We start from the raw sequence: 57671 nt of genomic DNA, 5'->3' as shown, positions 1-57671 counted from the left end.
TGCGCACAGTGTTCTTCGAGTACGAAGGCGCGCCGTACCAGCGAGTTCTGCCACCCGCGCGCATCTTGTCCACTGTGGACTTCGACGTAAATGCGCTGGCTGCGGCGGCTCGGTACACCTTCGACCTCAGCGCGGACCTTCCGGTGCGAGCGACGCTGTTCTCCTTGTCGGAGAAGGAGCACGTCCTGCTCCTCGTCGTGCACCACATCGCGGCCGACGGCGGTTCGCTGATGCCGTTGACGCGAGACCTCTCCGCCGCGTACGCCGCCAGAATCCGTGGGAAAGCTCCTGCCTGGGAGCCGCACCCGGTGCAGTACGCGGACTTCGCCCTGTGGCAGAACGAATTGCTGGCCGCCGAGGAAGAGACCCAGATCGAGTTCTGGAAGCGGACCCTGGCCGGAGCGCCGGAACTGTTGGAGCTGCCGATCGACCGGCCGCGGCCCGCTGAGCCGAGCTTCCGGGGCGACCGCGTGCCGTTCTCCGTGGACGCGCGCTTGCACGAGCGGTTGGCCAAGCTCGCCAGTGAGACCGGCACCACGATGTTCATGATCGTGCACGCCGCGCTGGCCGCCATGCTGACGAGGATGGGCGCGGGCACCGACATCACGCTGGGCACCGCGTCGGCCGGGCGCGTCGATGCGGCGCTGGAGAACCTGGTCGGTTTCTTCGCCAACACCTTGGTGCTGCGCACTGACACCTCGGGCGAGCCGGGTTTCCGCGAGCTGCTGGCCCGGGTGCGCGCGGCCGATCTCGCGGCCTACGCCAACCAGGACGTGCCGTTCGAGCGCTTGGTCGAGGTGACCAACCCGACGCGGTCCCTCGCGCACACCCCGTTGTTCCAGATCATGTTGACCTACGAGGACGGGGTCGGTTCGCGGGTCGAGCTGCCGGGAGTGTCCACTTCGGACTACCCGATGGGCGCGGGAGTGGCCCGCTTCGACCTGTCCTTCTTCGTCTGGGAGAACCCGGCCGGAGCGGGGATCGACGGCTACCTGGAGTACGCGACCGACCTGTTCGACCGGTCGACGGCCGAGCGCCTGGTGACCTTCCTGATGCGCTTGCTCGACGCGGCGATCACCGATCCGGAGAAGCCGATCGGGCGGCTGGACCTGCTTACCGACGCTGACCGAAACGAGCTTCTGGTGGCGTGCAACGACACTGCGGCCGACGTTCCCGACGCGTTGCTCACGGAGATGATCGCCGCGCAGGTCCGGCGCGTGCCCGGCGCCACGGCGGTGGTGTGCGGAGACGACAGCCTCACCTACGCGGAGCTGGATGTTCGCGCGAATCGTCTCGCGAGGTGGTTGGCGTGCAACGGAGTCGGGCCGGAGCGCTTCGTCGGTGTCGCGCTGCCGAAGTCGACGGAGACGGTGGTCGCGCTGCTCGCCGTGCTCAAGGCGGGCGCCGCTTACCTCACAGTGGACCTGGCCTACCCGGCCGAGCGGATCGCGTACATGCTCGACGACGCGAACCCGGTTCTCGTGCTCACCCGATCGGACCTCGCGGAGAGAGTTCCGGCGGAAAACCTTGTGCTGCTTGACGAACTGGACCTGAGCGAGCTGTCGGAGGACGAGCCCGCGACGTCGCTCTCCATGCGCAATCCAGCGTTCGTCATCTACACCTCCGGATCTACTGGGCGTCCCAAGGGCGTTGTGGTCGAGCACCACTCGATCAACCACTACCTGGCGTGGAGCCGCCAGCTCTACACGGAGGTGAGCGGCCGGGCGCTGGTGCACTCCTCGCTGTCGTTCGACCTGACCGTCACCGGGGTCTTCGCGCCGTTGACCGCAGGCGGCTGCGTCCAGCTGATCGAGCTGGACGACGAGGGCAGCTCCGATGACGTGACGCGGCCGAGCTTCGTCAAGGCGACGCCGAGCCACCTGCCGATGCTGATCAACCTGCCCGACCGGTTCTCGCCGACCGACCAGCTCGTGCTCGGCGGGGAACCACTGCTGGGCGAAGTGCTGGACGAGTGGCGGGCGCGCAACCCCACGGCCACGGTCTTCAACGAGTACGGTCCGACGGAGACCACGGTCGGCTGCATGGAGTACGTGATCAAGCCGGGCGACCGCGTGGTTCCCGGAGTGCTCTCGCTCGGCAAACCCAGCTGGAACACGCAGATGTACGTGCTGGACGGCAACCTCAACCCGGCACCGATCGGCGTCGCGGGGGAGCTGTACATCGCGGGTGACCTGGTGACCCGCGGTTACCACAACCGGCAGGGCCTCACCGCGGAACGCTTCGTCGCCAATCCTTTCGGAGCGCCGGGAACGCGGATGTACCGCTCCGGCGACCTCGGCCGCCGCCGCGCGGACGGGCAGCTGGAGTTCATCGCCCGCGTCGACGACCAGGTCAAGGTGCGCGGCTACCGCATCGAACTCGGCGAGATCGAGGCCGTTCTCGGCCAAGCTCCCGGCGTCGGCGGCGTCGCGGTGATCGTCCGCGAGGACCGCCCCGGGGACAAGCGACTCGTCGCCTACGCGGTGCCGGACGGGGCGCTCGACGTGGAGGCGCTGCGCGCGAGGTGCGCCGAGTACCTGCCGGAGTACATGGTGCCGTCCGCGTTCGTCACGCTGGATTCCCTGCCACTGACGCCGAACCGCAAGCTCGACCGCAAGGCGCTGCCCGCTCCGGAGTACGGCGAGCAGTCGGGTGGCCGAGCCCCCGCCACGGCGCAGGAGAAGGTCCTCTGCGAGCTGTTCTCCGAGATGCTGGGTGTTCCCACGGTCAGCGTCGACGACGGGTTCTTCGCGCTGGGCGGGCATTCCCTGCTCGCGGTGCGCCTGCTCAGCCGCATCCGCTCCGCCTTCGGCGCCGACCTGTCGCTGCGTGAGCTGTTCGAGGCGCCCACCGTCGCCGCCGTGGCCGCCGCTGTCTCCACTGCCGTCACCGCGAACCCTGTCGAGAAGGCCCGGCCGGCCCTGCGCCGCATGCCGAGGCCGGAGGAGGTCTCGTGATCCCCCTGTCCTTCGCGCAGCAGAGGCTGTGGTTCCTGCACCGCCTCGAAGGCCCGAGCGCCACCTACAACGTGCCGCTCGCGGTGCGGCTCTCCGGTGTGCTCGACCTCGACGCGCTGCGCGAGGCCGTCGGTGACGTGGTGGGGCGGCACGAGTCGTTGCGCACCTGCTTCCCCGAGGTCGACGGCGAGCCCCGGCAGCAGGTCCTGCCGTCGTTCTGCCCCGATGTGTCCATTGTGGACATCTCGGAGGAGGCTTTGGCGGGCGCGATCACCGAGACCACGAACCAGGCCTTCGACCTCACCGCCGAAGTGCCGCTGCGCGTGACACTCTTCCGGCTCGGGCTTGATGAGCACGTCCTGCTGATCGTGACGCACCACGTGATCTCCGACGGCTGGTCGACGCGTCCTCTGCTGCGCGATCTGTCCATCGCGTACGACGCGCGATCACTCGGATGCGGTCCACAGTGGACAGATCTGCCCGTGCAGTACGCTGACTACGCGTTGTGGCAGCAGGAAGTCCTTGGCAGCGAGGATGATCCGGACAGCCTCATCAGCCGTCAGCTCGGCTACTGGACCGAAGCCCTGCGCGGCGCGCCGGAGTTGCTGGAGCTGCCGACGAGCAAGCCCCGGCCCGCCGTCGCATCCCATCGTGGAAACAAGGTCAGGGTACGGCTCGACGCATCGCTTGCGGAGCTTGCCCAGGAGACCTCGACGACGCCGTTCATGGTGTTGCAGGCCGCCATCGCCACACTGCTGACCCGGGTCGGCGCGGGCACGGACGTCCCGGTCGGCACCGTGGTCGCTGGGCGCACGGAGGAAGAACTGGAGGACCTGGTCGGGTTCTTCGTCAACACCTTGGTGCTGCGCACGAACACCGCCGGAGATCCGACGTTCCGAGAGCTTCTGGAGCGCGTGCGCAGCGCCGACCTTGACGCGTTCTCCCACCAGGACGTGCCGTTCGACCGTGTCGTGGAGGCCGTCAACCCGGCCCGCAGTCTTGGCCATCACCCGCTGTTCCAGGTCGCCCTTGTGTTGCAGAACGCTGACGCGGACGGGGTTTCCCTGCGCGGCCTGCAAGCCGAGGTGCTGCCCACCGACCTGATCGGCATCGCGAAGTTCGACCTGTCGTTCAGCTTGCAGGAAACCGCTTCCGGCGTTGTGGGAACCCTGGAGTACGCGGAGGACCTGTTTGACCGGGCCGCCGCCGAGGGCCTGGCCGCGCGATTCGTGCGCTTGACCGAAGCACTGGTGTCCAATCCGGACAGTCGCATCGGCGAGGTGGATCTGCTTGCTGAGGAAGAGAAGCAGCAGATCGCATCGTGGAACGACACCGCGAGGCCGATCCCCGGCGGCGACATCGCGTCGCTGTTCGAAGCGCAGGCGCGGCTCACCCCGGACGCTGGCGCGCTCGTCTTCGGTGCTGACACGGTTTCCTATGCGGAGCTGAACGCGCGGGCAAACCGGCTGGCGCACCGCTTGGCGGATCTCGGTGTGGGGCCGGAGGTCGCGGTCGGCCTGCTGGCGGCGCGGTCGATCGATCTCGTCGTGGCGATGCTGGCGGTGGTGAAGGCGGGTGGGGTCTACGTCCCGCTGCACCCGAGCTACCCGGCGTCCCGGATGTCATGGGCCATGCGGGAAACGCGGGCAACGGTGCTGCTCACCGACCTGGCCATGGCCGACCGGGACTTCGAGCACGACGCCACAGTGGTGGTGTTCGACGCGGAGCCGCTCGACGGCTACCCCGACACCGACCTGGCTGTGCGCCCGCACAACGAGAACCTTGCGTACGTCATGTACACGTCGGGTTCGACGGGAACGCCGAAGGGTGTCGCGGTCACCCACGCGGACGTGATCGCGCTCACCGCCGACCAGCGGTGGCAGGGTGAGTCGCAGCGCCGGGTTTTGCTGCACTCCTCGCATGCTTTCGACGCGGCGACCTACGAGGTGTGGGCGCCGTTGCTCGCGGGGAACCAGGTGGTGATCGCGCCGGACGGTGACATCGACGTTCGCGTGCTGACCGAGGTCCTGCGCGCGCACGAGGTCACGTGCGTCTTCCTCACCACCGCGCTGTTCAACCTGGTGGCAGAAGAGAATCCGGCCGCGTTCTCGACAGTGCACCAGGTGTGGCACGGCGGCGAAGCGGTGTCGCCGAGCGCGGTTCACCGGGTGCTCGACCACTGCCCGGACACGCGCGTGGTGCACGTCTACGGGCCGACCGAGACGACGACCTTTGCGACGTGTTTCCCCACGCAGGCGCCGTATCGTGCTGAGGGCACCGTGCCGATCGGCCGCGCGATGGACAACCTCCGCGCTTACGTGCTCGATTCCTCGCTGCGCTTGGTTCCGCCTGGGGTGGCGGGGGAGCTGTACCTGGCCGGTGATGGGCTCGCGCGTGGCTACGTGGGACAGCCTGGGTTGACGGCGGAGCGGTTCGTCGCGTGCCCCTTCGGCGGCCGGATGTACCGCACCGGAGATGTGGTGCGGTGGAACGCTGACGGGCAGATCGAGTTCGTGGGGCGCGCCGACCACCAGGTGAAGGTGCGCGGCTTCCGCATCGAGCTGGGTGAGATCGAGGCGGTGCTGGCCGCTCGGGTTTCCCAGGCGACCGTGATGGTGCGCGATGGCCGCTTGGTGGCCTACGTGGTGGCCAAGAGTGACGTGGGTTTGCGCGAGTACCTGGCGCGGAACCTGCCGGACTACATGGTGCCGAGCGCGGTCGTGGTCATGGACGCACTGCCGCTCAACTCCAATGGCAAGATCGACCGCAAGTTGCTGCCGGAGCCGGACTTCGGTGGTGTGTCGGGCCGTGCGCCGCGCACCGCTCGCGAGGAGATCCTTTGTGGACTGTTCGCCCGGCTCCTCGGGGCTGAGCGGGTCGGCGTGGAGGACAACTTCTTCGACCTCGGCGGGCATTCGCTGCTCGCCTCGCGCCTGGTCAGCCGGGTTCGCGCGGAGCTGGGCGCCGAACTGAGCATCCGCGATCTCTTCGAGGCGCCGACCGTGGGGCAGCTGGCGGAGCGGCTCGCGTCCGCCGAGGAGGCGCGGCCCGAACTGCGGCCAGCGGCGGAGCACGATCAGCTGTCGTTCGCGCAGCAGCGCCTGTGGTTCCTGCACGAACTCGATGGTCCGAGCCCGACGTACAACGTGCCGTTGGTGCTGCGCCTGAATGGGCAGCTCGACGTGGAGGCGCTGACGGCTGCTCTCGGTGATGTCGTTGAGCGTCATGAGCCGTTGCGGACCGTCTTCGGGTCCGTCGACGGGACTCCGCGCCGTCGCGTGCTCGGCTGGACGCCGACCATCGCCGTGGTTGAGGGCGATCTGCTGTCGGAGGCTCGTCGGCCGTTTGACCTCGGTGGCGAGATTCCGTTGCGTGCCAGCCTGTTCTCTGCTGGCGAGAACGAGCACGCGCTTCTTCTCCTTATGCATCACATTGCCACTGACGGTTGGTCGCACGGGCCGATGTGCCGCGACCTGGCGGTGGCCTACACTGCGCGGCTGGCTGGGAATGCGCCGGACTGGGCGCCGCTTGCGGTTTCCTACGCGGATTACGCGGTGTGGCAGCGTGATGTGCTTGCCACGGAGGAGAAGGCGCAGCTCGACTTCTGGCGTGGCGCGCTGGCGGGCTTGCCGGAGCTGATCGAGCTGCCGACCGATCGGCCTCGCCCGGCGATTGCCTCGCACCACGGGGACGTGGTCTCCTTCGACCTCAGCCCGGAGCTGTACGAGCAGATCCTTGCTGTGGCGCGCCAACACGGCGCCACCGTCTTCATGGTGATTCGCGCCGCGCTGGCCGCGCTGTTGTCGCGGATGGGTGCTGGGACCGACATCGCGTTCGGCGCGCCGGTCGCGGGGCGTTCGGACGAGGCCCTGGACGGGCTGGTCGGGCTCTTCGTCAACACGGTGGTGCTGCGAACAGATCTGTCGGGAGATCCGTCCTTTGTGGACCTTCTGGCGCGGGTCCGGGAAACCGACCTCGCGGCCTACGCGAACCAGGACGTGCCGTTCGATCGCTTGGTGGAGGTGCTGAACCCGGATCGTTCACTGGCGCACCACCCGCTGTTCCAGGTCGCGCTAACGGTGAACCGGGACATCGCGGGCGGGATCGACATGCCGGGTCTCGTCGTCACCGCCGAGGACATGTCCATTGGCGTGGCGAAGATGGACCTGGTCTTCGACGTGATCGAGTCCGACGCGGGAGCGCGGGCGAGCGTGCAGTACGCCGTCGACCTCTTCGACCGTGCCACCGTCGAGACCCTGGTTGAGCGCTTCATCCGCCTGCTCACCGCCGTGACATCCGCTCCTGACACCAGGATCAGCGCACTCGACGTGCTGAGCGCGGATGAGCGGCACCGGCTGCTGGCCGAGTACAACGACACGTCCGTTGAGCTTCCGGCTGCCACGATCCCGGAGCTGTTCGAGGCTCAGGTCCGACGCGACGCCGACGCCCCCGCAGTGCGCTTCGGCGAGGTTTCGTTGAGCTACGCCGACTTGGCTGGCCGGGTCAACGGCCTCGCTCGGGAACTGATCGCGAAGGGTGTTGGGCCGGAACGTGTTGTGGCGCTTGCCCTGCCTCGGTCCCTGGACATGGTGATCGCGCAGCTCGCGGTGCTCACGGCTGGCGGTGCTTATCTGCCGGTGGACCCGGACTACCCCGCTGACCGCATTGACTTCATGCTCGCCGACGCGCGGCCCGTGCTGACGATCACGCAGCTCGATGAGCCTGGCGTCGGGACGCCGGTCACCGATGCCGATCGCATTGCTCCGCTGAGCGTGGACAACCCGGCATGGGTGATCTACACGTCTGGTTCGACCGGTCGGCCTAAGGGCGTTGTGGTCTCGCACCGCGGCCTCGCGAGCCTCTCCGCGACGCACGTGCGGAACTTTGAGGTGGGGCCAGGGAGTCGGGTGCTCCAGTTCGCTTCGCCGAGCTTTGACGCGGCCGGGTGGGAGCTGTGCATGGCGCTGCTTTCTGGCGCATGCTTCGTGCTCGCGCCTGCTGAACGGCTTCAGCCTGGCGAGCCGCTGTCGTCGTTGATCCTTGAAGAGCGCATCACGCACGTGACGTTGCCGCCGGTGGCGCTCGGTGTCACGGAGGACTTGCCTGTCGGGTTGACGTTGGTGGTGGCGGGTGAGGCGTGCCCGCCGGAGTTGGTGGGGCGGTGGTCGGTCGATCGCCGAATGGTCAACGCGTACGGTCCGACCGAGACCACGGTGTGCGCGACGATGAGTTCTCCTTTGTCGGGAACGGTGATTCCGCCGATCGGTCGTCCGATCGTGAACGCCCAGGTCTACGTGCTCGACGCGCGTCTCCAGCCCGTTGCGCCGGGTGTGACGGGCGAGCTGTACGTGACCGGCGCGGGCTTGGCGCGGGGTTACCTGAACCGTTCGGCTCTGACGGCGGAACGCTTTGTGGCTTGCCCGTTCGGCGGTCGGATGTACCGCACGGGCGACTTGGCGCGGTGGAACTCCGATGGGCAGTTGGAGTTCGTGGGGCGGGCGGATCTTCAGGTGAAGGTGCGTGGCTTCCGTATCGAGCTGGGCGAGATCGAGTCCGTTCTGGCTGCTCGTGTCGCCCAGGCGACGGTGATCGTGCGCGAGGATCGTCCTGGGGACAGGCGGATTGTGGCTTATGTGGTTGGTGATGCGATCGGTTTGCGTGAGCACGCCGAGAGCCAGTTGCCGGACTACATGGTGCCGTCGGCGTTCGTTGAGTTGGACGCCCTACCCGTCACGCCGAACGGCAAGATTGATGTCAAGGCACTGCCCGCTCCGGCCATTGAGGCGAGTGTGGCGAGGGCGCGCAGTCCGCGCGAAGAGCTGCTGTGCGCGCTGTTCGCGGAAGTCCTTGGCGTGGAACGCGTTGGTGTCGACGACAACTTCTTCCACCTCGGCGGGCACTCGCTGCTGGCCACCCAGTTGATCAGCCGCATTCGCACGGTCTTCGGTGTCGAGCTGCCGGTGCGCGTGCTCTTCGAAGAGGGCACGGTCGCGAAATTGGCCGAGTGTGTCGATGGCGCGGACTCCGCTCGTACCGCACCCACGCCCCGCCCGCGTCCTGAGCGTCCGCCGCTGTCCTTCGGCCAGGGGCGACTGTGGTTCGCCTACCAGTTGGAAGGCGCCAGCTCGACCTTCAACGTGCCGTTGGTGCTGCGGCTCTCCGGCTCCTTCGACTGCGATGCGATGCGGGCCGCCGTCACGGATGTGGTGCAGCGGCACGAAACCCTGCGCACGGTGTTCCCGGACAACTATCAGCTGGTTCGCGATGCCTTCGAGGTTCCGTTCACGATTGCCGAGGTCGCTGAGGACGAGCTGCTGGACTCCGTCCGTGCTGCGGCCGACTTCCCGTTCGACCTGGCGAAGGACCTGCCGACGCGGGCCACGGTGTTCAAGCTCGGCGCCGACGAGCACGTGCTGTTGCTGCTGATGCACCACATCGCGGCGGACGGTGCGTCGATCGGGCCGCTGCACGAGGACCTGGCGACGGCCTACGCGGCGCGGCGGGCCGGGCGAGCACCGACGTGGGCGCCGCTCGGACTGTCCTATGTGGACTACTCGTTGTGGCAGCGCGAACTGCTGGGCACCGAGGACGAGCCGGGCAGCGTTGTGGCGAAGCAGCTGGACTTCTGGCGCGCCTCGTTGGCCGGGCTGCCCGAGCTGATCGAGCTGCCGACCGACCGGCCTCGGCCCGCAGTGGCTTCCTATCGTGGCGCTGACCTCTCCTTCGAGATGAGTTCGGCGCTGCACCAGGCCGTTGTCGCGTTGGCGCGCCAGCACGGCGTCACAGCGTTCATGGTTGTGCGTGCGGCTCTTGTGCTGCTGCTGTCCCGCATGGGGGCCGGGACGGACATCGCGATCGGAGCGCCGATCGCGGGTCGCTCCGACGAAGCCCTGGACGGGCTGGTCGGATTCTTCGTCAACACGTTGGTGCTGCGAACGGACGTGTCCGGAGATCCGTCCTTTGTGGACCTGTTGAAGCGCGTGCGGGAGTCCGACCTCGCGGCCTACGCGAACCAGGACGTGCCGTTCGAACGCCTGGTAGAGGTGCTGAACCCGGACCGTTCGCTCGCGCACCACCCGCTGTTCCAGATCAGCATGAACTTCCAGAGCGACGCGGAGTCGTTCTGCGAGTTGGAAGGGCTCGACGTCGCACCGATCGACATCGGCGTCGGAACGTCCAAGTTGGACTTGCAGTTCGGCTTGCGGGAGTCGTACTCCGCCGACGGGGCTCCGGCTGGAGTCAGCGTCAACGTGCAGTACGCGGCCGATCTCTTCGACCACAACACGGTTGAAGCACTGGCCGCACGTCTGCTGCGCGTGCTCGAAGCGGTCGTGGGCGACCCGTCGCAGCGCATCAGTGTGGTGGAGGTGCTGGCCGACGACGAGCGAGCCCGGTTGCTGGAGGAGTACAACGCCACCGATCGTGACGTTGCCGCAGCGGTCATTCCCGAGCTGTTCGCCCGCCGTGTCGCGGAGAATCCGGAGGCGCCGGCGGTGGTGTTCGAGCGGGAGACCGTCTCCTACGCACAGCTCGACGACCGTGCGAACCAACTCGCCCGGCACTTGGTGAGTCAGGGAGTCGGCCCGGAAACCATTGTGGGCGTGGCACTTCCGCGCTCGGTGGAGCTGGTCGTCGGAGTGCTCGCCGTGCACAAGGCGGGCGGCGCTTACGTGCCGATCGACCCCGACTACCCGGCGGACCGCATCGAGTACATGATCACCGACGCTAAGCCGGTCGGCGTGCTGACCACGCCTGAGCTGGCGTCGCGGTTGCCCGAGGGCACCACCGTGTTCCAGGTCGGCGTGGATGGTTTGCCGTCGCACTCGGTGGAGCGCCCCGGCCTGACCGTCGACTCTCCGGCTTGGGTGATCTACACCTCCGGCTCGACCGGTAGGCCCAAGGGGGTCGTGGTCTCGCACCGCGGCTTGGCGGCCCTATCGGCGACCCACGTGGAGAACTTCGAGGTGGGGCCAGGCAGCCGTGTGCTCCAGTTCGCCTCACCGAGCTTCGACGCGGCCGGGTGGGAACTGTGCATGGCGCTGCTTTCCGGCGCGTGCTTGGTCCTCGCCCCGGCCGAACGCCTCCAGCCCGGTGAGCCGCTCTCTGCGCTGATCGCCGAGCAGGGCGTCACCCACGTGACGTTGCCGCCGGTGGCGCTTGGCGTCACGGAAGACCTGCCCGTCGGCCTGACGTTGGTGGTGGCGGGCGAAGCATGCCCGCCGGAGTTGGTGGGGCGGTGGTCGGTCGATCGCCGGATGGTCAACGCCTATGGGCCGACCGAGACGACGGTGTGCGCGACGATGAGCGCACCGTTGTCGGGTGCGGTCGTGCCGCCGATCGGCCGTCCTATCGTCAACGCGAAGGTCTACGTGCTGGACGCGCGTTTGCAGCCCGTCGCTCCTGGAGTGACCGGCGAGCTGTACGTGACCGGTGACGGCTTGGCGCGGGGCTATCTGGGGAAGCCGGGCTTGACGGCGGAGCGCTTTGTGGCGTGCCCGTTCGGCGGCCGGATGTACCGCACCGGTGACTTGGCGCGGTGGAATGCGGACGGCCAGCTGGAGTTCATCGGGCGCGCGGATTTTCAGGTGAAGGTGCGTGGTTTCCGTATCGAGCTGGGCGAGATCGAGTCGGTGCTAGCTGCTCGTGTCGCCCAGGCGACGGTGATCGTGCGCGAGGACCGCCCTGGAGATCGCCGAATTGTGGCTTATGTGGTTGGCGACGCGACCGGTTTGCGCGAGCACGCCGAGAGCCAGCTGCCGGACTACATGGTGCCGTCGGCGTTCGTGGTTCTCGACGCGCTGCCGGTCACGCCGAACGGCAAGATCGATGTGAAGGCTCTGCCTGCTCCGGCCGCCGAAGCCACGGGCGCGCGGGCGCGCAGTCCGCGCGAAGAGCTGCTGTGCACCCTGTTCGCGGAAGTCCTTGGCGTCGGCGAAATTGGTGCGGACCAGGACTTCTTCGCCTTGGGTGGGGACAGCATCCTGTGCATCGAGCTGGCCACCTCAGCGCGCCGTGCCGGGTTGGTCTTCTCGGTGCGCGACATCTTCCAGCACCGCACTCCGGAAGCCCTGGCCCTGGTGGCGACCGGGGACGACACCGCGTCGGTGACGCAGGACGACGACAGCGGCGAGTTCGCGCCCGTTCCGATCATGGAGTGGATGCGCGAGCTGGGCGATCCCTTCGAGGGCTACAACCAGTCCGTCACCGTGCGGACGCCGAAGACCGCGACCTTTGACGACCTGACGAAGGCGCTGCGCGCGGTGGTCGATCACCACGGCGCGCTGCGCATGCGACTGTCTACAAAGGACGATCGCTGGAGCTTCACGATCGCCGAGCCGGGGAACGTCCCCTTGGCGAGGGTCGACGTTGCCGGGCTGACCGACGAGGAGTTCGCGGCCGTCGCGCAGGAGGAGGGCGAGGCCGCGCGCCTGCGACTGGCGCCGACCGAGGGCGTGTTGCTCCAAGCAGTGTGGTTCGACTTCGGCCCCGACACCGCCGGACGGCTGCTCTTGGTTGTGCACCACCTCGCGGTTGACGGCGTTTCGTGGCGAATCTTGTTGCCGGACTTGGCTTCCGCGTGGCGAGCTATCGTCGCCGGGCGCACTCCGTCGCTCGATCCGGTCGTCACGTCGGTGCCGTCGTGGTCGCGCAGGATCGCCGAGCAGGCCAAGGAACGTGCGGCCGAGCTTGACCTGTGGCGGTCGGCTTTGGAGCGCCCGGAGCCGGTGCTTGGCAGTCGTGCGCTCGATCCGAAGCTCGACACCGTTGGCACTGTTCGCTATCTGACCACTGAACTGTCCACGGAGGACACTTCGGCGCTGTTGACCACAGTGCCCACGGCCTTCCATGCGGGCATCAACGACGTGCTGCTGACCGGTGTCGCACTGGCGCTCGGGTTCTGGCGGGGCGGCGGCAGCGAGGTCGTGCTGAACCTGGAAGGCCACGGCCGCGAGGACGTCGTCCCGGGCGCGGACCTGTCCCGCACGGTCGGGTGGTTCACCAGCCTCTACCCGGTGCGGCTCGACCCGGGCACTGCCGACTGGGCCGAAGTCCGGGCGGGCGGTCCGGTCGTCGGCCGAGCCCTCAAGGCGGCCAAGGAACAGCTGCGAGCCGTGCCGGACAATGGGATCGGCTTCGGCATGCTGCGCTACCTCAATGCCGAGACCGCGCGGGTCCTCGCACCGTTGCCGGTGCCGCAGGTGGCGTTCAACTACCTCGGCCGGTTCGGCGGCTCTTCGGGCGGACGCAAACCCGTCGACTGGACCCAGGTCGACGACGTGCCCACGCCGCAGGCCCGGGACCTCGATCAGGCGGTCTCGCACACCTTGGAGATCAATGCTGCGGCGGTGGACGGCGCCGACGGGCCTCGGCTGCGGGTGACGTGGTCGTGGGCTGGGGAACTGCTGTCCGAAACGGCCGTCGCCCGGCTCGCGGAAGCGTGGTTCGACGCGCTGCGCGGCCTGGTGCGGCACGCCGAGGACCCGACGGCGGGTGGTCTCACGCCGTCCGACCTCTCGTTCGGCCTCGACCAGGACGAGATCGACGAGCTCGAAGCGGAATTGGGGATTCTGGAGTGAAGCGATCAGCTCTCGAAGACGTGCTGCCCCTCTCGCCGTTGCAGGAGGGCATGTACTTCCACGCCAGCTACGACGAGGGCGGGGTGGACGTCTACCACTCCCAGTTCGTCCTCGGCCTCGGCGGAGCGGTGGAGCCCGACGTGCTCCGGGCCGCCGCGTCGGCGCTGCTGCGGCGGTATCCCGTGCTGCGCTCGGGGTTCCGGCTGCGCAAGAACGGCGAACCGATCCAGGTGATTCACCGCGCCGTTGCCGAGGCGTGGGCGGAACTCGATCTGTCCGAAGTGGACGGTCACGGTCTTGAGGGCTTCCTCGCCGAGGACCGGCAGCGGAGCTTCGACCTGGCCAAGCCGCCGCTGATGCGCTTCACCCTGGTCAAGCTCGCGCCCACTGCCTACAAGCTCGTCATCACCAACCACCACATCCTGGTCGACGGGTGGTCGTGGGGCGTGCTGATGGAGGACCTGTTCACCCTGTACGCCCAGCGTGGCGAGGCGGTCGGCATGCCGTTGGTCGTGCCGTACCGCAACTATCCCGAGTGGTTGTCCAAACAGGACAGTCAAGCCTCGCTGAGGGTGTGGCGCGAGGCGCTGGACGGCGTTGACCGGCCCACCGTGCTCGCCCCGGACATCGCGGGGGAGTCGGTCGTGCCCGCGCGGATCACCGTTGCGCCGGAAGGGCTCGGCGCGGAAGTGGATCGCGTGGTGCGGGCCAGCAAGCTCACCGCGGCCACGCTGGTCCAAGCCGCGTGGGCCTCCGTGCTCCAGGCCGTGACCGGTCGCGAGGACGTTGTCTTCGGCACCACGGTTTCCGGCCGTGCGCCGGAGATCCCCGGTGTGCAGAAGATGGTCGGGATGTTCATCAACACCGTCCCGGTCCGCGTGCGGCTCCGGTCGGACGAGCCGGTGGCGGACAACCTCGTGCGGCTGCGTGATGAGCAGTCGAAGCTGTTGGCGCACCAGTACCTCCGGCTCACCGATGTGGTTCGGCAGACAGGTTTGCCGACGCTGTTCGACACGTTCGTGATCTTCGAGAACTACCCCGTCGACTTCTCCGCCCGCGAGATCGCGCCGGGCGTGCGGTTGACCGACGTCGGTGGCCAGGACGCCGCGCACTACCCGCTCCGGCTGGCCGCCGCGCTGACCGATCAGCGGCTGGAAGTGCTGCTGGAGTACCGCCCCGACGTGTTCGACGCCGAGGCCGCGCAGTGGATCGCCGATGCGTACGTGCGCGCGCTGTGGGACGTTGTGCGGCGATGGGACGAGCCCTTCGGTCAGCCCCTCGAACTGTCCGAAGTGGACCGTCAGCGCATGTTCGGCTCGTTCGTCGATGCGGCTCCGGAGATCGCTGAGCCCGTGCGCTCGCGCCGTCCTCGCGACTCGCGCGAGGAGATCCTGTGCGGCTTGGTCGCCGAGGTTCTCGGGCGGGAGAACGTGGGCGTCGACGAGGACTTCTTCGCGCTCGGCGGGCATTCGCTCAGCGCGATCCGGTTGCTGTCACGCGTTCGCGCGGTGTTCGGCGTCGAGCTGCCGGTGCGGGTGATCTTCGAGGCGCCGACCGTGGCGTTGCTGTCGGAGCGCGTGCGCGGCGGTGGCTCGACCCGTCCGGCACTGCGACCCGGGATCAGGCCCGCGCACGTCCCGCTGTCCTCAGCACAGCGGCGGCTTTGGTTCATCCAGCAGCTCGAAGGCCCCAACGCCACCTACAACCTCCCGATGCCCGTGCGGCTGACCGGAGAGCTGGACCGCCAGGCGCTGATCGCCGCGCTCGGCGACGTGGTGGCCAGGCACGAGAGCCTGCGCACGGTCGTTGCCGAGTCGCACCAATGGATTCTCGACGCCGCCACCAAGCCGGTCGTGCAGGTCGTCGACGTCACCGAGGAGGAGCTGCCCTCGGCGTTGCGCACTGCGGCGGCCACCCCGTTCGACCTCGCGCGTGACCTGCCGATCCGTGCCTGGCTTTTCGCGCTGTCGGAACGCGAGCACGTGTTGCTGTTGGTGCCGCACCACATCGCCATGGACGGCTGGTCGGCCGGTCCACTGTGGAGCGACATCGTCGCCGCCTACAGCGCACGCCGCTCGGGCACGGGTCCACAGTGGACTCCGCTACCCGCCCAGTACGCGGACTACGCGCTGTGGCAGCAAGAACTGCTCGGCAGCGAGGAAGATCCGGAGAGCCTCATCAGCGAGCAGCTGGGGTTCTGGCGGGACACCCTGTCCGGCTCGCCGGACTGGTTGGAGCTGCCCACCGATCGCCGTCGCCCGGCCGCGCCCAGCCGCCTCGGTGACACCGTCGAGTTCAGCACCGGGTCGCAGGCCCACGCGGGACTGGTCAAGCTGGCGCACACCAGCCAGGCCAGCGTGTTCATGGCAGTGCACGCGGCACTCGCGGCGCTGCTGACCAGGCTCGGCGCGGGCACGGACATCCCGATCGGCACCGCCGTCGCGGGACGCGGTGACCAGGCGCTGGACGAGTTGGTCGGCTTCTTCGTCAACACGCTCGTGCTGCGCGCCGACACCTCCGGCGACCCGACCTTCCGCGAACTCCTGGCCCGCGTGCGGCAGACCGACCTCGCCGCGCTGGCCAACCAGGACGTGCCGTTCGAGCGCCTGGTGGAGGTGGTCAACCCGGTCCGCTCGCCCGCGCACCACCCGCTGTTCCAGGTGATGCTGGCGTTCCAGAACACCGGCGGCGAGATCAGCGAGCTGCCGGGGCTGACCGCGAGCGCGGAGGGCTTCGGCGTCGGAGTCGCCAAGTTCGACCTGTCCTTCAGCGTGCGCGAGTCCTTCGACGCCGACGGCGCTCCGGCTGGGCTCGAAGGAGTCCTGGAGTACTCGGCCGATCTGTTCGACCGCGACACCGCTCGTGCGATCGTCGACCGCCTTGTGCGCCTGATCACCGAGGCAGTTGAGGAACCGGACCGCGTGCTGAGCGGCCTGGAGCTGTTGTCGGACGAGGAAAAGCGCCAGCTGGTCGCGCCACCCGCCGTCGCTGCCGTCTCCACCCTGCCGGAGCTGTTCCAAGCGCAGGTCGCGCGCACGCCCGACTCGCCCGCCGTGGAGTGCGAGGGCGTGGTCCTCACGTACGCGGAGCTGAACGCGCGCGCCAACCGGCTCGCCCACCGCCTGATCGCCGAGGGCATCGGGCCGGAGAGCATCGTGGCGCTGACGCTGCGCCGGTCGATCGACTACGTGGTCAGCGTTCTCGCGGTGAGCAAGGCGGGCGGCGCCTACCTCCCGGTCGACCCGGAGTACCCGGCGGAGCGCATCGACCACGTGCTCAGCGACGCGAAGCCCGCCATGACGATCACAACGTCCATTGTGGACGCTGATTATCCGGACACGGACCCCGTTGCTGAGATCACACCGGATCACCCGGCTTACGTCATCTACACCTCTGGCTCGACCGGCAAGCCTCGCGGAGTCGTGGTCACCCACGCCGGGCTGGCGGCCTTGTCTGCCAACCAGATCGAGCACTACCGCGTCGACAGCGACAGCAGGGTGCTCCAGTTCGTGTCGCCGAGCTTCGACGTCTCGGTGGCCGAGCTGAGCCTCGCGCTGCTCTCCGGCGCGTGCTTCGTGGTCCCGCCGCGCCAACTCGCGGGCGCCGAACTCGCCGCCGCGCTGGTCGGGCGGCGGATCACCCACGTGATGGTGCCGCCGTCGGTGATGAGCGGCGTGCCCAAGGTCGAGCTGCCGTCGTTGCGGGCGTGGATCACCGGCGCGGAGACGTGCCCGGAGGACCTGGTGGACTTCTGGGCGCGGGACCGGCTGATGATCAACGCCTACGGTCCCACCGAAGCGACCTGCGACGTGACGTTCACGGCGTGCTCGCCGGGGCGGCCGTTGACCATCGGGACGGCCATCGACGGCATGGCCACCTATGTGCTCGATTCCTCGCTGAGGCCGGTACCGCCCGGTGTGGTGGGGGAGCTGTACCTTGCCGGGCGCGGACTCGCGAGGGGCTACCTCGGTGATCCGGCCACCACCGCGGCGCGGTTCGTGGCCAGCCCGTTCGGCGATCCGGGCACGCGGCTCTACCGCACCGGTGACCTCGCGAGGTGGCGCGGCGGCAGATTGGAGCTGGCGGGCCGGGTCGACACGCAGGTCAAGCTGCGCGGCTTCCGCATCGAACTCGGCGAGATCGAGACCGCGTTGCGCCGTCACGACAAGGTCGATGCGGCGGTGGCGATCGTCCGCGAGGACCGCCCCGGAGACCGACGACTGGTCGCCTACGTCGTCGGTGACGTGCCAGGCCCGGAGCTGCGGTCTTACTTGGCGACGTGCCTTCCGGACTACATGGTGCCGTCGTCCTTCGTCGGCATGGACACGCTTCCACTGCTGCCCAACGGGAAGCTCGACCGTCGCGCGCTGCCGGAGCCGGTCGTCGAGATCTCGGACAGCGCGCCGCGAACCCCGCGCGAGAAGGTCCTTTGTGGACTGTTCGCGGAAGCGCTCGGCGTTGCGGAGGTCGGCGTCGACGACGACTTCTTCGAGCTGGGCGGGCATTCCCTGCTCGGCGTCGAGCTGGCGGGGCGCATCGGCGCGGTCCTCGGCGCGGAGCTGACGGTGCGCGCGGTGTTCGACGCGCCGACCCCGGCCGCCCTGGCCGCGCTGCTGGACGGCGAGCCCACTCAGCGTGATGCGTTCGGCGCGTTGCTTCCTTTGCGCGCCAAGGGAACTCGGCCGCCACTGTTCTGCCTGCCGCCGATCGCGGGCATGAGCTGGCGCTACACCGGCCTGCTGCGCGCGCTCGACTCGGAGATCCCGGTGTACGCGCTCCAGTCGCGCGGCCTGGACGGGGACGAGGAGCGCCCGCAGACGATGGAGGCGATGGTCGCCGACTTCGCCGAGCTGATCCGTTCCGTGCAGCCGGAAGGCCCGTACCACCTCGTCGGCTGGTCCTTCGGCGGCAACCTCGCGCACGCGCTGGCGACCCACCTGGAGGACGTCGGCCTGCTCGCGATCCTCGACGCCTACCCGGCCGAGGAGAGCAAGCGTGGCCAGTCGGACCGGAAGGCGTTGCTGGCCTCCATGTTCGAGGAGTACGCCAAGGCATACGGCGACGAGGGCGCGGAGGTGCCGGAGGACGAGGAATCCCTGCGGGCGCGGATCGTCGACTACCTCGGACGCGGGTCCAGTGAGTTGAGCCGGCTGGACGAGCAGCGGCGGTCGGCCGTGCTGGAGGTGATGGTGACCAACGCGACGCTGGCGCTGACCCACGAGCCTGAGAGCTACCCCGGCGACGTGGTGCTGGTGGTCGCGGGCCGCAGCCGCAAGGACTGGGCCACCCCGGAGAGCTGGAAGTCCACTGTGGATGGAGAGATCATCGTGCACGAGGTGGACTGCCTGCACGAGAACATGATGGAACCGGGTCCCGCGACGGAGATCTGCGAGATCCTGGAAGCGGGCCTGCCGCAGGAGGTGCGACGATGACCGTGATCGCGGAAGCCGCCCTGGATCTCGGCGATCCCCAGCTGTACAGCTCGGAGGAGCGCTTCGCGCTGTGGCGGGAGCACTCCGCCGCCGACTCGCTGGTGTGGAGCGGGCCCGGCAGCTCGCCGCGCGGGTTCTGGTCGGTGTTCTCCCACGAGGCCTGCCGCAAGGTGCTTTCGCCCACGGCGCCGTTCACCTCCGAGTACGGCATGATGATCGGCTTCGACGCGGAGCAGCCGGACAACTCCGGCGGCAAGATGCTGGTGGTCACCGACGGCGAGCACCACACCTACCTCCGTCAGATGGTCGCGCCCTTCCTGTCCAAGGCGATGGCCACCACCCTCGGCGAGTTCATCGAGGAGGAAGTGCGCGCCAGCGTTGACCAAGCACTGGCGGCGGGCAGCGCCGACGTGGCCCTGCGCATCGGCCCGAGTCTGCCCGCGGCGGTGGTCTGCGAGGTGCTCGGCGTGCCCGCTGAGGACCGGGAACGCTTGGTGGAGCTGACCAATCACGCCTTCGGCGGCAATGACAGCGCGTTCGACAAGATGACGCCGAGCGAGGCGCACTCCGAGATCCTCATGTACTTCTACGAGCTGGTGTCACGTCGGCGCCGCTCCCCCGGGGACGATCTCGTGAGCACCATGCTCGCGGACGGCAGACTCGGCCCCAGGGACGTGCTCGTCAACTGCAACAACGTGTTGATCGGCGGCAACGAGACGACGCGGCACGCGATCACCGGCGCCTTCCACGCGCTGAGCACCGTGCCGGAAGCGCTCCCGCGACTGCGCGAAGACCCGTCGCTGCTGGGCAAAGCCGTGGAGGAGGTCGTGCGGTGGACCTCGCCCGCGATGCACGTCCTGCGGGTCGCGACGGAGGACGTGGAGCTGAACGGCCGCATGCTGCCCAAGGGCACTCCGGTCGTGGCGTGGCTTCCGGCGGCCAACCACGATGAGCGGGTGTTCTCCGACCCCCGCGCGTTCCAGGTGGATCGGAGTCCGAACCGGCACCTGGGCTTCGGCAACGGCCCGCACCACTGCCTCGGCGCGGCGCTGGCACGGGCGGAACTCGCGGCGGTGCTGCGGGTGCTCGCGGAGCGCGTGAAGGAGATTTCCCTTGCCGCACCGCCGAAGTGGATGCGGTCGAACCTGACCCAGGGCTACGTCGGCTTGCAGGTGGACTTGCACTGAGCCAGTGCACGAGAAAGAGGGGGCGGAGTCCGCCCCCTCTTTCTGAAATTCCCAGTTGGACCTCGTCAGTGCTTGACCGGCCAGCGGTGCTGGCTGTCAGGACGGTCCAGCCACACGGTCTGGTCGCCGGGGGTGACGGTGAGGCCGAACCGTTCCCAGCCGGGGCGGTCGAGCTGGTTCCACAGGTCGTTGGCGGTCTCGACGATCTGCCACAGCCGCCGCGGCCCGCCCTGAGTGACCTGGTGGCCGCCGCTGTCGGTGGTATCCATGCCGATGCGGGCCCACGAGCCGTCCGGAGTGCTGACCGAGACGTCAGGAGGCTGGCCGGTGTCGGCTCGTCCCGTGAACCCGATGGCGATGTCGGGGCCGAGGTCGAACGCGGCGAGGAACCACACGATCATCGAGTTCCACGGGGTCTGCGGGTCCACCTTGGTCACATGGTGCTCGACGCTCGTGGCATCGCGGTCGGCCAAGGCCGGAGCGCGGCCGGGTTCGCCCTGCTGGGGGCGCAGTCCCATGAACGCGGCGTAGGTGGGGTCGAACCGCCCCTCGGCCCGGCTCGGCGTGGTGTGCGTGAGGCGAACGAGGCTGCCGGCGTTGTGGGCGATCTTCAGATCGGTCAGGATCGCGCCACCGACCGGGACTTGCTCGACCCAGGTCCACGGGATCTCAGGCACCGCGCAGGTGGCGATGATGCGGTCGAACGGGGCGTGCGCCGGCAGTCCCGCCGCGCCGTCGCCAGCGACGAGTGTGGGCGTGAATCCCAGGTGCCGCAACCGTTCTCGCGCGGTTTCGGTCAAGTCGGGCTCGACGTCGACGGAGTACACGCCCGCCGAGCCGAGCCGGTGGCACAGCAGAGCCGCGTTGTAGCCGGTGCCGGTTCCGATCTCCAGCACCGTCTGTCCATCGTGGACGTCCAGGGCTTGGAGCATCCTGGTCATCAGACCGGGCTGGGTCGAGGAGGACAGCACCCTCGGCGGTTGGGTGTCCTCGCGCAATGCGGTGATCAGCACCGAGTTCGAGTAGATCTTCTCAAGCCACTCCCGCCGGCCCTCGTCGGTCCTGGTGTCCGATCGCGTCCAAACCCCGGCGCTGTCCTGCTGGAAGTAGCTGGGCACGAGCTCGTGCCGCGGCACCGCGCACACCGCAGCCCGCCACGCCGGGTCGCTGAGCTTGCCCGACCGTTCCAGCTCGTCGGCCAGCCGCCGCGCCAGAGCTGGCCACTCCGCGTCCGGGGTCCTCGTCACGGGCAGTCTCCTCCGGTGAGCAGGTCGGCGATGGCGTCGGTGATCGGCGCCCCGGTCTGGGCTTCCAGCCATCCATACTGACCGCTGCTGTTGCTCTCCAAGAACACCCAGCGGTCCGTGTCCTTCTCGATCGCGAAGTCCAGTGCGGCATACACCAGCCCCAGTGTCTTCATGTAGGTCCGCACCCCGTTGGCGACCTGCGGTGGAGTGTCGACCAGGCGGTAGGTCAGTGACTCGAAATCGGCCCGCCAGTCCACATGGCCGGCGGGGGAGCCCGCCTTGATCAAGATGGTGAACGTCTGCTCGCCGACGACCACGATGCGCGCCTCGTAGGCCTTGTCGACCCACCGCTGCAGCTGGGTCGCGGTCGAGGCGACCGATCCCAGGCTGGCAAGGTCGCTGTCGGCGAGGCGACGGGTGAACGCGACCTTGAGTGCCCCACCCTCGGTGATGGTGTTCGGGCCGAAGGACTTGCAGATCGTGTTGGCCACACCCTGTTCGGCGGCGAACCGGGCAGCGGCTTCGGGACTGTTGGTCACCACGGTCGGCTGCACCGACAGGCCGCTGGCCGCCGCGGTTGCCAGCTGCAGCGGCTTGAACACCGCGTCGGCGGCCCGGTTCGGGTGGTTGCACCACAGAACGGGCAGCGCGGCCAGCACCCCACCGACCCCGAGCCGGGCTTCCCGGTGGGCGTAGGCGCGTTCCACCTCGGTCAGCCCAGCCGGGAAGCGGAACGCAGCCGGATCTCGGTACCAGATCGAGCGGATGTCGGCCACGTCCACACCGCGATGCTCGGTGCGCATGACGCCGGACCAGCGACCGGTGTCGTCGAGGTGGGCGTCGAGCACGAGCCGGCTGGGAAACCAGCTCGTGTCGACGCGGAACACCGCGACACCCCGCTCGGTGAGCATCCGCACCACCGCGTCCACGGGAGCGTCCGCCTCCTGGGCGAAGATCACCACGGTGTTCGGGGTCACTTCTCTTCCCACCCCCAGTTTTCCTCCGGTCCCTCGTCCCCGTCGGTGGAGGACTTGGACTCCCACTCCTTGCCCATCTTCTCGATGAGCGGAACCCCGTCGTCGCCCACCGCGACCTGCGACTCGTGGCAGTACGAGTACGACCTGGACACCGGAGTCAGCCTGCTCTGGGCACACAGCAGTCCAAACGGCCGGGTTTCCTGCGGTCCCGGCGCCGCTGAGGTCACCGGAACCCGCGCGCAGTAGCGGATCTGGGCGCTGGACAGCGGGTTGTCGTCCAGCAACGGGTCAAGCACGCTGGCCATTCGAGGTCCTCCAATGACGTCGTGGGCCTCGCCGGTCGGCTGCCCCGCGATCCACGCAACACCCGCCGGACTCCCCGAAGTTGCACTGAAGTTGCACAACCAGCCACGCACCGTGACGCAGGTCTAGGAACGCACCCGCACCCCGCCTACGCTGGAGAGGCACCCATCGGTGATACGAGAGGGCACGGCGATGGCATCCAGCCCACTGGCCACAGGCGAGAACATCACCGTGCTTCGCAAGGCCCACGGCTTGACCCAACGCCAACTCGCCGCCCGTGCCAACATCTCGCTCAGCATGCTGTCGAAGGTCGAGATCGGCGATCGCGCCGCCGGACATGCCTTGGTCGCCGCCGTCGCCCGCGCGCTCGGTGTCCCGATCGAACGTGTCCACGGCCAGCCCTACGAGGCCGAACACCGCGCCGCCGGTACCAACACCGCCATCGACGCTCTTCGCGGAGCTCTGCGCGGCTACGACCTGCCACCCGCCGCCCAGGTCGACGCACGCTCGCTCGACCAGCTCCGCACCGACGTCGAGCAGTTGTCCCAACTTCGACGGTCAGGTCGCTACGGCAAGCTTGCCGCCGCACTTCCGGCCACGCTGGAGGAACTCACCCTCGCCATCCACGCCACCGGCGGCACCGCAGAGCGAGAGCAGGTGTTCCGGCTGCTCGTCGACGCCTTCTACGCCGCACACGGACTCGTCTACCGGCTGGGCTACGGCGACCTCGCTGAATCCATCGAGCACAAGCTCGCCTGGGCCGCCGAGCGCTCCGGCGACCCGCTGGCGATCGGGCTGGCCCACTGGACCAGGGTCAACTCGTTCCAAGCCGCAGGCGACTACGACCGCGGCCTCCACATGCTCGATACCGCGCGAGACCGGCTCGACAGCCACCTCTCAGCCGGCAGCCCGGCCGCGATCACCGTCTACGGCAGCATGCACCTGCGCGCGGTCACCCTCGCCTCCCGCGCGGGCAACGCCGACACCACCCAGGCCCACCTGCGCGCCGCTCGAGACCTGGCCGCCCGAATCCGCCACGACCAGGTGCACTACCAACTCACCTTCGGACCGGCCAACACCGCGATCCACGACGTCGCCGCCGCCGTCGAACTCGGCAACGCCGAACACGCCGTCACTGCCGCAACCACACTCAAGACACCCCGCGGGCTGCCCGCCACCCGCATCGGCCACCACTACATCGACGTTGCCCGAGCCCACCTCATGCTCGGCGACCGCCCCGGCACCCTCACCGCCCTGGAAAACGCCCGCCGAGCCGCACCCGAACAAACCCGCTACCACCCGATGGTCCGCGAAACCGCTCGCGTCCTCGTCAGTCTGCACCGCCGCGCCAACCCCGACCTCACCCGATTCGCCACCTGGCTCGGGCTCGCCGACTGACGAAAACCCCTGTCAGGCTCGTCGTGCGAGCACTGGAAGATTGCGGGCGCCGTACATGCCGCCCGACGGGTGGTAGCGGATGTCGGCGTTGGGATCGACCCGCAATTCCTTGAAGCGATCGAAAAGCACGTTCAGGGCGACCCGTCCTTCCAGTCGCGCCAACGGGGCGCCGAGACAGAAGTGGATGCCGTGCCCGAACGCCACGTGCGAGGTGTCGCGGCGGATGTCGAAGCGCTCCGGCTCGACGAAGCGCCGTTCGTCGTGGTTGGCCGAGATCACCCACGGCGTCACCATGCTGTTCGCCGGGATCACGTGCCCCGCCACTTCAACGTCGCGCGTGCTCACGCGGCTGACCGTGGTGAACGGGGAGCGGTAGCGCATGACCTCCTCCAGCGCGTTCGGGATCAGCGAGCGGTCCGCGCGCAGCTCGGCGAAGGCGTCGGTCCACGCGTCCAGCGCCTGCACCGCGTTGCCCAGCATCAGCGTGGTGGTGAGGTGCCCGGTGTGGAACAGGATCGAGGTGAACTTGACCAGCTCGTCCTCGGTCAGCCGCGAGCCGTCGACCTCCGCGTGCACCAGGCTGGTGATCAGGTCTTCCTTGGGGTCGGTCCGGCGCGCCCGGCAGTGCTCCAACAGGTACTGGTTCATGTCCCGGGTCGCCGCGTCGAAAACCTCAAGGAAGTCGTCGGCGCCCGGGTCGATCACGCCCTGGAGGTCGGTGAGCTGGTCGACCCAGACGCGGAACAGGTCGGCGTCGGAGGACGGCACGCCCAGCAGCTCGGCGATCACGATCACCGGCAGCGGGTGGGTCAGCGACTCGACGAGGTCGAAGGCGTCCCCGTCCACGCGGTCCAGCAGCTCGGTGGTGACCTCGCGGATGCGCGATTCCAGCCGCGCCACCACCCTCGGCGTGAACGCGGTGTTCGCCAGCCCGCGCAGCCTGCGGTGCTCCGGCGGGTCCATCGAGTTGATGTTGCCGCCGGTGATCGGCTTCAACTGCTCGAACACCCGGCTGGAGTCGTTGGAGAACACCGCGGGATCGGTGATCACCCGGTGCACGTCGTCGTAGCGGAACACGTGGTACTGACCGCGGTCGAACCACACCGGCCGCTCGTCGCGCATGTGCCGGAACCAGTCGAACAACGTGTTCCCGCCGTCGACGTCCGGGACGGACGTGAGTACTTGCTCAGTCATCATGGGTTCCCGTCGCGTGGCGAAAGCCTGTTTCGGTCACGCTAGGTTCGCGCCATATTGGGCCGTTATCCCCGGTGATACCGCCGCGATAGGCCGCGCGGCTAGCTTCCGACATGTGCAGCAGACGAGCGTGTTCCCAGCGAGGGTGCTGCGGCAGTCCCTGGCGATCTGCCGCAGGAACCTGTTGCAGCTCAAGGGCGATCCGCTGCAAGCCTTCGACGTGATCATGCCCATGCTGCTCGCCGGGGTCTTCATCTCGGTGTTCGGCGGAGCCATCGGTGGTGCAGCTGTCGGGTCCGACTACAAGCAGTACCTGTTGCCGGGCATCATGATCCAGGCCGTCTCCGTGGTGTCGATGGCCACCGGGATCGGCCTCAACATGGACTTCGACAGCGGCATGATGGACCGCTTCCGCTCCATCTCGATCGCCCGGTCCTCGGTGCTGATCGGCCGGATCACCGCCGACCTGTGCCGCATGGCGGTCGGGCTGGCGCTGGTGTTCCTGTTCTCCCTCGCCATCGGCTTCCGGCCGCAGGGCGGCACGCTGGCCACGCTCGCCTCGATCGCGCTGATGCTCGCCTTCGGCGTGGCGCTCGCGTGGATCTCGGCGTTCATCGGCCTGGCCATCCGCTCGCCGCAGACCGTGCAGTCGGTCGGCTTCGCGTGGTTGGTGCCGGTGCAGTTCGCCAGCTCGCTGTTCGTGCCGACCGACACCATGCCGGACTGGCTGCGCCCGGTGATCGAGCTCAACCCGATCACCCTGGTCTGCGACGCCTGCCGCAACCTCATGCTCGGCGTCGACGCCACCGGGACCGTGATCGGGGCGCTGCTGTGGATCGGCGCGCTGATCGCGGTGTTCGCCCCCGCGTCCGTCGTGTGCTACTCCCACCGCTCCTGACCAGCGGAAATACGGCGGCGATAAGCCAGCTGCCTAGCGTTTCCGGTGAACACCACGAAAGGAAGCACCGCCATGACGAACCCCTTCGAGGACCCGGACGGCACCTACCTCGTGCTGGTCAACGACGAGGGACAGCACTCGCTGTGGCCGTCCTTCGCGGAGGTCCCGGCCGGCTGGACCGTCGCGCACGACAAGGACTCCCGCCAGGCCTGCCTTGACTACGTCGAGCAGAACTGGACGGACATGCGCCCGCGCAGCCTCGCCGCCGCGATGGACCGGGGCCAGTGACGCTGGGGATCGAGGTCGAGCGCCTGGAGAAGCACTACGGCGACCACAGGGCCGTCGACGGTGTCGATCTCCAGGTCCCGGTCGGCACGGTGCTCGGCCTGCTCGGCCCCAACGGCGCGGGCAAGACCACCACGGTCCGCATGCTGGCCACCCTGATCCCGCCCACCGGCGGTCGGGCGACGGTGTGCGGCTACGACGTGGCGACGCAGCCCCGGCAGGTCCGCGAACTGATCGGGCTCACCGGCCAGTACGCCGCCGTGGACAAGGACATCTCCGGCCGCGACAACTTGTACTTGATCGCAAGACTGCTCGACCTGCCGAAGAAGCGGGCATGGGCGAGGGTCGAGGAGCTGTTGGAGCGATTCGACCTCGTCGCGGCTGGCGGCAAGCTCGTGCGGGAGTACTCCGGCGGCATGCGCAGGCGCCTGGACCTGGCCGCGAGCCTGATCGGCGACCCGAAGGTGATCTACCTCGACGAGCCGACCACGGGCCTGGACCCGCGCAGCCGCAACGGTTTGTGGGACGTGGTCCGCGATCTGGTCGCCGAGGGCTCCACCGTGCTGCTCACCACGCAGTACATGGAGGAGGCCGAGGCGCTCGCCGATTCCGTTGTGGTGATGGACAACGGCGTGGTCATCGCCTCCGGGACGCCCGCCGAGCTGCGCGCCAGGGTCGGCGGACAGACGCTGCGCGTGAAACCCGTGCACCCGCGGGACTTGGTGGCCGTGGTCGACGCGCTCGCGGGGGTGCGGCTCGCCGGTCACGTCGACCACGAGGCAGGCCTGGTGCAGCTGCCCATTTCTGGCTCGGCCGACCTCACCGACGCCGTGCGCGCGATCTCGGAATCGGGCCTCGCGGTCTCCGCGATCGACACCAGCACGCCGAGCTTGGACGAGGTCTTCCTGACGCTGACCGGCAAACAGCGCGGAGCGGTCGAGCTCCAGCGATAACTCCGGCGATAACGAGAAAAAATGTCGCGTGGATAGGTTTTCCCTTGAGGCCATGCCTGATGTGAGCGGAGGGGACCTCGATGGGAGCCCGGGACTTCTGGCAGGACGTGCTCGGGGCAGCCGGGTTCACCGCGCTTCCCCGTTGGACCGCGTTGGTCGACGCCCTCTCCGGGGTCGCGGCCCACGACAGCGCGCTCACCTCGTCGCCATCGTCGGCGGAGCTGCTTGCCGCGCACGCCAAAGTGATCAGCGCGCTCAGCGGTGAGGCGGAGATCCGCACCGGCTACGCGCCCTCTGGTGGAGCGCCGTTGCCCTGTGCGATCGCAGTCGGGGGCACCTGGCCGGAACTCGTTGCGCAGGCGGACAAAGTCGCGAAGGACATCGCCGCGCACGCCGCCGAACCGCTTCCCGAGGGTGTGCTGTTCGAGGTCGTGCTCGGCGACATCGCGGAGCTTCCGGAGAACATCGTCCTCGCAGTGTCCGAAAAGGACGGTCTGCTCAGGCTGCGCTACCGCACAGAGGCTTTCGACACCGATCACATCGCGCGGATCGCCGGCTACTACCGCACCGCGCTCGACCGCCCCGACGCCGTGAGCCTGCTTTCCCACGAGGAGCTGGACTTCCAGTTCGACGGCCTCGCCGGGCCGGAGCGCGAACTGCCCGACCGCCGCTTCCACGAGCTGTTCGAGGACCGCGTCCGCCAGCACCCCGACAAGATCGCGGTGGAGCACGGCGACCGCAGCTGGACCTACGCCGAGCTGAACCGCCGTGCGAACCGGATCGGCCGGGCTCTGCGTGCGCGAGGACTGTCCTCACAGGACGTTGTCGCCCTTGTCACCGAACGGAATCTTGACTGGCTCGCCTCGGTTCTCGCGATCTTCAAGGCGGGCGGCGGCTACCTCCCGATCGAGCCGCACTTCCCGGCGGAGCGCATCGGCAAGACGCTGCGCCGCGCTGAGTGCGCACTGGTGCTCACCGAGCGCGGCAGTACCCAGAACCTCGACCAGACAACGGGTTTCACCAGGGTCTTCGTCGACGAGATCTACGCCGAGGCCCACGATGACAACGATCTCGGTATCGCGGTCGGCTGGGACGACTTGGCCTACATCTACTTCACCTCGGGCTCCACCGGCGAGCCCAAGGGAGCCATGTGCGAGCACGCGGGCATGCTCAACCACCTCTACGCGAAGATCGACGACTTCGGCATCGCCGAGGGCAGCGTCATCGCGCAGATCGCGCCGCAGTGCTTCGACATCTCGTTGTGGCAGCTCGTTTCCGCGCTCCTGGTCGGCGGTCGCACGGTGATCGTGGACCAGGAGGCGATCATGGACGTGCAGCGCTTCGTCAGCCTCGTTTCCGACGGCATCGACGTGATGCAGGTCGTTCCGTCCTATTTGGAGGTCGTGCTCTCCCACCTGGAGGAGCACTCCGGGGACCTCGGCCGCCTGCACTGCGTGTCCGCTACCGGCGAGGCCTTGAAGAAGGAGCTGGCGCAGCGCTGGTTCGCCGCGTTCCCGGACATCAAGCTGGCCAACGCTTACGGCCTCACCGAGACCTCCGACGACACCAACCACGAGGTGATGTCCCGCGCGCCCGAGCGTGAGCGGGTTCCCTTGGGGCGCGCGGTGAACAACGTCCGCGTGTACGTGGTGGACGAGAACCTGAACCCGGTACCGCTCGGTTCTCCCGGCGAGATCGTCTTCTCCGGAGTGTGCGTCGGTCGCGGCTACATCAACGATCCCGAGCGCACGGCGGCGGCCTTCCTCGCCGATCCGCACCGGTCGGGGGAGCGGCTCTACCGTTCCGGCGACTTCGGCCGCTGGCTGCCCGAGGGCAAGCTGGAGTTCCTCGGCCGCCGCGACGCGCAGGTCAAGATCCGTGGCTTCCGCATCGAGATCGGCGAGATCGAGAACCGCCTCCTCAGCGCGGCAGGTGTGCGTGACGCCGCAGTGGTCGTGGATCAGGGCAAGACCTTGGTCGCCTTCTACTCCACGCCTTCCGAGCTGCCAGGCGACCAGCTGCGCGAACACCTCGCGGCGGAGCTGCCGGAGTACATGGTGCCCAGCCACTTCCACTGGATGGCGGCACTGCCGCTCACCGGAAATGGCAAGATCGACAAGAAACACCTGACAGCGGTCGCCGCCGAGCTGAAGGCGGACGAGGTCGAAGCGCCGCGCACTGCGACCGAATGGCGGATCGCCGCCGCGTGGGCCGAAGCCCTCGGTGTCGCGCCGGAGGAGGTCGGCAGGGACAGCCACTTCTTCGACTCCGGTGGCACTTCGCTGTCAGCGGTGCGCCTGGTGGTCAAGCTGGAGCGCGCGATCTCGCTCAAGGACCTGACCCGGACCCCTGTGCTCGCCGATCTCGCGGCGGCGGTCGACTCGGTGACGGAGAACGGGAGGGCACTGTGATGAGCACGCTCAACAGCCGTGCGGAGGAAGGCAAGCTCGCCATCGTCGAGGTGAGCGGTGTCGGCGACGCGGCCGGATGGGCCGAGCGGAACCGGGACGCGCTGCACGAGGTAGTCGCCCAGCACGGCGCCGTCCTGGTGCGGGGCCTTGGGCTCAGCGACGTCGACGGTGCGAGCGCGGTCCTGCGGATCTTGGGCGTCGAGCTGATGGCCGAGCGCGAGGCGTTCGCGACGCGGGACAGCCACGGCGACGGCGTGTACTCCTCCTCGAAGTGGCCGCCGAACCAGCCGATGTGCATGCACCACGAACTCAGCTACGCGCTGGAGTTCCCCAGCCTGATGCTCTTCGCCTGCCTCAGCGCGCCCACCGGCGGCGGAGCCACCGCGGTCGCCGACTCCGCCAAGGTGCTCGCCGAGCTGCCCAGCGACCTGGTCGAGCGCTTCGAGGACGAGGGCTGGCTGCTGAACCGTTGCTACAACGAGGAAATCGGCCTGTCTTGGACCGAGGCGTTCGGCACGACGGACCGGGCCGAGGTCGAGAAGTACTGCTCCGCCAACGGGATCAGCTTCGAGTGGATCTCCGGGGGCGGGCTGCGCACCAGCCAACGGCGCTCCGCCGTCGCCACCCACCCCCGCAGCGGCGAGCGGTTGTGGTTCAACCAGATCGCCTTCCTCAACCAGTGGACGATGGCGGCCGAGGTCCGGGAGTACCTGGTCGACGTCTACGGCAAGGAGAACCTGCCGTTCAACACGAGCTTCGGCGAGGGCGGCGAGATCACCCAGGACGTGGTCGAGGTGATCAACAAGACCTACGACTCGGTGACCCTGCGCGAACCGTGGCGGGCCGGTGACCTGATGCTCGTGGACAACCTGCGGACGGCGCACAGCCGCGAGGCCTTCGACGGCCCTCGCGAAGTCCTGGTCGCCCTCGGCGTGCCGACCACCCCACTCGCCTGAGACCCACGGAGAAATTCTGATGCCCCAACAGGTTCCCGCGTTCTCGGTGATCTCCGGCGGCCAGGTGCAGCGCGCGCTGGCCGGCCAGGAGAAGCCCGTGACGGAGCTGATCGAGGCCGCCTACAAGGTGCACGGCGCCGGAGACACGGTGAACCCGCCGTCGTACTTCCTGCGCTTCCCCGACCGGCCCACCTCGCGCATCATCGCGCTGCCCGCCTCGATCGGCGGCGGGGTCGGCGTCGACGGGATCAAGTGGATCTCCAGCTTCCCGGAGAACGTCGCGGCCGGGCTGCCCAGGGCTTCCGCCGTGCTGATCCTCAACGACCAGGCGACCGGATATCCCTTCGCCTGCTTGGAGAGCTCCATCATCAGCGCCACCCGGACCGCTGCCTCCGCCGTGCTCGCGGCGGACTGGTTCACCCGGCAGCGCGGGCGCCCGCCGAGGATCGGCTTCATCGGCACCGGGCTGATCGCGCGCTACATCCACACCTACTTCGCCGGGACCGGCTGGTCCTTCGACGAGGTCGGCGTGCACGATCTGTCCGCCGAGCACGCATCGGGCTTCCGCGACTACCTGGAGCGTTCGGGGGAGTCCGGCCGGATCTCCGTGCACGACAACGCCGAAGCGCTGATCCGCGCGTCTGACATCGTCGTGTTCGCGACCGTCGCGGCCACCCCGCACGTCACCGATCCCGCGTGGTTCGCGCACAACCCCCTGGTGCTCAACGTTTCCCTGCGCGACGTCTCCCCGGAGATCGTCCTCGCGTCGACCAACGTCGTCGACGACGTCGAGCACTGCCTGAAGGCGAACACCTCGCCGCACCTGGCCGAGCAGCTCGTGGGCAACCGCGACTTCCTGCACGGCACGCTCGACGACGTGATGGCGGGCCGGGTCGAGCTGCCCGCCGATCGTCCGCTGGTGTTCTCCCCCTTCGGGCTCGGCGTGCTCGACCTCGCGGTCGGCGCGCACGTCTACGAGCAGCTTCGGAGCGCGGGCGAGCTGACCGTCGTCGACGACTTCTTCCACGAACTGCGCCGCTACGGCTGAGGAGGTGGGGAGCGTGCCGATCATCTCCGAGCCGGAGGACTTCCACGAGGACGACCTTTTCGTCGACCTGGCGGCGACCTTCGGCCGCAGTCTCTACCTCAAGTGCGAGGGCTTCAACTTCGCGGGCTCGATCAAGCTCAAGGCCGCCAGGGAGATGGTCGAGGCGGCCGAGCGCAGCGGTGTGCTGCGACCCGGCACGGTCCTGGTCGAGTCCTCCTCCGGCAACCTCGGCGTCGCGCTGAGCATCCTGGCCGCCAGCAAGGGGTACGAGTTCCTGTGCGTGACCGACGCGCGCTGCAACCTCGCCACCAAGCGGCTGATCGAGACCCTCGGCAGCCGCGTGCACACGATCGTCGAGCCCGACGCGGACGGCGGGTTCCTCGCGGCGCGCCTGCGCTACGTGCGCGAGCTGTGCGCGTCCGACGGCCGCTACCTGTGGCTCAACCAGTACACCAATCCGGCGAACTGGAAGGCCCACTACCGCTGGACCGCGCCGTCCATCGCCCGCAACTTCCCCGACCTGGACGTGCTCTTCCTCGGCGCGGGGACGACGGGAACCCTGATGGGCTGCGCGCGCTACTTCAAGGAGCACCACCCCCGGGTCACCATCGTCGCGGTCGACGCCGCGGGCTCGGTGACCTTCGGGGGCCCCGCCGCGCCCAGGATGATTCCCGGCCTGGGCACGGGGGTTCGCCCACCACTGCTCGATGTGTCCTATGTGGACGATGTCGTGCACGTCCCGGAGGTCGACACCGTCCGGGCGTGCCACCGCCTCGCCCGCAAGGGTTTTCTGTTCGGCGGGTCCACCGGGACCGTGGTCAGCGGCGCGCTGCGCTGGCTGGCGGAGTTCGCGCCCGGCGGTGATCCGACCGCCGTGGCGATCGCTCCCGACCTGGGGGAGCGGTACCTGGACTCGGTGTACCAGCGCGGTTGGGTCGAGGAGATCTACGGCCCCGACGCGCTCGACCTCGACCACGAGGAGACGGTGACGATGCTGCAATCGATGGGTAGTGCGCGATGACCGTGACCACTTATGTCAGGAGTGCGACGCCGAACGTGGTGTCGCTGAGCGAAACCGACGCCGCCGCCGTGACCGAGATCGCCCTCGGCCTTCTCGACGTCGCCGACGGTGTGATCGACGACCCCAAGTGGGTGGTGGCCGCGCGGGAGGCGTGGGACGAGCTCCCCGTCTCCGTGCGCAGGTCGGTCCGCCGCTTCCGCCGGGACTCCGGTCCACAAGGGACACTCCTGCTGCGCGGCCTCCCGGTCGGCCTGGACACCCTCGGTGCCACGCCGATGGTCGCGGGTTCCGTGCAGCGCAAGGCAACCGTTGGCGCGGCCGTCCTCGCGATGATCGCTTCGGGCCTCGGCGACCCCGCCGCGTTCCTGCCGGAGAAGACCGGCGCGCTCGTGCAGGACGTCGTTCCCGTGCCGGGCAAGGAGACCTTCCAGGGCAACGCGGGTTCGGTGCTGCTGTCCTTCCACAACGAGAACGCCTTCCACGAGCACCGCCCCGACTACGTCATGTTGCTGTGCCTGCGCTCCGACCACGAGGGCATCGCGGGCCTGCGCACCGCGTGCGTCCGCCAGGTGCTCGACCTGCTCAGCCCGCGTAGCCGCGATGCGCTGTCCCGCCCCGAATTCATCACGGCGGCCCCACCGTCCTTCGGTGACGGCAACGCTCCCGTCGCGCACGCGGTGCTCACCGGCGCCCCTGAAGACCCCGATCTGCGCGTGGATTTCGCCGCCACACAGCCGCAGACCGAGGCGGGTTCGGCCGCTTTGGTGGAGCTGGGCGAGCTGTTCGAGCAGACCGCGACCAGCTCCGCGTTGACGCCCGGGGATCTCGCGATCGTGGACAACCACGTGACCGTCCACGGCCGCACGGCCTTCACTCCGCGCTACGACGGCCAGGACCGTTGGCTGCAAAGGACTTTCTCCCTGACCGGGCTCCGCCGCTCCCGCGCATCCCGCCCCGGCGACGGCTACGTCCTCGTCGACTAGCCCGCGTGATAACGAGCTGAAAGAACCGCCGCCTACGGTCGATCCGCAGGCCGGACGATCCCGAGGAGCGTTGGTGTGATCAAGTCAGTGGTCATTGTTGGCGGTGGCACGGCGGGCTGGATGACAGCCACGTACCTGAAGGAGGCGTTCGGCGACCGCGTCGAGGTGACGCTGGTGGAGTCCAAGCGCGTCGGCACGATCGGCGTCGGCGAGGCCACGTTCTCGACGGTGCGGCACTTCTTCGACTACCTCGGCCTCGACGAGCGCGAGTGGATGCCGGAGTGCTCGGCCTCCTACAAGCTCGCGATCCGGTTCCAGGACTGGCGCCGCAAGGGCCACCACTTCTACCACCCCTTCGAGCGGCTGCGCGTCGCGGACGGCTTCACCCTGGCCGACTGGTGGTTGCAGCTCGGTGATCGCGGCGAGGACTTCGACCGCCAGATCTACCTCACGCCGACGATGTGCGAGAACAACCTCTCGCCGCGCCTGCTCGACGGATCGCTGTTCGTGTCCAACCTGGACGGTTCGCTCGGACGGTCCACTTTGGACGAACAGCGCGCGCAGTTCCCCTACGCCTACCACTTCGACGCCGACCTGCTCGCCAAGTTCCTGGCGAAGTTCGGCGCCGAGCGCGGCGTCAAGCACGTGATCGACGACGTGGTGGAGATCGGTCAGGACGCGCGCGGGTGGGTCAGCCACGTCAAGACCCGCGAGTGCGGCGACCTGAACGGTGACCTCTTCGTCGACTGCACGGGCTTCCGGGGCGTGCTGATCAACCAGACGCTGGGCGAGCAGTTCGAGTCCTTCCAGGACGTTCTGCCGAACAACCGCGCGGTGGCGCTGCGGGTGCCGCGCGAGGGCGAGCTGGCCAAGACGATGCAGCCCTACACCACGGCGACCGCGATGGACGCGGGGTGGATCTGGACGATCCCGCTGCACCAGCGCAACGGCCACGGCTACGTGTACTCCGACGAGTTCTGCTCGCCGGAGGAGGCCGAGCGCACGCTGCGCGAGAAGGTCGCCCCGGGCCGCGATGACCTGGAGGCCAACCACATCCGCATGCGCATCGGCCGCAACCAGCGCTCGTGGGTGAACAACGTGGTGGCGATCGGCCTGTCCTCGGGCTTCGTCGAGCCGCTGGAGTCCACCGGCATCTTCTTCATCCAGCACGGGATCGAGCAGCTGGTGAAGCACTTCCCCGACGAGCACTGGGACCCGGGCCTGGCCGATGCCTACAACACCAAGGTCGCCCACGTCATCGACGGTGTGAAGGAGTTCCTGGTCCTGCACTACCGGGCCACCGAGCGCGACGACACCCCGTACTGGAAGGAGACCAAGATCCGGGCGATCCCCTCGGGCCTGGCTCCCCGGCTGGAGCACGCGCGCTCGCTGCTCATCGACGAGTCCGCGATGTACCCGCACTACCACGGCTTCGAGTCCTACTCGTGGATCACGATGACCCTCGGGCTCGGCCTCGAACCGCAGCGCCCCCGCCCCGCGCTCGCGCACGTCGACCCGGCCAACGCCAGGGCCGAGCTCGCGCGGCTGGCGGCGGAGGCCCAGGAGCTGGTGGAGAACCTGCCCACCTGCTACGAGTACATCGACTCGATCAACGGCTGAGCCGTGACAGCCGCACCGGTCTCCCGCGACGTCACGGCGGTCCAGGGCTTCCGCGACCTGATGAGCGCCTTCCCCACCGGCGTCTCGGTCATCACCGCGCTCGACGCCGACGGCGCGCCGCACGGGATGACGTGCACGTCGCTGACCAGCGTCGCGGCCGACCCTCCGACGCTGCTGGTGTGCCTCAACCTGCGCAGCGGCACGCTCGCGGCGGTGCGGGACAGCGGCGGCTTCGCGGTGAACCTGTTGCACACCAACGGAAAGCGCGCGGCGGAGCTGTTCTCCTCGGCTGCGCCGGAGCGCTTCACCCGCCTGCCGTGGCGGCCGTCGGCCGAGGTCGGCGCGCCACTGCTGGTCGAGGACGCCTTCGCCACCGCCGAATGCGTCGTCGCCGGACTGCACGTCGTGGAGGACCACGCGATCGTCATCGGCAAGGTCGTCGACGTCGGCCAGCGCGAGGACGATCCGCTGCTCTACGGCTTCCGGAGCTTCTCCTCCTGGGAGCGCTGACAGAAGGGCTGGGGCCTGGCGCCTCAGCCCTTCGCCGCGTCGTAGGCCTTGCGCGCTTCCATCACCTCGGGCAGCCGCTCCTCGACGAACTCGACGAGCGCGAACACCTTCTCCGCGGTCTCCGCGCCGAGCGGGGTCAGGCTGTACTCGACCTTCGGCGGGATCACCGGCTGGGCCTCGCGGCGCACGAAACCGTCGCGCTCCAACGCTTGCAGCGTCTGCGACAGCATCTTCTCGCTGATCCCGTCGACCTTGCGGCGCAGTGCGTTGAACCGGAACGTGCCCTCGGTCAGCGCCACCATCGCCAGGATTCCCCAGCGCCCGGTGACGTGCTCCAGCGCGTCCCGCGACGGGCACGCCCGGTCGAAGACGTCGGCGAGCAGCTGCTGGTGGGCGTCCATGCCCATGACAGTACCCCGCACGCAGCACAACCGAATGTGACAGTACTAACTACCAGTTGGCGCTAACCAAAAGTTAGTACAAGCTCGTTGGTGAGCGCGGGGACGGCCCGCGCCGCACGGCGAGGAGACCTCTCATGATCGTCATCACCGGAGCCACCGGCGGGCTCGGCGCACTGGTCGTCGAGTCCCTGCTCCAGCGCGTCCCCGCCGACCAGGTCGTCGCCGCCGTCCGCAGCCCGGAGAAGGCGCAGGAGCTCGGCGTCCAGGCGCGCGCGGCCGACTACGGCGACCCGGCGAGCCTGGAACGGGCCTTCGCCGGCGCCGACGTGGTCCTGCTGATCTCCGGCAACGAGTTCGGCAAGCGCGCCGAGCAGCACACCAACGCGATCAAGGCCGCCGTGAAGGCGGGCGTCCGCAGGCTCGTCTACACCAGCGCCCCGTTCGCGGACTCGGGCCGGATGGCGCTCGCCGAGGAGCACAAGGCCACCGAGGAGGCCCTGCTCGCGTCCGGGCTGACCTACACGATCCTGCGCAACGGCTGGTACCACGAGAACTACGCGCACGACATCGCCGGCGCGGTCGAGTCCGGCGAGATCAGCGGCAGTGCGGGCGAGGGCCGCGTGTCCAGTGCCGCGCGCTCCGACTACGCCGAGGCCGCGGCGGTCGTGCTGACCACGGACGGCCACGACGACAAGATCTACGAGCTCTCCGGCGACACCGCCTGGTCCTTCGCGGAGCTGACCCACGAGATCGCCCGCGTGTCAGGCAAGCCGGTGGCCTACCGCAACCTCACCACCGAGGAGCACATCGCGCGGCTGACCGGCGCGGGCTTCCCGGAGCCGGTCGCGGCGGTGTTCGCCGACGTGGACGCCAACATCGCCAAGGGCGGGGTCCTCGACCACACCCCTGGCGTGCTGAGCGCGCTCATCGGCCACCCGACGCGACCGGTCACCGACTACATCGCCGACCTGCTCAAGAAGTAGTAGCTCAGAGCGCGGCGGTCGTGCCCTCGGCCAGCTCCGCCTCGGCGGCGAGGCGCTTGCCGATGGTCCGCAGCCTGATCCCGACCAGTGTGAGCACGATGCCCCACAGCAGCGCGAAGGCCGCGATCGTGACGACCAGCGCGATCGCGCCTTCGCCGGGGCTGATGAACAGCGCCAGGCCGAGCGCGAGGGACAGGCCGCCGCTGACGAACAGCAGCCACTCCCTGGCGAGGACCTTCCGCAGCCGCCACGCGACACCGATCTGGAGCACGCCCGCCAGCACCGACCACGCCGCGATCACGTAGAGCAACGTGAGCGCGGTGATCTCCGGAAGGGTCACCGCCACGATGCCCGCCACCAGGCTCACCACGCCGAGCAGCCCGGTCATCGCCCGGTCGGCGGAGGGCGCCACCTTGTCGGCGAGCGCCACCGCGACGGCCACAACGCCGTCGACGAACGCGTAGACGCCGAACAGTGTCACCAGCGCCAACACCGTGATGCCGGGCCAGGCGAGCGCGACGACCCCGAACAGGATCGCGGCCACCCCGCGCACGACCACGAGCCACCATCGACGCAGCAGGAAATCACCCATGCGCTCATGGTCAACCCGGAGTGCTACCGCTGCCACTCGGAGTGCTCACCCCACCAGGGGAGAGCTGTCAGTCGGGCGGCGGTGTCGACCCATGCGTGATCACGCATACCGTTGGTGCTTCCGGGGCTCCCACGAGCGTGGAGGTACGCAATGGAAGAGATGTCGGCCGCCGGCGGCTGCAGCTGCTGCAGCACCTGCACGGGTCCTGGCTGTGGTTGCTGCGGCGGCTGCTAGCCACTGACGCGGCTGGACCGCGAAGAGACACGGTGTGCCCGTCGGCCTTCTACGGCGGGCACACCGTCGCGTTCGCGGGCATCTTCCCGTCCACCAGGTAGTCCTTCAGCGCGGTCGCAACGCACCCGCTGCCGGTCAGCGCTCCGTGCCCGTTGCTCTGCCAGGTCACCAGCGACGCCCCGGGCAGCTGCTCCGCGGTCCGCTTCGTGCCCTCCGGCGGGGTCATCGGGTCCGTCGCGGTCGTGAGCACCACCATCGGCCCGGCGTTGGCCCCCCGCACCGGCGGCAGTGGCTGGCTCGGCACCGGCCACGGTCCGCACCACATCAGCCGCTGGCTGAACACCGGCCCGAACAGCGGGCTCTTCGCGCCCCACTCCTTGATCAGCTGCGCCGCGCGGTCCGGCGGGATGCGCACCGTGGTGTCGTTGCACGCGGTGATCATCGACCCGTCGAAGCGCGCGCCCACCGTGCTCTTGTTCTTGATCACGGGCGCCAGCAGCGCCGCGACCGGCCCGGCGTCGCCCGAGGCGGCCTTGGCCAGCGCGTCACCGAGCGCGGGCCACGACGAGCGCTCGCCCAGTGACTCCGTCAGCGCGAACATCACCGAGCCGCCGGTCACCGCGAGCCCGTCCGAGCTGGTCAGCGACTTCTCGGCGAGCTTGGCGACCAGGTCGTTCACCGACTTCTTCGGATCCGAGCCCAGCGAGCAGCCCCGCTTGACGCAGTCGTCTGCGAACTCCGAGAACGTCGCCTCCGTCGCCGCGGCCCTCGCCTGCGCCAGCCCGATCCCGTCCGAGGTCGGATCGGGGGAGCCGTCCAGCACGAACCGCCCCGCCTTGTCGCCGTAGCGCTCGGCGTAGACGGTCAGCACGCGCGAGCCCTCGCCGCTGCCGAGCGCGTGCAGGTGCCGCATGCCCAGCAGCTCGCGGACCTTCTCCAGGTCCGACGCCGTGCGCCAGGTGTCGTTCGCGGGCAGCTGCTCGTCCAAGTCGAGCATGCACTCCTGCGAGGCCTCCCGCGCGACCTCCAACAGCTCGTTGATCTTCGTCGAGTCCTTGGCCGTCGGGTCGAAGCCGATCAGCCGCTGCCGGATCGACTCCGGGACGCACTGGAGGTGCTCGGACTCGCCGGTGCCCCGCCGGTCGACGCCGACGAGGGAGAAGGTGCCCATCACCTCCGGCCCCAGCTGCTGCGCCAACCGCGCCGCGAACAACGTGCCGGGCTCGCCGTTGACGTCGTTGACCACGACCAGCGGCACCGGCCCGGTCCCGGCCTTCAGCACCGCGATCCGCGTCGTGCCCCGGCCCGGCCTGCTCGGCGAGTCCAAGGTGTTGCTGACCCGCGCGCACTCGAAGCGCATCGCCGTCCCCGCCGCCGCGCCGAGCCGGAACCGCGTCTGGCTCGTGCAGTCCGACCAGCTCAGCTTCGCGCCCTCCGGAGCACCCAGCGGCCGCACCGCCGCGGGCGGGGGCTTGCCGGGCGTGGGAGCGACCACGGGCGGGGCGTCCCCGTCGTGCACGACCGCGGGCCTGTTCGACGGCCCCACCGTGCACGCGGCGCCGATCGTCGCCACCACCAGCGCGACCGCCGTGGCGCCGAAAGCGGCCCTACCTCGTGGCACGCCAAACCCCCTCGCTCCGCGAAACCCACGCAGCCTTTCACGCCCCCCGTGAACCCCAGGTGAGCGCCCCCACCCCCACCGCGTACGTGCTCAACGACTCGTTCAGTCCGCCCAAGCCCTGAACGACCCGTTTGGTGCGCTGAGGGAGCTGAACGGGTCGTTTGGTGCGCTCAACTCCCTGAATGACCCGTTCAGCGCGTTGAAGTACCCGAACGACCCATTGGGGGCGCTCAACTCCCTGAATGACTCATTCAGGGAGTTCGGCCACCGCTCAGATCTGGTCCATGGCGCGGTAGATCCGCTTGTCGGAGACGGGGTACGGCGTGCCCAGCGTCTGCGCGAAGTAGCTGACCCGCAGCTCCTCGATCATCCACCGCACCCGCCGCACCTCCGGGAGATCCGAGCCGACCTCGGCGACGAGTTCGCGGTACTCCTGCTCCACCGCGTGCACGGCGCGCATGGAGTCCCGGTCCCGCTCGGCGTTGGTGCTCAGCTTCGCGATCCGCTGCTCGATCGCCTTGAGGTAGCGGGGAAGCTGCGGCAGCTGAGCCGATCCGGTCGCCGCCACGAAGTCCGGACCGACCAAAGTGGACAGTTGCGCGCGGATGTCCGCGAGCGCGGCACGGGAAGCGGGGAAGTCGGGCGCGTCGGACAGCGCGCGCTGCACGGCCTGCCACTCGGCGACGACCTGCTGCACGTGCCCGAGCACGTCCATCATCACGTTGCCCAGCTCCGCGCGGACCTTGTGCCGCAACGCCCCGAAGCCCTCGGCGTTCCACGCGGGACCACCGGCCCCGGCGACGAGGTGGTCGACCGCGCACGCCGCGCAGTCGGCAAGCAGCGCGCCGACCCCGCCGTGCGGACTGGAGCTCAACGTCAGCTTGGCCTGGTTGGACAGCCGCCCGTGCACGAGCTTGATCGGCGACGGCGCCCCGAGCAGCAGCAACCGCCGAGTGCCGAGCCACATCGCGCGCCGCTGCTCGTCCTCGGTCTCGAACATCCGCACCGCGACGCTCGTCCCGGAATCGACCAGCGCCGGGTAGGCGGTGACCGCGTAGCCCGCGCGCTGCTGCGTGAACGTCCTCGGCAGCTCGCCGATGGTCCAGTCGGTGAGCCCGCTGCGCTCCACCGCGTTGCCCGCCGTGGACAGCTCGCGCTGCACCTTCGACTTCAGCTTCCCCTTGAGCGCGGTGAGGTCCTTGTGCTCGGCGACCTTGGCGCCCTTCTCGTCGACCACCCGGAAAGTGATCTTGAGATGGTCGCCGACCTTGTCCAGCTCCCACGCGTCCGGCGCCACCGCGACCCCGCCCAGCGCCTGCAACTGCGTCTCCAGCTCGGCGAGCAGCAGCGCGTTCGACGGTTTCAGCCGCGCCAGCAACGCGTTCACGTAGTCCGGAACCGGGACGAAGTTGCGCCGCAACGCCTTCGGAAGCGACTTCAGCAGCGCGGTCAGCAGGTCCTTGCGCAGACCGGGAACCTGCCAGCTGAACGGCTCCGGCTCCAGCTGGTTGAGCGCGGCGACCGGCACGTGCACGGTAACGCCGTCCGCGTCGGTTCCCGGCTCGAACTGGTAGGTCAGCTTCAGCCGCAGATCGCCGTAGTGCCACTCGTCGGGGTAGTCGGCGTCGCTGACCCCGCCGACCCGCTCGTTGATCAGCATCGAGCGGTCGAAGGTCAGCAGGTCCGGCTGCTCCCGCCGGGTCTTCTTCCACCAGGTGTCGAAGTGCCGCGCGGAGATCGCCTCGGCGCCGACCCGCTTGTCGTAGAACTCGAAGAGCGTCTCGTCGTCGACGACGATGTCCCGCCGCCGCGCCCGGTGCTCCAGCTCCTCGACCTCGGCGAGCAGTTCCCGGTTGGTGTGGAAGAACTTGTGGCCGGTCTCCCAGTCGCCCTCGACCAGCGCGTGCCGGATGAACAGCTCGCGGCACAGCTCCGGGTCGACCTTGCCGTAGTTGACCTTGCGCCCGGCCACGATCGGGATGCCGTAGAGCGTGACCCGCTCCAGCGCCATCACCGCGCCCTGCTTGCGCTCCCAGTGCGGCTCGCTGTAGTTGCGCTTGACCAGGTGCCCGGCCAGCTTCTCGATCCACTCCGGCTCGATCTTCGCCGCGACCCTGCCCCACAGCCGCGTGGTCTCGACCAGCTCGGCCGCCATCACCCACCTCGGCTGCTTCTTGAACAGCGCCGAGCCGGGGAAGATGGAGAACTTCGCGTTGCGCGCGCCGAAGTACTCGTTCTTGGCCGGGTCCTTCATGCCCACGTGCGAGAGCAGGCCCGCCAGCAGCGCGGTGTGCACCTTCAGCGGATCGGCGGGCTCGGTGTTGAGCGTGATGCCGAGCTGCTTGGCCACCTGGCGCAGCTGGCTGTCGATGTCCTGCCACTCCCGCACCCGCAGGTAGTTCAGGAACTCCGCCTTGCACAGCTTGCGGAACCTGTTGGAGGACAAGGCTTTCTGCTGCTCACGCAGGTAGTTCCACAGGTTCAGGTAGGTGACGAAGTCCGAGTCCTTGTCGCGGAAGCGCGCGTGCTGCTGCGCCGCCGCCTCCTGCTTCTCCACCGGCCGCTCGCGCGGGTCCTGAATGGACAGAGCAGCCGCGATGATCATGACCTCGCGCGCGCAGCCGTTGTCCTCCGCCTCCAGCACCATCCGGCCCAGACGCGGGTCGACGGGCAGCTGAGCGAGCTTGCGCCCGATCGGCGTGAGCTGCTTCTCCTTGGCGTCCAAGGCGTTCAGCTCCTGCAACAGCTGCACGCCGTCGGAGATGTTGCGCTTGTCCGGCGGCTCCAGGAACGGGAATCCGGCGATGTCGCCGAGGCCGATCGAGGTCATCTGCAGGATCACCGAGGCGAGGTTCGTGCGCAGGATCTCCGGCTCGGTGAACTCCGGGCGCCCCTCGAAGTCCTCCTCGGAGAACAACCGGATGCAGATGCCCTCCGACACACGGCCGCAACGGCCCTTGCGCTGGTTCGCCGAAGCCTGCGAGATCGCCTCGATCGGCAGCCGCTGCACCTTCAACCGGTGGCTGTACCGGGAGATCCGCGCGGTACCCGGGTCCACCACGTACTTGATGCCCGGCACCGTCAGCGAGGTCTCCGCGACGTTGGTCGCCAGCACCACGCGGCGCCCCCGGTGCGCCTGGAACACGCGGTGCTGCTCGGCGGCGGACAACCGCGCGTACAGCGGCAGCACCTCGGTGTCGCGCAGGTCGAGCTTCTCCAGCGCCTCCGCGGTGTCCCGGATCTCGCGCTCACCGCTGAGGAACACGAGCACGTCGCCCGGCCCCTCCAGCGACAGCTCCTCGACCGCCTCGCAGATGCCCTGGATCTGGTCGAGGTCCTCCGCCTCCGGCGCGTCCGGGTCGGACAGCGGCCGGTAGCGGACCTCGACCGGGTAGGTCCGGCCCGAGACCTCCACGATCGGAGCGTCGCTGAAGTGTCGCGAGAAGCGCTCCGGGTCGATCGTCGCCGAGGTGATGACGACCTTGAGGTCCGGGCGGCGCGGCAGCAGCTGCTTCAGGTAGCCCAGGATGAAGTCGATGTTGAGGCTGCGCTCGTGCGCCTCGTCGATGATCAGCGTGTCGTACTGGTGCAGCTGCCGGTCGTTCTGCAGCTCCGCCAGCAGGATGCCGTCGGTCATCAGCTTGACCAGCGTGGTGTCGCTGCCCTGGTCGGTGAAGCGGACCTTGTAGCCCACGACGTCGCCGACCTCGCCGCCCAGCTCCTCGGCGACCCGCTCCGAGACCGTGCGCGCGGCGATCCGGCGCGGCTGCGTGTGCCCGATCAGCCCCCGCACCCCGCGCCCGAGCTCCAGGCAGATCTTCGGGATCTGGGTGGTCTTGCCGGAGCCGGTCTCCCCGGCCACGATCACCACCTGGTGGTCCCGGATCGCCTCCAGGATCTCGTCCTTGCGCTGGCTGACCGGCAGCTGCTCCGGGTAGGAGATCTTCGGGACCGCCGCGCGCCGCTGGGCGACGCGCAGTTCGGCCTTCTCCACTTCGGCGGAGAGGCGTTCGACCAGCCCCTGGCGGTCCTTGGCCCGGCGGGCCCCGTCGAGTCGACGGCGCAGGCGGCGCTCGTCGCGGAGCATCACCTCGGAAAGACGATCTGCCAGGGCTGTCAGCGGAGACTTCGTGACCGGTGTTCCCATCGCGACACCAGGTTATCTCTCCTCCGCTCCCCAATTTCCGCTAGTCCGCCGCGCGGACCTCGCCGGAGAGCACCGAGGGCAGGTCGTAGCGCGCGGGCTGCTCCAGCTGGTCGTAGCCGCAGGAGGCCGCGTCCCGGTCCGGCCGCCACCGCGCGAACTGCCCGTTGTGCCGCAGCCGCGCGGGGTGCGCGCCCTCGGTCTGGCTGTAGGAGATCTCCAGCACGCGCTCCGGCCGCAACGGCTCCCACGCCTGCTCGCCCTTGCGCCAGCGGTTCTCCCCGCCCGGCAGCCTGCGGTCGGTGTGCTCGCCCAGCCACGGGTGCCCGTCGGCCGCGCCCTCCCGCAGCTCCGCCAGTTCCTCCACCAGCTCCCGCCGCCGCGCCATCGTGAACGAGCCGACCACGCCGACGTGGTGCAGCACGCCCCGCTCGTCGTGCAGGCCCAGCAGCAGCGACCCCACCGCCTCGCCCGGCTCCGCCTTCACGTGCCACCGGAACCCCGCCACCACGCAGTCCGCCGTCCGGGCGTGCTTGATCTTGCTCAGCACGCGTTTGCCGGGGGAGTAGGCCGCGTCCGCCGGTTTGCCGATCAGCCCGTCCAGCCCCGCGCCCTCGAACAGCGTGAACCACTCGCGGGCCGTCGCCGGATCGTCGGTGACCGGCGTGATGTGCACCCGCTCGCCCTGCGGCAGCACCTCCTCCAGCCGCTCGCGCCGCGCGCTGAACGGCTGGTCCAGCAGGTTCTCGTCGCCGACCGCCAGCAGGTCGAAACCAATGAACCGCGCGGGCGTTTGTTCGCTGAGCAGGGTGATGCGGCTCTTCGCCGGGTGGATGCGCTCCGTCAGCGCGTCGAAGTCCAGCTCCCCGTCGCGCTCGATCACCAGCTCCCCGTCCACCACGATCCGCTCGGGGAGTTCGGCCAGCAGCGCCGCGCACATCTCCGGGAAGTAGCGCGCCAGGTCCTTGCCGTTGCGCGACTGGAGGTACACCTCGTCGCCGTCCCGGAACACGATGCACCGGAACCCGTCCCACTTCGGCTCGTACCAGAGGCCGTCCCGGTCCGAGACCGCGTTGACGGGGCTGGCCAGCATGGGCAGGACCGGGGGAGTCAACGGCAGCGCCATAGCCGCGCATTCTCACAGCTCACCCCGACATCCGCAGCCGCTCACCGCACTCCACGACCGCTCACCGCACCCAGGGTTCGCCAGTCTTCAAGTACCCCCAACCCCACCCCCGGCGGTCTCCAACCGCCCCAAACCCCATCCGCGCCCCCGCACTCCGACCCGCCCCCCAACACGTTGGAAAGCCCTGAACGACCCGTTCAGTGCGCTCAACGCACCAAACGACCCGTTCAGTGCGTTGAAGTACCCGAACGGTCCGTTCATCGCGCCCAAGTACCTGAAAGACCCATTGGGGACGCTGAAGTACCCGAAGGACCCATTGAGGACGCTCAAGTACCTCAATGACCCTTTCAGTGCGCATGCCGCCACCACGGAACAGAGCGGCGCCGCGCCCCCTGGCGAACGACTTTCTCCAACCAGGCACAACGCCGCGCACCCACCCGCCAAGAGCACGCAGACAGTACTCAAAGAGCCCGCAAAAGCCCTGCTCACAGGCCCGCGTCGACCACATCCCGGTAGTTGTCCACACGACACCAAGTTGTCCACAGCGTGCGCCGAAGTCGATCTCCGAAGGGGGCGGGGCTGGGATACTGGGACCGGGGACGCCCCCCTGGGAGGGCGGGGGCTGGAAAAAATAAGGAATAAGGAATAAGGAATAAGGAGTTGGCGAGCGCGATCAGCGTGGCTCAGCCCGACAAGCCTCAGCCCGACAAACCTCGGCCGGGAAAGAACGAGCCGAGAACGAGCCGGGACAGCGCGAGGACCAGACGCGTGGGGCGGGAACGCCGTGGCAGCGACGCCCCACCCCACGCTCGATCAGCGGTCCGTCAGAACTGGTCCGCCAGCAGCCAGCGGAGGCTCCGCGCGGCCAGCAGCTTGTTCGGCAGGGCCCGGATCAGGCCGGGGATCAGCTTGGCGCTGCGCTCCATGTCGTCGGGGCCCTGCGCGCCCTGACCGATCGCCCTGCGCGCCACCGCCGCCACCCAGTCGACCTCGTTGCCCAGGTCCCCGGCGGCGTCGACGACGTCGAGGGGGCGCTCCAGCGCACCGCCCGCCGCGCGGTAACCACCGATGACCTGGCGCAGCGTCTCGCGCACGGGGCCGTCGTCCTGGTTCCACCCGGACACCGACAGCGCGCAACCGGCCAGGTCCTCGCGCGGCACCTTCGCCGCGGCCATGTCCCAGTCGACCAGCACCGGGCCCGTCGCGGCGACCAGCACGTTCTTCGCGCGCAGGTCGGCGTGGGTGAGCAGGTCGGGCAGCCAGCGGGTCGCGGCGATCTGGGTGAGGTCGTAGATCTCCTCGACGACCGGGGCCAGCGCGGACAACTCGCCCGCCCACTCGGCGCCCGCGTCCTTGGACAGGTCCACCAGGTCCTGCCAGCGCGTCGCCTCGGTGGTGCCGGTGGGCGGGAACGCCCAGCGCGGTTCGGCGGGCATGGCCAGCGAGTGCAGCGCGGCCAGCGTGCGCCCGGCCCAGTTGCCGACGACGCCGTCGATGGGCTGGCTGATCGAGCGGCCGTTCACCCATCGGTGCACTCGCACGGTCGCGGGCGGCGCGTCCTCAACGGGGACCTCGGCCACCACACCGCCGCTGGGCGGGGGCACGGGCTCGGGCATCCGGATCCGAGCGCCCCACGCGGCCAGCTCCAGCCGCCACGCCGCCTGCAACCACGGCATCCACTCCGGGTTGTCCTGGCGGTTCATCTCCTTGACCGCGTACGACCCGCGATCGGTGTCCAGTCGCCACATCCGGTGGACGTGGCCGCCGGGAACGGCACGGAGCTGGGCGCGGGCCTGACCGAGTCCGAAGACCTCCGCCACGTCCTGTGCCTGCAGCGTGCTCATACGTCGCCCACCAGCGGCACACAACTGCGGCCTGGATGGGCTGGCGTAACTCTGGGTAATCATCTTCTCGGCATTCTTGGTCACCGCCGCCTTGGCGAGGGTTGCGCGGATGAGGCCTGACGTGGCCGTGGTGAGTGGTTCTCTCCTCCTGACCAGGGGGCCGCCGGTGGTCCTGGATACCCCGCCACCGTGGTTCCAGCCCTCGGCGCTGGTGGTCGCCGCGGGCCGTTCGAGGCCAAAACTAAGCGAGCTCTTCGGCCGAACGGCCGCTCACGGGGGGCCGTGCGCCGAATAGACGGTGAGCATCGGTGGTCGCCCACGACAGTTCGGCCGAACGTAAGAAACGTGACCGCGCGTCGCCCAGAGGTCGCTGAACGGCGGCAGCCGGACGCGCCGAACGGTCGAGAGGTTTAGGCGGATCAGTGAGACCCAGGCCACATCCCGGTTACCGCGCGTGAAATCGCTTGAGTGAAATTGCATCGCGACGCATAATCATGCGTATGCCACTTCGGGTCGCGGTCGCCGGTGCGAGCGGGTATGCGGGCGGGGAGCTGCTGCGGCTGCTCCTCGGGCATCCCGAGGTCGAGATCGGCGCGCTCACGGCGGGCGGCAACGCGGGCACGCCGCTCGGCGCGCACCAACCGCATCTTGCCCCGCTCGCCGATCGCACGCTGGTCGAGACGACGGTCGAGCAGCTGGCCGGTCACGACGTCGTCTTCCTCGCCCTGCCGCACGGGCACTCCGCCGAGATCGCCGCGCGCCTCGGCCAGGACGTGCTCGTCGTGGACTGCGGCGCCGACTACCGCTTGGCCGACCCGGCCGCGTGGCAGCGCTGGTACGGCGGCGAGCACGCCGGGACCTGGCCGTACGGGTTGCCGGAGCTGCCGGGCAACCGCGACAAGCTGCGCGGAGCGCGCCGGATCGCCGTCCCCGGTTGCTACCCCACCGTCACCTCGATCGCGCTCGCCCCGGCGCTGGCGGCCGGACTGATCACCCCGGAGGTGGTCGTCGTCGCGGCCTCCGGCACCTCCGGCGCGGGCAAGAGCCTCAAGCCCAACCTGCTCGGCTCCGAGGTCATGGGCTCGGTCAGCACCTACGCGGTCGGCGGCGCCCACCGGCACACCCCGGAGATGACGCAGAACCTCTCCGCCGTCGCGGGTCGCCCGGTCTCCGTCTCCTTCACGCCGCTGCTCGTCCCGATGTCGCGCGGCATCCTCGCCACCTGCTCCGCCCCGCTCGCGGAGGGCGCCTCCGGCGTGCGCGAGGTCTACCAGGCCTTCTGCGCCGACGAGCCCTTCGTCCACCTGCTCCCCGAAGGCAGCTGGCCCGCCACCTCCTCCACGCTCGGCGCGAACACCGTCCACCTCCAGGTCACCGTCGACGCCGACGCGGGCCGCCTTGTCGTGGTCGGCGCCGAGGACAACCTGACCAAGGGCACCGCCGGCGGAGCCGTGCAGTGCATGAACATCGCACTCGACCTGCCGGAGACCACCGGCCTGCCCACCGTGGGAGTCGCACCGTGATGACCAGTCGCACTTCCGGCGCCACCGCCGCGTCCGGCTTCCGTGCCGCGGGCATCCACGCGGGCATCAAGTCCTCCGGCAAGAAGGACCTCGCGCTCGTCGTCAACGACGGCCCGCTCGACGTCGCGGCGGGCGTGTTCACCACCAACAAGGTCAAGGCCGCGCCCGTCCTCTGGTCGCAGCAGGTGCTCACGCAGCACCGCGTGCGCGCCGTCGTGCTCAACTCGGGCTGCGCCAACGCGTGCACCGGCCCGGAGGGCTTCCAGGACACCCACGCCACCGCGGAGAAGGTGGCCGAGGTCCTGGGCTGCGGAGCCGGGGAGATCGCGGTCTGTTCCACCGGCCTGATCGGCGAGCGCATCCCGATGGACGCGCTCCTGCCCGGCGTCGACACCGTGTCCGCCGCGCTCGCCAACACCGACGAAGCCGGGATCGACGCGGCCACAGCGGTGATGACCACCGACAGCGTCCCCAAGTACGCGGAGCTGAGCCACCAGGGCTTCACGGTCGGCGGCTTCGCCAAGGGCGCGGGCATGTGCGCCCCCAACATGGCCACGATGCTCAGCGTCATCACCACCGACGCCGTGATCGATGCCGAGCTCGCCGACGCCGCACTGCGCGCGGCCGTGGGCACGACCTTCAACCGCCTCACCGTCGACAGCTCCACCTCCACCAACGACACCGTGCTGCTGCTGGCGTCCGGAGCCTCCGGGGTCACGCCGACCGCAGACGAGTTCACCGCCGCGCTGACCGGGGTGTGCCTGGACCTCGTGCGCCAGCTCCAGGCCGACGCTGAGGGCGTCACCAAGCTCGTCAGCATCACCGTCTCCGGCGCGACCGACGACACCGACGCCGAGCGCGTCGCCCGCTCGGTCGCTGACGACCCGCTGGTCAAGACAGCGTTCTTCGGCTCCGACCCGAACTGGGGCCGGATCGCCATGGCCGTGGGCAAGGCGGACGCGGCGGTCGACCCGGACCGCCTGGACATCACCCTCAACGGCGTCAAGGTCTGCGCGGGCGGAGTGCGCGGCGAAGACCGTTCGCTCGCTGACCTCAGCGGCAAGGAGATCACGGTGCTCGTCGGGCTCGGCCTCGGCGCGGGCAGCGCGACCTTGCTCAGCACCGACCTCTCGCACGCCTACGTCGAAGAGAACTCGGCGTACTCGTCGTGAACGTCAAGGTGGCGGCGGACAAGGCCGCGGTTCTCATCGAAGCCCTGCCGTGGCTCCAACGGTTCCACGGCGCGATCGTCGTCGTGAAGTACGGCGGCAACGCCATGATCGACGACGAGCTGAAGCGGGCGTTCGCGGAGGACATGGTCTTCCTGCGCACCGCAGGACTGCACCCGGTCGTCGTGCACGGCGGCGGCCCGCAGATCAGCGCGATGCTCAACCGCCTCGGCATCCCCGGCGAGTTCCAGGGCGGCCTGCGCGTCACCACGCCCGAGACCATGGACGTGGTCCGCATGGTGCTCGTCGGCCAGGTCGGGCGCGAGCTCGTCGGCCTGATCAACAAGCACGGTCCGCACGCGATCGGCATGTCCGGCGAGGACGCGAACCTCTTCACCGCCCAGCGCCGCACCGCCACCGTGGACGGCGAAGCGGTCGACATCGGCCTGGTCGGCGACGTGGTCTCGGTGAACCCGGACGCGGTGCTCGACATCATCCAGGCCGGGCGCATCCCGGTGGTCTCCAGCGTCGCCCCGGACCCGGAAGGCGTGGTGCACAACGTCAACGCCGACACCGCGGCGGCCGCGCTGGCCATCGCGCTCAAGGCGGAGAAGCTCGTCGTGCTCACCGACGTCGAGGGCGTCTACGCCGACTGGCCGGACAAGTCCTCGCTGATCGACAGCATCGACGCCGCCGCGCTCGAAGGCCTGCTGCCGAGCCTGGCCAGCGGCATGGTGCCGAAGATGGAGGCTTGCCTGCGCGCGGTGCGCGGCGGGGTCCCCAGCGCGCACGTGATCGACGGCAGGCTCGCGCACTCGGTCCTGCTCGAAGTCTTCACCAGCTCAGGAATCGGAACGATGGTCGTGCCAGAAGGGGAGGAGCAGCAGTGATCGCCTCGAACCAGGAGGGCGGGCAGCGCTGGCGCTCCGCCCTGATGGACAACTACGGCACCCCGCGGCTCACGCTGACCAGGGGAGAGGGCTCCTACGTCTGGGACGCCGACGGCAAGCGCTACCTGGACCTGCTCTCCGGCATCGCGGTCAACTCGCTCGGCCACGCCCACCCGGCGATCGTGCAGGCCGTGACCGAGCAGATCTCCACCCTCGGCCACGTCTCGAACTTCTTCTCCGCCGGCCCCACCGTCGAGCTCGCCGAGCGCCTGCTGGACCTGCTCGGCGTGCACGGCAACGGCAAGGTGATGTTCTGCAACTCCGGAGCCGAGGCCAACGAAGCGGCCTTCAAGATGTCCCGCCTCACCGGCCGCACCAAGATCGTCGCGACCGAGGGCGGTTTCCACGGCCGCACCATGGGCGCGCTCGCGCTGACCGGCCAGCCCGCCAAGCGCGACCCGTTCAAGCCGCTCCCGGACACCGTCGTGCACGTGCCCTTCGGCGACACGGCCGCGCTTGAGTCCATTGTGGACGGTGAAACCGCCGCGCTGGTCATCGAGCCGGTGCAGGGCGAGAACGGCGTGATCGTCCCGCCGGAGGGCTACCTGCACGCGGCGCGCGAGATCACCGCACGGCACGGGGCGCTGCTCGTGATCGACGAGGTGCAGACCGGGATCGGCCGCACCGGCAGCTGGTTCGCCTTCCAGCGCGCGGGAATCGTGCCCGACGTCGTCACCATCGCCAAGGGCGTCGCGGGCGGGCTGCCGCTCGGCGTGTGCGTCGGCATCGGCGCGGCGGCCGACCTGCTCGGCCCCGGCCAGCACGGCACCACCTTCGGCGGCAACCCGGTGTGCTGCGCGGCCGCGCTCGCGGTCCTGCGCACCATCACCGAAGAAGGACTGTGCGAGCACGCCGCCGCGCTGGGCAAGGACATCGCGGCGGGCATCGAGGAGCTGGAGCACCCGCTCGTGCGCGGTGTGCGCGGAGCCGGACTGCTGCTCGGCGTCACGCTCAACCAGCCGGTCTCCGCCGCCGTCGCCACCGCCGCGCGCGAAGCGGGCTTCCTGATCAACAACGTGCAGCCGGACACGATCCGGTTGGCGCCGCCGCTGATCCTGACCGACGACGAGGCCGCGAGCTTCGTCACCGCACTGCCCGCACTGCTGGACACCGCGAACGAGGAGACCCAGTGAGCTTGCGCCACTTCCTGCGCGACGACGACCTCAGCCCGGACGAACAGCTGGCCGTGCTCGACGTCGCCGCCGAGCTGAAGGCCGCGCCGCAGGGCCGCACCCCGCTCGCCGGGCCCAAGGGCGTCGCGGTGATCTTCGAGAAGAACTCCACCCGCACCCGGCTGTCCTTCGAGGTCGGCATCGCCCAGCTCGGCGGCCACCCGGTCATCGTGGACGGCCGCACCATGCAGCTCGGCCGCGAGGAGACCATCGAGGACACCGCGCGCGTGCTCTCGCGCTACGTCGACATGGTGGTGTGGCGGACCTTCGCGCACGCCCGCATCGAGGCGATGGCCGGCGCCGCGACCGTCCCGGTGATCAACGCGCTGACCGACGAGTTCCACCCGTGCCAGGTGCTCGCCGACCTCCAGACCATCCGCGAGCGCTTCGGCAAGCTCTCCGGGCTCACGCTGACCTACCTCGGCGACGGCGCCAACAACATGGCGCACTCGCTGCTGCTGGGCGGCGTCACCGCGGGCATCAACGTCCGCATCGGCGCCCCGAACGGTTTCCAGCCGCTGTCCTGGATCTACGACGCGGCCAAGCAGCGCGCGGCCGAGACCGGCGCGACCGTCGAGATCGTGCACGACCCGAAGGCCGCCGTCGACGGAGCGGACGTGCTGGTCACCGACACCTGGACCTCCATGGGCCAGGAGAACGACGGCAAGGACCGCGTCGGCCCGTTCCGCCCCTTCCAGGTGAACGAAGCCCTGCTCGCCGCCACCGGGACCGACTCGATCGTGCTGCACTGCCTGCCCGCGCACCGCGGCTGGGAGATCACCGACGAGGTGCTCGACGGCCCGGCCAGCGCGGTCTGGGACGAGGCCGAGAACCGGCTGCACGCGCAGAAGGCGCTGATGACCTGGCTGATCCAGGAAGGAAGTCGCGGATGAGCTTCGACGTGAGCCACCCGCGCGCCGCCGCCGCGGCCACCAGGGCGGCCCGCCAGGCGCGCATCGTGGAGCTGGTCCGCCAGCTCTCCATCCGCAGCCAGACCGAACTGGCCAAGATCCTCAGCGCCGAGGGCATCGACGTCACCCAGGCGACGCTGTCCCGCGACCTCGACGAGCTCGGCGCGGTCAAGCTGCGCGGGGCCGACGGCGGCGCCCCCGTCTACGTCATCCCCGAGGACGGCAGCCCCGTCCGCGGCATGGAGGGCGGCACCTCGCGGCTGACCAGGCTGCTCGGCGAGCTGCTGGTCTCCACCGACCACTCCGCCAACCTAGCCGTGCTGCGCACCCCGCCCGGCGCCGCGCAGTTCCTGGCCGGAGCCGTGGACCGCGCCGCGCTCAACGACGTCGTCGGCACCATCGCCGGCGACGACACGATCATGGTGATCGCCCGCGAACCCGTCTCCGGCGCGGAGCTGGCCGAGCGGTTCATGGCGATGGCCGGGCACCGGGAAAGCGAATGAGCGCCGAGTTCCTGCGCGCGATCCAGGCCAACGCCTTCGGCGCGCCGCTGGGCGGGGCGTGGGAGCGCGAGCAGGAGGCGGCCGACCCGCTGGAGGTGGTGATCACCTTCGACCAGGGCGTTCCCGTCGCGCTCGACCGCGAGACGCTGAGCGTCCTCGAAGCCCTCCAGGAGCTGAACCGCCGCGCGGGCGGGCTCGGCGCGCTCGCGCTGACCACCGCCCACCAGGCGCTGGAGAGCATCACCCTGGAGAGCGACCTGCTCGGCTTCAAGGCGGAGGTCGACCGGCGCTGGGCCGAAGTTGTCCACGACCTCGTCCAGAACGGACAGATGGGCTCGCCGCTCAAGCAGGCGCTGGACACCTTCATCGCCAGCTCGCAGTCGCGGGTCAGCGGAGAGGTCCGGCTCCACCTCGGCGAGGGCCGCGCCCTGGTCACCGGACGGCGCTGCGAGACGTCGCTCTACGATCTCCACCAGGCCCTGGCCAGGGATTTCCGGGGCCACACGAAGGATTTGCAGAAGGGGTACGCGTGACTGAGCAGCAATCGGCACAGCTCTGGGGCGGGAGGTTCGCGTCCGGTCCGGCCGACGGCATGGCAGCGCTGAGCGTCTCGACCCACTTCGACTGGCGGCTGGCGCCCTACGACATCGCCGGATCGCGCGCCCACGCCCGCGTCCTGCACCGCGCGGGCCTGCTCTCCGCCGACGAGCTGGACCGCATGCTGGCCGCGCTCGACACCCTGGACGCCGACGTGGCCTCCGGTGCGTTCGCGCCCAGCCCCGACGACGAGGACGTGCACACCGCACTGGAGCGCGGCCTGCTGGAGCGCGCGGGCACCGAGCTCGGCGGCAAGCTGCGCGCCGGCCGCTCGCGCAACGACCAGATCGCCACGCTCTTCCGGATGTGGCTGCGCGACGCCGCCCGCCGGATCGCCGCGGGCACCATCGACGTCGTCGACGCCCTCGTCGCCCAGGCCAGCACCCACCCCGGCGCCGTCATGCCCGGCCGCACCCACCTCCAGCACGCCCAGCCCGTGCTGCTCGCGCACCACCTGCTCGCCCACGGGCAGAGCCTGCTGCGCGACGTGGAGCGGCTGCGCGACTGGGACCGCCGCACCGCCGTCTCGCCCTACGGCTCCGGCGCGCTCGCCGGCTCCTCGCTCGGCCTCGACCCGGCCGCCGTCGCCACCGAACTGGGCTTCGACGCCCCGGTGGAGAACTCCATCGACGGCACCGCGTCGCGGGACTTCGCCGCGGAGATCGCCTTCTGCCTGGCCATGCTCGGCGTGAACCTCTCCAGGGTCTCCGAGGAAGTGATCATCTGGACCACCGCGGAGTTCGGCTACGCCAAGCTCGACGACGCGTGGGCCACCGGCAGCTCGATCATGCCGCAGAAGAAGAACCCCGACGTCGCCGAGCTGGCGCGGGGCAAGAGCGGCAGGCTGATCGGCAACCTGACCGGCCTGCTCGGCACGCTCAAGGGCCTGCCGCTGGCCTACAACCGGGACCTCCAGGAGGACAAGGAGCCGCTGTTCGACTCCGTCGCCCAGCTGGAGCTGCTGCTCCCGGCCATGGCGGGGATGCTCGGCACGCTCACCTTCGACACCGACCGGATGGCCGAGCTGGCCCCAGCGGGCTTCACCCTGGCCACCGACATCGCGGAGTGGTTGGTGCGCAACGGAGTCCCGTTCCGCGTCGCCCACGAGGCCGCCGGTGAGTGCGTCCGCCGCGCCGAGGCCAAGGACATCGGCCTCGAAGAGCTGACCGACGCCGAGCTGGCCGAGGTCAACCCGAACCTCACCCCGAAGGTCCGCGAGGTCCTGACCGTCGAGGGCTCTATCTCCTCCCGCGACGCCTACGGCGGCACAGCGCCCGCCAGGGTCGCCGAACAGCTCGACCGGCTCGTCGCGCGGCTCAGCCCGCACCGCGACTGGGCCAAGTAAGATCTGGGCCAAGTGACGACGAGGACCCCCTTCCTGCCGGGAGGGGGTCCTCTCGCAGTGCCGGACCGCCTTGTCAGACCCATGCGGGAGAGTGACCGGGTGACCCTGATCCGACGCGAAGCCCTGGCGATCGACCCCGTGCCCGCCTCCCGCCTGCTGCTCGGCAGCGTCCTCGAAGCCGACACCCCGGACGGCCCCATCGGCGTGAAGCTCGTGGAGGTCGAGGCCTACCGCGGCGGCGACGACCCCGCTTCCCATTGCTACCGCGGCCAAACCGCGCGCAACGCCGTCATGTTCGGGCCGGCCGGTCACCTCTACGTGTACTTCGTCTACGGAATGCACTTCTGCGCCAACGTCGTCAGCCTGCACGACGGCGAACCCGGCGCCGTTCTCGTCCGCGCTGGCGAGGTCGTCACCGGCATCGACCTCGCCCGACGCAGACGCCCGAACGCGCGCAACGACAGCGAACTGGCCAAGGGCCCCGCGCGGCTGTGCTCGGTGCTCGGGCTGACCCGCGAGCAGAACGGCATCGACCTCACCGACCCGTCCTCCCCGGTCCGCCTGCTCGCCGCCGACCCGGACGAGCAGGCCGAGGTGGTCAGCGGACCGCGCGTCGGCGTCGCCAACGCCGTCGACGTGCCGTGGCGCTTCTGGCTCGCGGGCTCGCCCGCCGTCAGCGCCTACCGCAGGGGAGCCAAGCGCCGCCCTGCCTGACAAGTGCTTTGACCAGGTGGGCGACAATGGGCGGCGTGAGTGAGCACATTCTCGACGAGCTGACCTGGCGCGGCCTGATCGCGCAGTCCACCAACCTCGACGCCCTGCGCGAGGACCTCGACAACGGCCCGCTCACCCTCTATGCCGGTTTCGACCCGACCGCGCCCAGCCTGCACGCGGGCAACATGATCCCGCTGCTCGGCCTGCGCCGCTTCCAGCGCGCCGGGCACCGGCCCATCGTGCTGGCAGGCGGCGCCACGGGCATGATCGGCGACCCCCGTGACACCGAGGAGCGCTCGCTCAACCCCCTGGACACCGTCGCCGAGTGGACCGAGCGCATCCGCGGCCAGCTGGAGCGCTTCGTCGACTTCGACGACTCGCCGACCGGCGCCCTCGTGGAGAACAACCTGACCTGGACCCAGTCGATGCCGGTCACGACGTTCCTGCGCGACGTCGGCAAGCACTTCTCGGTGAACGTGATGCTCGGCAGGGAGACGGTGAAGCGCCGCCTCGACGGCGAGGGCATGTCCTACACCGAGTTCAGCTACCTGCTGCTGCAGTCCAACGACTACGTCGAGCTGTACCGCAAGCACGGCTGCAAGCTCCAGATCGGCGGCGCCGACCAGTGGGGCAACATCGTCGGCGGCGTCGAACTGGTCAGGAAGGTCGAGCGGGGCTCCGCGCACGCGCTGACGCTCCCGCTGGTCACTGACGCCGAGGGCCGCAAGTTCGGCAAGTCCACGGGCGGCGGCAGCGTCTGGCTCGACCCGGAGATGACCTCGCCCTACGCCTGGTACCAGTACTTCGTGAACGTCCAGGACGCCGACGCGCTGAAGTACCTGCGGATGTTCACCTTCCTGGACCGCGACGAGATCGCCGAGATCGAGCTGACCACCTCGGAGAAGCCGCAGCTGAGGGCGGCGCAGCGCAAGCTCGCCGAGGAGTTCACGACGCTGGTGCACGGAGCGGACGAGACGCGCAGGGTGATCGCGGCCAGCCAGGCGCTGTTCGGTCGCGGGGAGATCCGCGAACTGGACGCCGCCACGCTGAAGGCGGCCATGTCCGAGGCCCCGACCGGCGAGGTCCGCCTCGCCGACGAGCCGACCATCGTCGATCTGCTGGTCGCCTCCGGTCTTTCTCCCAGCAAGGGGGCCGCGCGGCGCACGGTCAACGAGGGCGGCGCGTACGTGAACAACCAGAAGATCGCCGACGAGGCGTGGCAGCCGAGCAGGGACGACCTGCTGCACGGTGAGTGGCTGGTGCTGCGTCGTGGCAAGCGTCACACGGCCGGGGTGCTGGTCGCCCCGTAGTCCCGACCGGCCCCGACGATCACCGCGGCGCCCGTCGCGAACCGCTGACCTGCGGATTCGCCACGGGCGCCGCTCTCGTTCACGGGGTCGACCAGGCGATTTGACTTCGGATCAAGCGCTGCGTAACTTTCTCCAGGCCAGCGCGGCACGGACCACTTCGGACCGGGCCCCTGCAGGTAGGACCCGCGAACCAAGCTCCCATCGCACGGTGGTAGAGTGGGCGGCCTGCTCATCGGGAACAACACACTGCCTGACAAAACCCGCCTGGGTGCGGTGCGTCGCTGGCGTGTGCTCCCACCTGTACTGAAGTGAATATTTTCCGATGGTGGTTTCACCATGTCCGGAACGGTTTTCCTTATTGTGGAAAAGCGGGGTTGGACCCCGATTTGACACCGGGAAAGCACCCCGGATAAGGTTCCACCGAGCACCACAACCGAATCGGAAATCGGCGACAGTCCCCGGAAACGCGGATTTGACACCGAAAACGCGGTTCGGATAAGCTTCAATCACAACGACATGAACGAGAGCCCCGGACAGGGAATCGCTAAGATTCTCGGGATGGTGTGCGTGTGTTC

General features: G+C 69.4%; 36 protein-coding genes (1 of these 36 running past the window's edge). 26 read left to right on the top strand and 10 right to left on the bottom strand.

The features are described 5' to 3' along the window. The 4 genes from ABD798_RS28085 to ABD798_RS37270 form a co-directional block, all read left to right on the top strand. On the top strand, positions 1–2957 hold the 3' portion of the coding sequence (locus ABD798_RS28085) for an amino acid adenylation domain-containing protein (RefSeq protein WP_344881131.1). The gene continues 2023 nt to the left of window position 1, outside the view; the window shows 2957 of its 4980 coding nt (coding positions 2024–4980); its start codon lies beyond the left edge, outside the window; its stop codon occupies positions 2955–2957. Continuing rightward, entirely contained in the window at positions 2954–13534 is a 10581-nt protein-coding gene (locus ABD798_RS28080; RefSeq protein ID WP_344881128.1) for a non-ribosomal peptide synthetase, read from the top strand. The genes ABD798_RS28085 and ABD798_RS28080 overlap by 4 nt, the downstream gene beginning before the upstream one ends. After that, positions 13531–18966, top strand: a complete 5436-nt coding sequence (locus ABD798_RS28075; protein ID WP_344881125.1) for an amino acid adenylation domain-containing protein — start codon at positions 13531–13533, stop codon at positions 18964–18966. The genes ABD798_RS28080 and ABD798_RS28075 overlap by 4 nt, the downstream gene beginning before the upstream one ends. Before the next feature lie 545 nt (positions 18967–19511). Then, positions 19512–20153 (top strand): cytochrome P450, encoded by a 642-nt coding sequence (locus tag ABD798_RS37270; RefSeq protein ID WP_425549305.1) that lies wholly within the window; start codon positions 19512–19514, stop codon positions 20151–20153. Positions 20154–20218: 65 nt separating this feature from the next. On the opposite strand, the gene tgmC is transcribed toward ABD798_RS37270, so the two are convergent. From tgmC to tgmA, 3 genes are read right to left on the bottom strand one after another with little or no spacing between them, the layout of a single operon-like run. Then, entirely contained in the window at positions 20219–21400 is a 1182-nt protein-coding gene (gene tgmC / locus ABD798_RS28065) for an ATP-grasp peptide maturase system methyltransferase (protein ID WP_344881119.1), read from the bottom strand. Then, positions 21397–22377 carry an ATP-grasp ribosomal peptide maturase gene (tgmB, locus tag ABD798_RS28060; RefSeq protein ID WP_344881116.1) on the bottom strand — a complete coding sequence of 327 codons (981 nt, stop codon included), beginning with the start codon at positions 22375–22377 and terminating at the stop codon, positions 21397–21399. Before tgmB ends, tgmC begins: the two co-directional genes overlap by 4 nt. Beyond that, positions 22374–22682: a putative ATP-grasp-modified RiPP gene (gene tgmA / locus ABD798_RS28055; RefSeq protein WP_344881113.1), complete on the bottom strand. Its 309-nt coding sequence runs from the start codon at positions 22680–22682 to the stop codon at positions 22374–22376. The genes tgmB and tgmA overlap by 4 nt, the downstream gene beginning before the upstream one ends. Before the next feature lie 190 nt (positions 22683–22872). Here tgmA and ABD798_RS28050 point away from each other — a divergent pair, with 190 nt between their 5' ends. Continuing rightward, the gene (locus ABD798_RS28050; RefSeq protein WP_344881110.1) at positions 22873–24078 is read left to right on the top strand and encodes a helix-turn-helix domain-containing protein; all 1206 of its coding nucleotides are present in this window, start codon (positions 22873–22875) and stop codon (positions 24076–24078) included. 12 nt (positions 24079–24090) lie between these two features. Here ABD798_RS28050 and ABD798_RS28045 read toward each other — a convergent pair whose 3' ends face one another. Continuing rightward, positions 24091–25272 (bottom strand): cytochrome P450, encoded by a 1182-nt coding sequence (locus ABD798_RS28045; RefSeq protein WP_344881107.1) that lies wholly within the window; start codon positions 25270–25272, stop codon positions 24091–24093. A gap of 115 nt (positions 25273–25387) precedes the next feature. Between ABD798_RS28045 and ABD798_RS28040 the strand changes: the two genes are divergently transcribed. The 10 genes from ABD798_RS28040 to ABD798_RS27995 all read left to right on the top strand — a co-directional run bounded on the left by ABD798_RS28040 (position 25388) and on the right by ABD798_RS27995 (position 35957). Beyond that, entirely contained in the window at positions 25388–26170 is a 783-nt protein-coding gene (locus ABD798_RS28040) for an ABC transporter permease (RefSeq protein ID WP_344881104.1), read from the top strand. Positions 26171–26242: 72 nt separating this feature from the next. After that, positions 26243–26458, top strand: coding sequence for an MbtH family protein (locus ABD798_RS28035; RefSeq protein ID WP_344881101.1), 216 nt, complete (start codon positions 26243–26245; stop codon positions 26456–26458). Then, positions 26455–27408: an ATP-binding cassette domain-containing protein gene (locus tag ABD798_RS28030; protein WP_344881098.1), complete on the top strand. Its 954-nt coding sequence runs from the start codon at positions 26455–26457 to the stop codon at positions 27406–27408. Before ABD798_RS28035 ends, ABD798_RS28030 begins: the two co-directional genes overlap by 4 nt. An 80-nt stretch (positions 27409–27488) precedes the next feature. After that, the gene (locus ABD798_RS28025; RefSeq protein WP_344881095.1) at positions 27489–29819 is read left to right on the top strand and encodes a non-ribosomal peptide synthetase; all 2331 of its coding nucleotides are present in this window, start codon (positions 27489–27491) and stop codon (positions 29817–29819) included. Then, positions 29819–30775 carry a TauD/TfdA family dioxygenase gene (locus ABD798_RS28020; protein ID WP_344881092.1) on the top strand — a complete coding sequence of 319 codons (957 nt, stop codon included), beginning with the start codon at positions 29819–29821 and terminating at the stop codon, positions 30773–30775. The genes ABD798_RS28025 and ABD798_RS28020 overlap by 1 nt, the downstream gene beginning before the upstream one ends. Positions 30776–30794: 19 nt before the next feature. Beyond that, positions 30795–31823 carry a 2,3-diaminopropionate biosynthesis protein SbnB gene (gene sbnB, locus ABD798_RS28015; RefSeq protein WP_344881089.1) on the top strand — a complete coding sequence of 343 codons (1029 nt, stop codon included), beginning with the start codon at positions 30795–30797 and terminating at the stop codon, positions 31821–31823. A gap of 13 nt (positions 31824–31836) precedes the next feature. Then, positions 31837–32844 carry a 2,3-diaminopropionate biosynthesis protein SbnA gene (gene sbnA, locus ABD798_RS28010; protein ID WP_344881086.1) on the top strand — a complete coding sequence of 336 codons (1008 nt, stop codon included), beginning with the start codon at positions 31837–31839 and terminating at the stop codon, positions 32842–32844. Next, positions 32841–33827 carry a TauD/TfdA family dioxygenase gene (locus ABD798_RS28005; protein ID WP_344881083.1) on the top strand — a complete coding sequence of 329 codons (987 nt, stop codon included), beginning with the start codon at positions 32841–32843 and terminating at the stop codon, positions 33825–33827. The genes sbnA and ABD798_RS28005 overlap by 4 nt, the downstream gene beginning before the upstream one ends. 75 nt (positions 33828–33902) lie before the next feature. Further along, positions 33903–35447, top strand: a complete 1545-nt coding sequence (locus ABD798_RS28000; protein WP_344881080.1) for a tryptophan halogenase family protein — start codon at positions 33903–33905, stop codon at positions 35445–35447. 3 nt (positions 35448–35450) lie between these two features. Further along, on the top strand, positions 35451–35957 hold the full coding sequence (locus ABD798_RS27995) for a flavin reductase family protein (RefSeq protein ID WP_344881077.1): 507 nt from the start codon (positions 35451–35453) through the stop codon (positions 35955–35957). 23 nt (positions 35958–35980) lie between these two features. Here the strand turns inward: ABD798_RS27995 and ABD798_RS27990 are convergent, their stop codons facing one another. After that, positions 35981–36364 (bottom strand): winged helix-turn-helix transcriptional regulator, encoded by a 384-nt coding sequence (locus ABD798_RS27990; protein WP_344883588.1) that lies wholly within the window; start codon positions 36362–36364, stop codon positions 35981–35983. 128 nt (positions 36365–36492) lie between these two features. Between ABD798_RS27990 and ABD798_RS27985 the strand changes: the two genes are divergently transcribed. Next, positions 36493–37341, top strand: a complete 849-nt coding sequence (locus ABD798_RS27985; protein WP_344881074.1) for an SDR family oxidoreductase — start codon at positions 36493–36495, stop codon at positions 37339–37341. Positions 37342–37345: 4 nt separating this feature from the next. Here ABD798_RS27985 and ABD798_RS27980 read toward each other — a convergent pair whose 3' ends face one another. The 5 genes from ABD798_RS27980 to ABD798_RS27960 all read right to left on the bottom strand — a co-directional run bounded on the left by ABD798_RS27980 (position 37346) and on the right by ABD798_RS27960 (position 46902). Beyond that, a complete protein-coding gene (locus ABD798_RS27980; protein WP_344881071.1) occupies positions 37346–37933 on the bottom strand; it encodes an HdeD family acid-resistance protein in 588 nt (195 codons plus the stop codon). Positions 37934–38216: 283 nt separating this feature from the next. Further along, positions 38217–39788 (bottom strand): alpha/beta hydrolase, encoded by a 1572-nt coding sequence (locus ABD798_RS27975; RefSeq protein ID WP_344881068.1) that lies wholly within the window; start codon positions 39786–39788, stop codon positions 38217–38219. A 271-nt stretch (positions 39789–40059) separates the two neighbouring features. Then, positions 40060–43935: an ATP-dependent RNA helicase HrpA gene (gene hrpA / locus ABD798_RS27970; protein ID WP_344881065.1), complete on the bottom strand. Its 3876-nt coding sequence runs from the start codon at positions 43933–43935 to the stop codon at positions 40060–40062. Between the two features lie 40 nt (positions 43936–43975). After that, positions 43976–45058 (bottom strand): ATP-dependent DNA ligase, encoded by a 1083-nt coding sequence (locus ABD798_RS27965; RefSeq protein WP_344881062.1) that lies wholly within the window; start codon positions 45056–45058, stop codon positions 43976–43978. A gap of 824 nt (positions 45059–45882) precedes the next feature. Then, positions 45883–46902, bottom strand: a complete 1020-nt coding sequence (locus ABD798_RS27960; RefSeq protein WP_344881059.1) for a phosphotransferase — start codon at positions 46900–46902, stop codon at positions 45883–45885. A gap of 500 nt (positions 46903–47402) precedes the next feature. On the opposite strand from ABD798_RS27960, the gene argC reads away from it, so the two are divergent. The 10 genes from argC to tyrS all read left to right on the top strand — a co-directional run bounded on the left by argC (position 47403) and on the right by tyrS (position 57096). Further along, complete coding sequence (gene argC / locus ABD798_RS27955) at positions 47403–48425, top strand: N-acetyl-gamma-glutamyl-phosphate reductase (protein WP_344881056.1); 1023 nt, start codon at positions 47403–47405, stop codon at positions 48423–48425. After that, the gene (gene argJ, locus ABD798_RS27950) at positions 48425–49597 is read left to right on the top strand and encodes a bifunctional glutamate N-acetyltransferase/amino-acid acetyltransferase ArgJ (RefSeq protein WP_344881053.1); all 1173 of its coding nucleotides are present in this window, start codon (positions 48425–48427) and stop codon (positions 49595–49597) included. Before argC ends, argJ begins: the two co-directional genes overlap by 1 nt. Then, positions 49594–50484, top strand: a complete 891-nt coding sequence (argB, locus tag ABD798_RS27945; protein WP_344881050.1) for an acetylglutamate kinase — start codon at positions 49594–49596, stop codon at positions 50482–50484. The genes argJ and argB overlap by 4 nt, the downstream gene beginning before the upstream one ends. Further along, entirely contained in the window at positions 50484–51677 is a 1194-nt protein-coding gene (locus tag ABD798_RS27940; protein ID WP_344883585.1) for an acetylornithine transaminase, read from the top strand. Before argB ends, ABD798_RS27940 begins: the two co-directional genes overlap by 1 nt. Continuing rightward, positions 51674–52609: an ornithine carbamoyltransferase gene (argF, locus tag ABD798_RS27935; protein WP_344881047.1), complete on the top strand. Its 936-nt coding sequence runs from the start codon at positions 51674–51676 to the stop codon at positions 52607–52609. The genes ABD798_RS27940 and argF overlap by 4 nt, the downstream gene beginning before the upstream one ends. After that, the gene (locus tag ABD798_RS27930) at positions 52606–53130 is read left to right on the top strand and encodes an arginine repressor (protein WP_344881044.1); all 525 of its coding nucleotides are present in this window, start codon (positions 52606–52608) and stop codon (positions 53128–53130) included. Before argF ends, ABD798_RS27930 begins: the two co-directional genes overlap by 4 nt. Continuing rightward, the gene (locus ABD798_RS27925) at positions 53127–53663 is read left to right on the top strand and encodes an adenine nucleotide alpha hydrolase family protein (RefSeq protein ID WP_344881041.1); all 537 of its coding nucleotides are present in this window, start codon (positions 53127–53129) and stop codon (positions 53661–53663) included. The genes ABD798_RS27930 and ABD798_RS27925 overlap by 4 nt, the downstream gene beginning before the upstream one ends. Then, positions 53660–55072 (top strand): argininosuccinate lyase, encoded by a 1413-nt coding sequence (gene argH, locus ABD798_RS27920; protein WP_344881038.1) that lies wholly within the window; start codon positions 53660–53662, stop codon positions 55070–55072. Before ABD798_RS27925 ends, argH begins: the two co-directional genes overlap by 4 nt. Positions 55073–55177: 105 nt before the next feature. Continuing rightward, positions 55178–55786: a DNA-3-methyladenine glycosylase gene (locus ABD798_RS27915; protein ID WP_425549304.1), complete on the top strand. Its 609-nt coding sequence runs from the start codon at positions 55178–55180 to the stop codon at positions 55784–55786. A gap of 35 nt (positions 55787–55821) precedes the next feature. Beyond that, positions 55822–57096 (top strand): tyrosine--tRNA ligase, encoded by a 1275-nt coding sequence (tyrS, locus tag ABD798_RS27910; protein ID WP_344881030.1) that lies wholly within the window; start codon positions 55822–55824, stop codon positions 57094–57096. The last annotated feature ends 575 nt before the right edge of the window (positions 57097–57671 follow it).

This window comes from Allokutzneria multivorans (genome assembly GCF_039537405.1).
Lineage (GTDB): Bacteria > Actinomycetota > Actinomycetes > Mycobacteriales > Pseudonocardiaceae > Allokutzneria > Allokutzneria multivorans.
This window is presented reverse-complemented; position numbering and strand designations above follow the sequence as displayed.

Excerpts from the sequence above, each read along its gene's own strand:
- ABD798_RS28020 (WP_344881092.1), top strand. The coding sequence starts at position 29,819 with ATGAGCACGCTCAACAGCCGTGCGGAGGAAGGCAAGCTCGCCATCGTC.
- ABD798_RS28005 (WP_344881083.1), top strand. The coding sequence starts at position 32,841 with ATGACCGTGACCACTTATGTCAGGAGTGCGACGCCGAACGTGGTGTCG.
- ABD798_RS28050 (WP_344881110.1), top strand. The coding sequence starts at position 22,873 with ATGGCATCCAGCCCACTGGCCACAGGCGAGAACATCACCGTGCTTCGC.
- ABD798_RS27925 (WP_344881041.1), top strand. The coding sequence starts at position 53,127 with ATGAGCGCCGAGTTCCTGCGCGCGATCCAGGCCAACGCCTTCGGCGCG.
- sbnB (WP_344881089.1), top strand. The coding sequence starts at position 30,795 with ATGCCCCAACAGGTTCCCGCGTTCTCGGTGATCTCCGGCGGCCAGGTG.
- ABD798_RS27985 (WP_344881074.1), top strand. The coding sequence starts at position 36,493 with ATGATCGTCATCACCGGAGCCACCGGCGGGCTCGGCGCACTGGTCGTC.
- ABD798_RS27980 (WP_344881071.1), bottom strand. The coding sequence starts at position 37,933 with ATGGGTGATTTCCTGCTGCGTCGATGGTGGCTCGTGGTCGTGCGCGGG.
- hrpA (WP_344881065.1), bottom strand. The coding sequence starts at position 43,935 with ATGGGAACACCGGTCACGAAGTCTCCGCTGACAGCCCTGGCAGATCGT.
- ABD798_RS27930 (WP_344881044.1), top strand. The coding sequence starts at position 52,606 with ATGAGCTTCGACGTGAGCCACCCGCGCGCCGCCGCCGCGGCCACCAGG.
- argJ (WP_344881053.1), top strand. The coding sequence starts at position 48,425 with ATGACCAGTCGCACTTCCGGCGCCACCGCCGCGTCCGGCTTCCGTGCC.
- ABD798_RS27990 (WP_344883588.1), bottom strand. The coding sequence starts at position 36,364 with ATGGGCATGGACGCCCACCAGCAGCTGCTCGCCGACGTCTTCGACCGG.
- ABD798_RS27965 (WP_344881062.1), bottom strand. The coding sequence starts at position 45,058 with ATGGCGCTGCCGTTGACTCCCCCGGTCCTGCCCATGCTGGCCAGCCCC.
- tgmA (WP_344881113.1), bottom strand. The coding sequence starts at position 22,682 with ATGGCCAGCGTGCTTGACCCGTTGCTGGACGACAACCCGCTGTCCAGC.
- ABD798_RS28035 (WP_344881101.1), top strand. The coding sequence starts at position 26,243 with ATGACGAACCCCTTCGAGGACCCGGACGGCACCTACCTCGTGCTGGTC.
- ABD798_RS28025 (WP_344881095.1), top strand. The coding sequence starts at position 27,489 with ATGGGAGCCCGGGACTTCTGGCAGGACGTGCTCGGGGCAGCCGGGTTC.
- ABD798_RS37270 (WP_425549305.1), top strand. The coding sequence starts at position 19,512 with ATGACGCCGAGCGAGGCGCACTCCGAGATCCTCATGTACTTCTACGAG.
- argC (WP_344881056.1), top strand. The coding sequence starts at position 47,403 with ATGCCACTTCGGGTCGCGGTCGCCGGTGCGAGCGGGTATGCGGGCGGG.
- ABD798_RS27960 (WP_344881059.1), bottom strand. The coding sequence starts at position 46,902 with ATGAGCACGCTGCAGGCACAGGACGTGGCGGAGGTCTTCGGACTCGGT.
- ABD798_RS28045 (WP_344881107.1), bottom strand. The coding sequence starts at position 25,272 with ATGACTGAGCAAGTACTCACGTCCGTCCCGGACGTCGACGGCGGGAAC.